Origin of the sequence: Streptomyces sp. NPDC048734 (assembly GCF_043198675.1) — a bacterium.
GTDB lineage: Bacteria > Actinomycetota > Actinomycetes > Streptomycetales > Streptomycetaceae > Streptomyces.
Genome location: NZ_JBICUZ010000002.1, coordinates 37696 through 94796 on the forward strand (window position 1 = coordinate 37696; position 57101 = coordinate 94796).

Annotated in this window: 50 protein-coding genes, 1 tRNA gene and 1 pseudogene (1 of these 52 running past the window's edge); 13 read left to right on the top strand and 39 right to left on the bottom strand. The window is 71.4% G+C overall.

Annotation, left to right across the window (positions count from 1 at the left end; translation table 11 throughout):
* Positions 1 to 154 precede the first annotated feature (154 nt).
* The 26 genes and pseudogenes from ACGFQC_RS05395 to ACGFQC_RS05520 form a co-directional block, all read right to left on the bottom strand.
* On the bottom strand, positions 155 to 601 hold the full coding sequence (locus ACGFQC_RS05395) for a DUF2550 domain-containing protein (protein ID WP_363090944.1): 447 nt from the start codon (positions 599 to 601) through the stop codon (positions 155 to 157).
* A 142-nt stretch (positions 602 to 743) separates the two neighbouring features.
* Positions 744 to 1118: a F0F1 ATP synthase subunit epsilon gene (locus ACGFQC_RS05400; RefSeq protein WP_363090945.1), complete on the bottom strand. Its 375-nt coding sequence runs from the start codon at positions 1116 to 1118 to the stop codon at positions 744 to 746.
* 132 nt (positions 1119 to 1250) lie between these two features.
* The gene (atpD, locus tag ACGFQC_RS05405) at positions 1251 to 2687 is read right to left on the bottom strand and encodes a F0F1 ATP synthase subunit beta (protein ID WP_363090946.1); all 1437 of its coding nucleotides are present in this window, start codon (positions 2685 to 2687) and stop codon (positions 1251 to 1253) included.
* Positions 2687 to 3604 carry a F0F1 ATP synthase subunit gamma gene (locus tag ACGFQC_RS05410; protein ID WP_363090947.1) on the bottom strand — a complete coding sequence of 306 codons (918 nt, stop codon included), beginning with the start codon at positions 3602 to 3604 and terminating at the stop codon, positions 2687 to 2689. The genes atpD and ACGFQC_RS05410 overlap by 1 nt, the downstream gene beginning before the upstream one ends.
* A 21-nt stretch (positions 3605 to 3625) precedes the next feature.
* Positions 3626 to 5215 carry a F0F1 ATP synthase subunit alpha gene (atpA, locus tag ACGFQC_RS05415; RefSeq protein ID WP_363090948.1) on the bottom strand — a complete coding sequence of 530 codons (1590 nt, stop codon included), beginning with the start codon at positions 5213 to 5215 and terminating at the stop codon, positions 3626 to 3628.
* Between the two features lie 126 nt (positions 5216 to 5341).
* Positions 5342 to 6157 (bottom strand): F0F1 ATP synthase subunit delta, encoded by an 816-nt coding sequence (locus tag ACGFQC_RS05420; RefSeq protein WP_363090949.1) that lies wholly within the window; start codon positions 6155 to 6157, stop codon positions 5342 to 5344.
* On the bottom strand, positions 6154 to 6702 hold the full coding sequence (locus tag ACGFQC_RS05425) for a F0F1 ATP synthase subunit B (RefSeq protein WP_363090950.1): 549 nt from the start codon (positions 6700 to 6702) through the stop codon (positions 6154 to 6156). Before ACGFQC_RS05425 ends, ACGFQC_RS05420 begins: the two co-directional genes overlap by 4 nt.
* 38 nt (positions 6703 to 6740) lie before the next feature.
* Complete coding sequence (locus ACGFQC_RS05430) at positions 6741 to 6977, bottom strand: hypothetical protein (RefSeq protein WP_015657805.1); 237 nt, start codon at positions 6975 to 6977, stop codon at positions 6741 to 6743.
* A 71-nt stretch (positions 6978 to 7048) separates the two neighbouring features.
* On the bottom strand, positions 7049 to 7816 hold the full coding sequence (gene atpB / locus ACGFQC_RS05435; RefSeq protein ID WP_363091047.1) for a F0F1 ATP synthase subunit A: 768 nt from the start codon (positions 7814 to 7816) through the stop codon (positions 7049 to 7051).
* Positions 7817 to 8089: 273 nt separating this feature from the next.
* On the bottom strand, positions 8090 to 8527 hold the full coding sequence (locus tag ACGFQC_RS05440) for a hypothetical protein (RefSeq protein ID WP_363090951.1): 438 nt from the start codon (positions 8525 to 8527) through the stop codon (positions 8090 to 8092).
* A gap of 312 nt (positions 8528 to 8839) precedes the next feature.
* On the bottom strand, positions 8840 to 10168 hold the full coding sequence (locus tag ACGFQC_RS05445; protein ID WP_363090952.1) for an MraY family glycosyltransferase: 1329 nt from the start codon (positions 10166 to 10168) through the stop codon (positions 8840 to 8842).
* A gap of 129 nt (positions 10169 to 10297) precedes the next feature.
* Positions 10298 to 11560, bottom strand: a complete 1263-nt coding sequence (gene glyA / locus ACGFQC_RS05450; protein WP_363090953.1) for a serine hydroxymethyltransferase — start codon at positions 11558 to 11560, stop codon at positions 10298 to 10300.
* 91 nt (positions 11561 to 11651) lie between these two features.
* Positions 11652 to 12329 (bottom strand): protein-tyrosine-phosphatase, encoded by a 678-nt coding sequence (locus ACGFQC_RS05455; RefSeq protein WP_363090954.1) that lies wholly within the window; start codon positions 12327 to 12329, stop codon positions 11652 to 11654.
* Entirely contained in the window at positions 12326 to 12973 is a 648-nt protein-coding gene (locus ACGFQC_RS05460; protein WP_363090955.1) for an L-threonylcarbamoyladenylate synthase, read from the bottom strand. Before ACGFQC_RS05460 ends, ACGFQC_RS05455 begins: the two co-directional genes overlap by 4 nt.
* 79 nt (positions 12974 to 13052) lie before the next feature.
* Positions 13053 to 13892, bottom strand: a complete 840-nt coding sequence (gene prmC, locus ACGFQC_RS05465; protein ID WP_363091048.1) for a peptide chain release factor N(5)-glutamine methyltransferase — start codon at positions 13890 to 13892, stop codon at positions 13053 to 13055.
* A gap of 81 nt (positions 13893 to 13973) precedes the next feature.
* Complete coding sequence (prfA, locus tag ACGFQC_RS05470) at positions 13974 to 15050, bottom strand: peptide chain release factor 1 (RefSeq protein ID WP_363090956.1); 1077 nt, start codon at positions 15048 to 15050, stop codon at positions 13974 to 13976.
* 108 nt (positions 15051 to 15158) lie between these two features.
* The gene (gene rpmE / locus ACGFQC_RS05475) at positions 15159 to 15380 is read right to left on the bottom strand and encodes a 50S ribosomal protein L31 (RefSeq protein ID WP_356567605.1); all 222 of its coding nucleotides are present in this window, start codon (positions 15378 to 15380) and stop codon (positions 15159 to 15161) included.
* Between the two features lie 278 nt (positions 15381 to 15658).
* Positions 15659 to 16813 carry an LCP family protein gene (locus ACGFQC_RS05480; protein WP_363090957.1) on the bottom strand — a complete coding sequence of 385 codons (1155 nt, stop codon included), beginning with the start codon at positions 16811 to 16813 and terminating at the stop codon, positions 15659 to 15661.
* Between the two features lie 159 nt (positions 16814 to 16972).
* On the bottom strand, positions 16973 to 18718 hold the full coding sequence (locus tag ACGFQC_RS05485) for a trypsin-like serine protease (RefSeq protein ID WP_363090958.1): 1746 nt from the start codon (positions 18716 to 18718) through the stop codon (positions 16973 to 16975).
* Positions 18719 to 18901: 183 nt separating this feature from the next.
* A complete protein-coding gene (gene rho / locus ACGFQC_RS05490) occupies positions 18902 to 20929 on the bottom strand; it encodes a transcription termination factor Rho (protein ID WP_363090959.1) in 2028 nt (675 codons plus the stop codon).
* Positions 20930 to 21334: 405 nt separating this feature from the next.
* Positions 21335 to 22264 (bottom strand): homoserine kinase, encoded by a 930-nt coding sequence (gene thrB, locus ACGFQC_RS05495; protein ID WP_363090960.1) that lies wholly within the window; start codon positions 22262 to 22264, stop codon positions 21335 to 21337.
* A gap of 354 nt (positions 22265 to 22618) precedes the next feature.
* Positions 22619 to 23677 carry a threonine synthase gene (gene thrC / locus ACGFQC_RS05500; protein ID WP_363090961.1) on the bottom strand — a complete coding sequence of 353 codons (1059 nt, stop codon included), beginning with the start codon at positions 23675 to 23677 and terminating at the stop codon, positions 22619 to 22621.
* Between the two features lie 6 nt (positions 23678 to 23683).
* On the bottom strand, positions 23684 to 24976 hold the full coding sequence (locus ACGFQC_RS05505) for a homoserine dehydrogenase (RefSeq protein ID WP_363090962.1): 1293 nt from the start codon (positions 24974 to 24976) through the stop codon (positions 23684 to 23686).
* 143 nt (positions 24977 to 25119) lie between these two features.
* Positions 25120 to 26511 (bottom strand): diaminopimelate decarboxylase, encoded by a 1392-nt coding sequence (gene lysA / locus ACGFQC_RS05510; RefSeq protein ID WP_363090963.1) that lies wholly within the window; start codon positions 26509 to 26511, stop codon positions 25120 to 25122.
* A 15-nt stretch (positions 26512 to 26526) separates the two neighbouring features.
* Entirely contained in the window at positions 26527 to 27600 is a 1074-nt protein-coding gene (gene nrtL, locus ACGFQC_RS05515; protein WP_363090964.1) for an ArgS-related anticodon-binding protein NrtL, read from the bottom strand.
* Between the two features lie 527 nt (positions 27601 to 28127).
* Positions 28128 to 28619: pseudogene (locus tag ACGFQC_RS05520) on the bottom strand (response regulator); the annotation flags it as partial.
* 106 nt (positions 28620 to 28725) lie between these two features.
* Between ACGFQC_RS05520 and ACGFQC_RS05525 the strand changes: the two are divergent.
* Positions 28726 to 28797: transfer RNA gene (locus ACGFQC_RS05525), tRNA-Arg, on the top strand.
* A 192-nt stretch (positions 28798 to 28989) separates the two neighbouring features.
* On the opposite strand, the gene ACGFQC_RS05530 is transcribed toward ACGFQC_RS05525, so the two are convergent.
* The 7 genes from ACGFQC_RS05530 to ACGFQC_RS05560 all read right to left on the bottom strand — a co-directional run bounded on the left by ACGFQC_RS05530 (position 28990) and on the right by ACGFQC_RS05560 (position 39686).
* Positions 28990 to 31587 carry a SpoIIE family protein phosphatase gene (locus ACGFQC_RS05530; protein ID WP_363090965.1) on the bottom strand — a complete coding sequence of 866 codons (2598 nt, stop codon included), beginning with the start codon at positions 31585 to 31587 and terminating at the stop codon, positions 28990 to 28992.
* A gap of 367 nt (positions 31588 to 31954) precedes the next feature.
* Positions 31955 to 33796, bottom strand: coding sequence for a peptidase domain-containing ABC transporter (locus ACGFQC_RS05535; RefSeq protein WP_363090966.1), 1842 nt, complete (start codon positions 33794 to 33796; stop codon positions 31955 to 31957).
* Between the two features lie 126 nt (positions 33797 to 33922).
* A complete protein-coding gene (locus ACGFQC_RS05540) occupies positions 33923 to 34996 on the bottom strand; it encodes a LacI family DNA-binding transcriptional regulator (RefSeq protein WP_363090967.1) in 1074 nt (357 codons plus the stop codon).
* 258 nt (positions 34997 to 35254) lie between these two features.
* Positions 35255 to 37012, bottom strand: a complete 1758-nt coding sequence (locus ACGFQC_RS05545; RefSeq protein ID WP_363090968.1) for a glycoside hydrolase family 35 protein — start codon at positions 37010 to 37012, stop codon at positions 35255 to 35257.
* A gap of 126 nt (positions 37013 to 37138) precedes the next feature.
* Positions 37139 to 38251 (bottom strand): MFS transporter, encoded by a 1113-nt coding sequence (locus ACGFQC_RS05550; RefSeq protein WP_363091049.1) that lies wholly within the window; start codon positions 38249 to 38251, stop codon positions 37139 to 37141.
* A 371-nt stretch (positions 38252 to 38622) separates the two neighbouring features.
* Complete coding sequence (locus tag ACGFQC_RS05555; protein WP_363090969.1) at positions 38623 to 38814, bottom strand: DUF397 domain-containing protein; 192 nt, start codon at positions 38812 to 38814, stop codon at positions 38623 to 38625.
* Positions 38811 to 39686, bottom strand: a complete 876-nt coding sequence (locus ACGFQC_RS05560) for a helix-turn-helix transcriptional regulator (protein ID WP_363090970.1) — start codon at positions 39684 to 39686, stop codon at positions 38811 to 38813. Before ACGFQC_RS05560 ends, ACGFQC_RS05555 begins: the two co-directional genes overlap by 4 nt.
* Before the next feature lie 188 nt (positions 39687 to 39874).
* Between ACGFQC_RS05560 and ACGFQC_RS05565 the strand changes: the two genes are divergently transcribed.
* Complete coding sequence (locus ACGFQC_RS05565; RefSeq protein ID WP_363090971.1) at positions 39875 to 41212, top strand: acyltransferase; 1338 nt, start codon at positions 39875 to 39877, stop codon at positions 41210 to 41212.
* A 118-nt stretch (positions 41213 to 41330) separates the two neighbouring features.
* On the opposite strand, the gene ACGFQC_RS05570 is transcribed toward ACGFQC_RS05565, so the two are convergent.
* Positions 41331 to 42350, bottom strand: coding sequence for a Ku protein (locus ACGFQC_RS05570; RefSeq protein ID WP_363091050.1), 1020 nt, complete (start codon positions 42348 to 42350; stop codon positions 41331 to 41333).
* A gap of 211 nt (positions 42351 to 42561) precedes the next feature.
* On the bottom strand, positions 42562 to 43368 hold the full coding sequence (locus tag ACGFQC_RS05575; RefSeq protein ID WP_363090972.1) for a nuclease-related domain-containing protein: 807 nt from the start codon (positions 43366 to 43368) through the stop codon (positions 42562 to 42564).
* A gap of 110 nt (positions 43369 to 43478) precedes the next feature.
* Here ACGFQC_RS05575 and ACGFQC_RS05580 point away from each other — a divergent pair, with 110 nt between their 5' ends.
* The 7 genes from ACGFQC_RS05580 to ACGFQC_RS05610 all read left to right on the top strand — a co-directional run bounded on the left by ACGFQC_RS05580 (position 43479) and on the right by ACGFQC_RS05610 (position 50541).
* Positions 43479 to 43985 carry a protein phosphatase gene (locus tag ACGFQC_RS05580; protein WP_363090973.1) on the top strand — a complete coding sequence of 169 codons (507 nt, stop codon included), beginning with the start codon at positions 43479 to 43481 and terminating at the stop codon, positions 43983 to 43985.
* A gap of 278 nt (positions 43986 to 44263) precedes the next feature.
* Entirely contained in the window at positions 44264 to 45037 is a 774-nt protein-coding gene (locus tag ACGFQC_RS05585; protein ID WP_363090974.1) for a hypothetical protein, read from the top strand.
* On the top strand, positions 45034 to 46482 hold the full coding sequence (locus ACGFQC_RS05590; RefSeq protein WP_363090975.1) for a HAMP domain-containing sensor histidine kinase: 1449 nt from the start codon (positions 45034 to 45036) through the stop codon (positions 46480 to 46482). Before ACGFQC_RS05585 ends, ACGFQC_RS05590 begins: the two co-directional genes overlap by 4 nt.
* Before the next feature lie 69 nt (positions 46483 to 46551).
* Positions 46552 to 46914, top strand: coding sequence for an SH3 domain-containing protein (locus ACGFQC_RS05595; RefSeq protein ID WP_363090976.1), 363 nt, complete (start codon positions 46552 to 46554; stop codon positions 46912 to 46914).
* Positions 46915 to 46967: 53 nt separating this feature from the next.
* Positions 46968 to 48335: an FtsW/RodA/SpoVE family cell cycle protein gene (locus ACGFQC_RS05600; protein ID WP_363090977.1), complete on the top strand. Its 1368-nt coding sequence runs from the start codon at positions 46968 to 46970 to the stop codon at positions 48333 to 48335.
* Between the two features lie 184 nt (positions 48336 to 48519).
* Positions 48520 to 49977 (top strand): penicillin-binding protein 2, encoded by a 1458-nt coding sequence (locus tag ACGFQC_RS05605; RefSeq protein ID WP_363090978.1) that lies wholly within the window; start codon positions 48520 to 48522, stop codon positions 49975 to 49977.
* 45 nt (positions 49978 to 50022) lie between these two features.
* A complete protein-coding gene (locus ACGFQC_RS05610) occupies positions 50023 to 50541 on the top strand; it encodes a DUF3291 domain-containing protein (protein WP_363090979.1) in 519 nt (172 codons plus the stop codon).
* Positions 50542 to 50640: 99 nt separating this feature from the next.
* On the opposite strand, the gene ACGFQC_RS05615 is transcribed toward ACGFQC_RS05610, so the two are convergent.
* Positions 50641 to 51543, bottom strand: a complete 903-nt coding sequence (locus ACGFQC_RS05615) for an ADP-ribosylglycohydrolase family protein (protein ID WP_363090980.1) — start codon at positions 51541 to 51543, stop codon at positions 50641 to 50643.
* A gap of 237 nt (positions 51544 to 51780) precedes the next feature.
* Between ACGFQC_RS05615 and ACGFQC_RS05620 the strand changes: the two genes are divergently transcribed.
* The 4 genes from ACGFQC_RS05620 to ACGFQC_RS05635 all read left to right on the top strand — a co-directional run bounded on the left by ACGFQC_RS05620 (position 51781) and on the right by ACGFQC_RS05635 (position 55095).
* Positions 51781 to 52719 carry a diiron oxygenase gene (locus ACGFQC_RS05620; protein ID WP_363090981.1) on the top strand — a complete coding sequence of 313 codons (939 nt, stop codon included), beginning with the start codon at positions 51781 to 51783 and terminating at the stop codon, positions 52717 to 52719.
* A 35-nt stretch (positions 52720 to 52754) separates the two neighbouring features.
* The gene (locus ACGFQC_RS05625) at positions 52755 to 53405 is read left to right on the top strand and encodes a helix-turn-helix domain-containing protein (protein ID WP_363090982.1); all 651 of its coding nucleotides are present in this window, start codon (positions 52755 to 52757) and stop codon (positions 53403 to 53405) included.
* Positions 53406 to 53419: 14 nt separating this feature from the next.
* The gene (locus ACGFQC_RS05630) at positions 53420 to 53710 is read left to right on the top strand and encodes a hypothetical protein (RefSeq protein ID WP_363090983.1); all 291 of its coding nucleotides are present in this window, start codon (positions 53420 to 53422) and stop codon (positions 53708 to 53710) included.
* 185 nt (positions 53711 to 53895) lie between these two features.
* Positions 53896 to 55095: an NlpC/P60 family protein gene (locus tag ACGFQC_RS05635; RefSeq protein ID WP_363090984.1), complete on the top strand. Its 1200-nt coding sequence runs from the start codon at positions 53896 to 53898 to the stop codon at positions 55093 to 55095.
* On the opposite strand, the gene ACGFQC_RS05640 is transcribed toward ACGFQC_RS05635, so the two are convergent.
* The 3 genes in view from ACGFQC_RS05640 to ACGFQC_RS05650 are tightly spaced (at most 13 nt apart) and all read right to left on the bottom strand, a layout consistent with a single transcriptional unit that may run on beyond the window.
* Positions 55068 to 56321 carry a styrene monooxygenase/indole monooxygenase family protein gene (locus ACGFQC_RS05640; RefSeq protein WP_363090985.1) on the bottom strand — a complete coding sequence of 418 codons (1254 nt, stop codon included), beginning with the start codon at positions 56319 to 56321 and terminating at the stop codon, positions 55068 to 55070. The genes ACGFQC_RS05635 and ACGFQC_RS05640 overlap by 28 nt on opposite strands.
* A gap of 13 nt (positions 56322 to 56334) precedes the next feature.
* Positions 56335 to 56982, bottom strand: coding sequence for an ATP/GTP-binding protein (locus tag ACGFQC_RS05645; protein ID WP_363090986.1), 648 nt, complete (start codon positions 56980 to 56982; stop codon positions 56335 to 56337).
* Positions 56963 to 57101, bottom strand: partial view of a DUF742 domain-containing protein gene (locus ACGFQC_RS05650; RefSeq protein WP_363090987.1) — the 3' portion only. The gene runs 323 nt beyond the window's last position; 139 of the gene's 462 nt are visible here — the last part of the coding sequence; its start codon lies beyond the right edge, outside the window; it ends in the stop codon at positions 56963 to 56965. The genes ACGFQC_RS05645 and ACGFQC_RS05650 overlap by 20 nt, the downstream gene beginning before the upstream one ends.

The window sequence follows — 57101 nt, forward strand, 5'->3', positions numbered from 1 at the left end:
CGCTCTACGCGACGTTCACCCTCCCCCAACAGCTCCGCTGCCGGGGGCACCCCCACCCAGCAGGCCCCTGAACGCCGCTCTACGCGACGTTCACCCTCCCCCAACAGCTCCGCTGCCGGGGGCACCCCCACCCAGCAGGCCCCTGAACGCCGCTCTACGCGACGTTCACCCGCTGGCCGGGCGGGGCCGCCTCGAGCCACGCGAGGAATCCGGTCAGCGCGTCCTCGCTCATCGCCAGTTCCAGACGCGTGCCCCGGTGCACGCAGGTGAGGACGACCGCGTCGGACAGCAGCGCCAGCTCCTCCTCGCCCTCGGGCAGCCGGCGGCCGGCCACCTCGATCGAGGCACGCTCCAGCACGCGGCGCGGGCGGTACGCGTAGGAGAAGACGCGGTACCACTCGATGCGGTCGCCGTTGTAGCGGGCGACGCCGTAGCTCCAGCCCTTCCCGCTCGTGTCCGCGTTCTCGGGGACGTCCCAGCGCAGGGAACAGTCGAAGGTCCCGCCGGAACGCTGGATGAGTCTGCGGCGCAGGCCGAAGACGAACAGCCCCAGCACCACCAGGGCCACGACAATTCCGCACACAGTCAGAGCGAGGACCATCGACACCGACCTCCTCGTCTCCTAGGTACCGAAAATAGGTAACGGAACGGAAAAAACATCCAGATCTGCCTCAGCCGCGGTCGGCTCCGGATCGCTCCGGTGCCGGCCGCGGCTGAGTGACGTCGTCACACGGCGAGCCGGGTCAGTGGACCGCCGCCGCACGCAGTCGTACGTCGGCCCGGCGCTGGGCGGCGGCGTCGGCCTCCGCCTGCGCGCGCTCGAGCGCCCGCTCCGCGCGCTGGACGTCGATCTCCTCCGACAGCTCGGCGATCTCGGCCAGCAGGGACAGCTTGTTGTCCGCGAACGAGATGAAACCGCCGTGCACCGCGGCGACGACCGTTCCACCCTCACTCGTACGGATGGTCACCGGGCCCGACTCCAGCACACCGAGCAGCGGCTGGTGACCGGGCATGACGCCGATGTCGCCGGACGTGGTGCGCGCGACGACCAGGGTGGCCTCGCCGGACCAGACCTCTCGGTCGGCCGCGACCAGCGCGACGTGCAGCTCAGCAGCCAAGGTGGCTCCTCGGGTCACCACCCGGCGGGTCTGCCGGGTGTTGGTTACAAGTCTAATAGGCGTGGAAGAGGGGGCGGGACGCGCCCGCCCCCTCACACGAACTCACAGCTCAGGACTGAGCGACTCCCCAGGTCAGGAGACGCCGAGCTCCTTCGCGTTCTTCTTGAGGTCCTCGAGACCACCGCACATGAAGAACGCCTGCTCCGGGAAGTGGTCGTACTCGCCGTCGCAGATCGCGTTGAAGGCCCGGATGGACTCCTCCAGCGGCACGTCCGACCCGTCGACGCCGGTGAACTGCTTGGCGACGTGGGTGTTCTGGGAGAGGAAGCGCTCCACGCGACGGGCGCGGTGGACGACGAGCTTGTCCTCTTCGCCCAGCTCGTCGATACCGAGGATCGCGATGATGTCCTGGAGGTCCTTGTACTTCTGCAGGATCGTCTTGACGCGCATGGCGGCGTCGTAGTGGTCCTGCGCGATGTACCGCGGGTCCAGGATGCGGGACGTGGAGTCCAGCGGGTCCACGGCCGGGTAGATGCCCTTCTCGGAGATCGGACGGGACAGAACCGTCGTCGCGTCGAGGTGGGCGAAGGTGGTGGCCGGGGCCGGGTCGGTCAGGTCGTCCGCGGGGACGTAGATCGCCTGCATCGAGGTGATCGAGTGACCACGGGTCGAGGTGATGCGCTCCTGGAGGAGACCCATCTCGTCGGCCAGGTTCGGCTGGTAGCCCACCGCGGAGGGCATACGGCCGAGCAGGGTCGACACCTCGGAGCCGGCCTGGGTGAAGCGGAAGATGTTGTCGATGAAGAACAGCACGTCCTGCTTCTGCACATCGCGGAAGTACTCCGCCATGGTCAGACCCGCGAGGGCCACGCGCAGACGGGTGCCCGGGGGCTCGTCCATCTGACCGAAGACCAGGGCGGTCTTGTCGATGACGCCCGAGTCCGACATCTCCTCGATGAGGTCGTTGCCCTCACGGGTGCGCTCGCCGACACCGGCGAACACGGAGACGCCGTCGTGGTTGTTGGCGACGCGGTAGATCATCTCCTGGATGAGCACCGTCTTGCCGACGCCGGCACCACCGAACAGACCGATCTTTCCACCCTTGACGTACGGGGTGAGGAGGTCGATGACCTTGACGCCGGTCTCGAACATCTCGGTCTTCGACTCGAGCTCGTCGAAGTTGGGGGCCTTGCGGTGGATGGTCCAGCGCTCGCCCTCGTACTTCTCGTCGACGTTCAGCACCTCACCGAGGGTGTTGAACACCTTGCCCTTGGTGAAGTCGCCGACCGGGACGGTGATGCCCGTGCCGGTGTCGGTGACGGCGGCCTGACGGACCAGGCCGTCGGTCGGCTGCATGGAGATGGTGCGGACCAGGCCGTCACCCAGGTGCTGGGCGACCTCCAGGGTCAGGGTCTTCTTCTCGCCCGCGTTCGCCGGGTCGGCGATCTCGACGTGGAGGGCGTTGTAGATCTCCGGCATCGCGTCGACGGGGAACTCCACGTCGACGACCGGGCCGATGACCCGGGCGACGCGGCCCGTGGCCGTCGCGGTCTCAACAGTGGTGGTCATTAGCGGTCACTCCCCGCGGTCGCGTCGGCCAGGGCGCTGGAGCCACCGACGATCTCGCTGATTTCCTGGGTGATTTCGGCCTGGCGGGCCGCGTTGGCAAGCCGGGAGAGCGTCTCGATCAGCTCTCCGGCGTTGTCGGTGGCCGACTTCATCGCGCGCCGCGTGGCGGCGTGCTTGGAAGCGGCCGACTGGAGCAGCGCGTTGTACACGCGGCTCTCCACATAGCGCGGCAGCAGGGCGTCGAGGACGTCCTCCGCCGACGGCTCGAAGTCGTACAGCGGAAGGATCTCGTCCTTCGCCTTGGACTCCTGGGCCACCTCGTCGAGGCTGAGCGGCAGCAGACGGTCGCCGAGCGCCGTCTGCGTCATCATCGACACGAACTCGGTGAACACGATGTGGATCTCGTCCACACCGCCGTCCGCCGTCTCCTTCTCGATGGCCTCGATCAGGGGGCCCGCGACCTTCTTGGCGTCCGCGTACGTCGGCTCGTCGGTGAAGCCCGTCCACGACTCCGCGACCTTGCGCTCACGGAAGTTGTAGTGGGCGAGACCACGCCGGCCGACGATGTACGTCTCGACCTGCTTGCCCTCGGACTCGAGGCGCGCCGTCAGCTGCTCCGCGGCCTTGATGGCGTTGGAGTTGAAGGCGCCCGCGAGGCCGCGGTCGCTCGTCAGGAGCAGCACCGCGGACCGCACGACCTTCTCGGCCTGCGTGGTCAGCGGGTGCTTCGTGTTCGAGCCGGTCCCGACCGCCGTGACCGCGCGTGTCAGCTCGGTCGCGTACGGCGTGGAGGCCGCCACCTTGCGCTGCGCCTTGACGACACGCGAGGCGGCGATCATCTCCATCGCCTTGGTGATCTTCTTGGTCGCGGTGACGGATCGGATGCGACGCTTGTAGACCCGGAGCTGGGCTCCCATGAGTCAGGTCCCTTCCTTACGTCACTTGGCGGCGGACGGGGCGTCCTCGCCGAGCAGCTTGCCGTCCGAGGTCTCGAACTGCTTCTTGAACTCGGCGATGGCGTCCGCGATGGCGGTCAGGGTGTCGTCCGACATCTTGGCGCCCTCACGGATGGAGGTCATGAGGCCCTGCTCCTTGCGGTGCAGGTACTCCAGCAGCTCCTTCTCGAAGCGGCGGATGTCGGCGACCGGAACGTCGTCCATCCTGCCGGTGGTGCCGGCCCAGATGGAGACGACCTGGTCCTCGGTGGCCATCGGCTGGTACTGCGCCTGCTTCAGCAGCTCGACCATGCGCGCACCGCGCTCCAGCTGCGCCTTCGAGGCGGAGTCCAGGTCGGAACCGAAGGCGGCGAACGCCTCCAGCTCACGGAACTGGGCCAGGTCGACGCGGAGACGGCCGGAGACCTGTCGCATCGCCTTGTGCTGCGCGGAACCACCGACTCGGGAGACGGAGATACCGACGTTCAGCGCGGGGCGCTGACCGGCGTTGAACAGGTCCGACTCCAGGAAGCACTGGCCGTCGGTGATGGAGATGACGTTGGTCGGGATGAACGCCGAGACGTCGTTGGCCTTGGTCTCGACGATCGGCAGACCGGTCATCGAACCCGCGCCCATGTCGTCGGAGAGCTTGGCGCAGCGCTCCAGCAGACGCGAGTGCAGGTAGAAGACGTCGCCCGGGTAGGCCTCGCGGCCCGGCGGGCGGCGCAGCAGCAGGGACACGGCGCGGTAGGCGTCGGCCTGCTTCGACAGGTCGTCGAAGATGATGAGGACGTGCTTGCCCTCGTACATCCACTGCTGACCGATGGCCGAACCGGTGTACGGCGCGAGGTACTTGAAGCCGGCCGGGTCGGACGCCGGGGCGGCGACGATGGTCGTGTACTCCAGCGCGCCGTTCTCCTCCAGCGCGCGGCGGACCGACGCGATGGTCGAGCCCTTCTGGCCGATGGCGACGTAGATGCAGCGGACCTGCTTGTTCACGTCGCCGGAGCGCCAGTTGTCACGCTGGTTGATGATCGTGTCGACGGCCAGGGCGGTCTTGCCGGTCTGGCGGTCACCGATGATCAGCTGACGCTGACCACGGCCGATCGGGGTCATCGCGTCGACGGCCTTGTAGCCGGTCTCCATCGGCTCGTGCACCGACTTACGGGCCATGACGCCCGGAGCCTGCAGCTCCAGGGCGCGGCGCCCGGACGTCTCGATCTCGCCGAGGCCGTCGATCGGGTTGCCGAGGGGGTCGACGACGCGGCCGAGGTAGCCCTCGCCCACCGCGACCGAGAGGACCTCACCGGTACGCGTGACCGGCTGACCCTCCTCGATGCCGCTGAACTCGCCGAGGACGACGCAGCCGATCTCGCGCTCCTCGAGGTTGAGGGCGAGACCGAGGGTGCCGTCCTCGAACTTCAGCAGTTCGTTGGCCATGGCCGAGGGGAGGCCCTCGACCTTCGCGATGCCGTCGCCGGCAAGGCTGACCGTACCGACCTCCTCGCGCGAGGCCGCGTCCGGCTTGTACGACTGGACGAAGTTCTCCAGTGCGTCCCGGATCTCCTCCGGCCGGATCGTGAGCTCCGCCATCTGGGTTCCCTGCTCTCCTTGTTGGGCCCGAAGTTTCTTTGGGGGATCTGGGGACTCCCCCAGAAACTTTGCATCCTCTGCACGGCCCAACCAGGGCCGTAAGTACTGCTACGTGTTGAGTTGCTGCTAGCTCGCCATGCGGCGGGCGGCGTCCTCGATGCGGTCCGCGAGCGAGCCGTTGATCACCTCGTCACCGACCTGCACCCGGATCCCGCCGAGGACCTCGGGGTCCACGTCGAGGTTGAGGTGCATCGTGCGGCCGTAGAGCTTCGCGAGGGCGGCGCCCAGGCGCTGCCTCTGCAGGACGCTCAGCGGCACCGCCGAGGTGACGACGGCCACCATGCGGTCCCGGCGCGCGGCGGCGAGCTTGGACAGGGACTCGAGTCCCGCTTCCAGGCTACGGCCTCGCGGCGCGGTCACGAGGCGCGTGACCAGACGCTCGGTGGCCGCGTCCGCCCGACCGCCGAGCAGGCTGCGCAGCAGCTCGCCCTTGGCCGACGCGGTGGCCTTCCGGTTGGTCAGTGCGGCGCGCAGCTCCACGTTCGAGGTGACGATCCGCCCGAAGCGGAACAGCTCGTCCTCGACGTTGTCGAGCGTGCCCACCCGCTGCGCGGCGGTGAGGTCCGCGGCGTCCGCCAGCTGCTCCAGCGCGTCCACCAGGTCGCGCGACTGCGACCAGCGGGAACGCACCAGACCGGCGACCAGGTCGGCGGCGGTGCCGCTGATCTGGGTGCCGAGCAGGCGCTGGGCCAGCTCGGCCTTGGCCTCGCCGGACTGCGCCGGGTCGGTCAGGACCCGACGCAGCGACACCTCGCGGTCGAGCAGCGCGGTGACGGCCGCCAGCTCGGCGGCGAGCCGCGCCGCGTCCACGGACGTGTTGTCCGTCAGCGCGTCGAGACGCTCGCGTGCGGCTGCCAGGGCCTCGCGGCTCGCTCCGTTCATCGCGACGCCTCGGCCTTCTCCTCGAGCTCGTCGAGGAAGCGGTCGATGACGCGGCTCTGGCGGGCGTGGTCCTCGAGGGACTCGCCGACGAGCTTGCCGGCCAGTTCGGTGGCGAGCTTGCCGACGTCCTGGCGCAGCGCGGACGCGGCGGCCTTGCGGTCGGCCTCGATCTGCGTGTGACCGGCGGCGACGATCTCCTCGCGCTGACGCTGGCCCTCGGCGCGCATCTCCGCGATGAGGGTCGCGCCCTGCTCCTGCGCCTCCTGGCGCAGACGCGCGGCCTCGTGCCGGGCCTCGGCGAGCTGAGCCTTGTACTGCTCAAGAACGCTCTGTGCCTCGACCTTCATGGCGTCGGCCTCTTCGATACCGCCTTCGATCGCCGCTCGGCGCTCCTCCAGAACCTTGTTGATGTTCGGAAGCAGCTTCTTCCAGAAGAAGAAGAACACGATGGCGAAGGCGATGGTGCCGACGAGCAGCTCGGGGCCCGGAGGCAGGAGCGGGTTCTGCTCCTCCTCGGCCGCCAGCTGAACCAGGTTGGCGATCACATCAATGCCTTTCGTCGATGCGTGTCAGTAAGGGGTGATTACTTACCGAACACGAACGGCATAACGATGCCGATGAGGGCGAGCGCCTCACAGAAGGCGAAGCCCAGGATCTGGTTGGCGCGGATCAGGCCGGCGGCCTCGGGCTGACGGGCCAGGGCCTGGGTGCCGTTACCGAAGATGATGCCGACGCCGACGCCGGGGCCGATCGCGGCGAGGCCGTAGCCGATGGAGCCGAGCGAACCGGAGACGGCGGCGAGGGTCTCAGTGGCAGCCATGCTGATTCTTCCTTCTCTTTACGGACCGGTGGGGGGGTTGGACCACCGGACGATCAGGGGGTTGGTGTGGCTCAGTGGTGCTCGGCGAGAGCGCCCTGAATGTACGAGCAGGCCAGGAGTACGAAGACGTATGCCTGGACGGCCTGCACGAAAAGCTCGAAGAGGATCATGACCATGGTCATGATGAAGGAGACGCCGGCTGCGGGGACCATCCAGCTGTTCAGCAGGTACCAGGAGGCAACGGTGAACATGACCAGCATCAGGTGACCGGCGAACATGTTGGCGAAGAGCCGGACCGCGTGCGTGAAGGGGCGGACGATCAGGTTCGAGAAGAACTCGATGACCATCACGAGCGGCAGCACGGCGCCCAGCGACTTGTCGTAGCCGGTGACGTTCTTGAAGAAGCCGATGAAGCCGTGTCGCTTGAAGGTCACCGAGACCCACACCACGTACACGATGGCGGCCAGCACCGCGGGGAAGGCGATGATCGACGACACCGGGAACTGCGCCAGCGGGATCACGGACCAGATGTTCATGATCCAGATGAAGAAGAACAGGGAGACCATGAGCGGGACGTACTTCTCGCCCTCCCGCTTCCCGAGGGTCTCGTAGACGATGCCCCGGCGCACGAAGTCGTAGCCGGCCTCGCCGATCATCTGGAGCTTGCCCGGCACCACCTTGGCCTTGCCGAAGGCCGCCCAGAAGAAGCCGATGACGAGAACGGTGGTGATCAGCGCGAGCAGCATCACCTTGTTGAACTCGAACCCGCCCACCGTGGCGATCGGCTGGAAGAGGAACGAGTGCAGGCCCGGGGCCGGAAAACCACACCCGTCGGACATGATCCGACAGCTCCAGTCAAAGGCGAGCTGGGTCTGGTCAGCACTCACCGCGGGCTCCTTCGGCATGACGCATGGGTACGGCAACCTCGTTGTGTCGGCGCGGCGCGAGGCCGCGGGTCGGCACCGGACTGGTGATACGGATGTGGGGGCGGCTGGGGGGCGATGAGCCTCGCGATTGAGCAGGCGTCAGCTCGAATGCCCGCGCCCGCGATGCCGCAGTTGGCACCGGACGATAGCAGGAGATCCCACTCGCCTTTATCCCGCCCCTACCCCTCACGACGAAGGCCCTGTCGTCTCGGGCTTCTCGGTCTTCACGGAGTCCGGATCGATGTAGAAGATCTTGGCCTTCAGGTACGCACGCGCCTGCGCGGCCATCCACACCACTGTCGCGGCGACGAGCGTGGCCGCGAACGCCTTCGCGTTGAAGAGCGAGGTGTCCTGGAAGAGGGCGACGAAGATCAGGAGCAGCAGGAGCTGGGCGACGTAGAGCATGAGGCCCATCGCCTGGAACAGCTGCGGGAGCGTCTTCGCCGTCCACTGCAGGACGTAGAGGCCGATACCCATGAAGAGGATGGCCACCCCCGCTCCGACGGCCGCTCCGAGCGCCCCCTTGCCTCCGGCCACCGCAGCGCTGACGGCGACGGCAACCACACCGGCAGCCGCTGTGGGCACAGCGCACTGCAGAAGGTTCCGGACGTCGTTGGACGGCATGGCGGCAACTCCGCTTTCAAAGGGGGGCAGGGTGTCGTCATGGACGAGCGTAGTCCCCGTCCGAGGGGCGAAGGACCGCACGCCGACCTCGCGACCGAGGGGCCGTGGCACACGGTCCTTCGGTTCCATCCGGGGTTCTCGTGAACCGTATCACAAACTATTTGATGAGGTCTTTACCTGGATGGTGTGCCCGGTGTCACACATGAGAGTGAGACTGCGCGTCTGTGCAGGAACCGCGACCACTTGTCTGGTATTGGGCATCTTTGCCCACCCGTGCTTTCCCCACGAGTTGGCAATGCTCTAGTCAGATTCTTACCTTGCCGCACGCGAGCGGGACCCGACCGCGGTCGCCCCGTTGGCCCCCGAGACCCCCACCGCCACGGGCGTGCGGCGCTCCCGCTCCTCGTCGTCGTCGCCCGTCGGCTCCCCCTCGGCACCCGCCGCCAGGACCTGCGCCGACTCCGGGAGGACCTTGCGGCGCCGGTAGCGGGGCGGCACGAAGGACTCGGCCCAGCGCGGGGCGCGCGGCGTGAAGCGCGGCAGCAGGAGCAGACCGAGGCCGATCGCGCTGAGGATCACGACACCGAGGACGATCCACATGGACGCGGAGTTGACCGAGTAGGTCAGGGCGCCGAAGGCGATCAGCGCCGACCAGAAGTACATGATCAGCACCGCGCGGCTGTGCGAGTGGCCGATCTCCAGCAGCCGGTGGTGCAGGTGCCCGCGGTCCGCGGCGAACGGCGACTGGCCGCGCCAGGTGCGGCGCACGATCGCCAGGATCAGGTCGGCGGCCGGGATCGCGATGATGGTCAGGGGCAGCAGCAGCGGGATGTAGACGGGGACCGTCTGGTGGACCGTGGCGCGCTCCGAACCGGAGAACAGGTTCATCACGTCCGGGTCGACCTGGCCCGTGATGGAGATCGCGCCCGCCGCCAGCACCAGCCCGATCAGCATCGAACCGGAGTCGCCCATGAAGATGCGCGCGGGGTGCATGTTGTGCGGCAGGAAGCCCAGGCACATGCCCATCAGGATCGCCGCGAACAGGGTGGCGGGGGCCGCGGCCTCGATGCCGTACGAGTACCAGATGCGGTAGGCGTACATGAAGAAGGCGGCGGAGGCGATGCACACCATGCCCGCGGCCAGGCCGTCCAGGCCGTCGACGAAGTTCACCGCGTTGATGGTGATGACGACCAGCGCGACCGTCAGCAGGGTCCCCTGCCACGGGGTCAGCGCGACCGTGCCCACGCCGGGGACCGGCAGCCACAGGATCGTCAGACCCTGCATGACCATCACGCCGGCGGCGATCATCTGGCCGCCCAGCTTGATCAGGGCGTCGATCTCGAACTTGTCGTCCAGCACGCCGATCAGCCAGATCAGCGCCGCGCCGGAGAGCAGGGCGCGCGGTTCGTTCGACTTCTCGAAGACCTGGTTGAGGTTGGTCAGGTGGTCGGCGACCAGCAGTCCCGCGCACAGGCCGAAGAACATGGCGATCCCGCCGAGGCGCGGAGTGGGTTCCCGGTGCACGTCACGGGCCCGGATCTCCGGCATCGCCCCCGCGACGATCGCGAACTTCCGTACCGGCCCTGTCAGCAGATACGTCACCGCGGCCGTCACGCAGAGCGTCAGCAGGTATTCACGCACAGGCTTCCCCACAGGTCTCGCTGGCCATCTCAGCCCCACACCCTAGCGATGCGCGCATATGGTTGGGGACTTCCGGGTAGCGACGATGGTTGCACGTGCGGCTGTGCACGGGTCGGCGCCCACCCCGCTTCAGCCGGGATACGGCGGGAACCCCGCGGTCAGTTCCCGCACTTCCTCCCGCGCCTGCCGGCCCTCGACCTCGCCGCGCAGCACGCCCGCCATCAGCTTGGCGATCCGCGCCATCTCCGTCTCCCCCATGCCCTGCGTGGTCACCGCGGCCGTGCCCAGACGCAGGCCGCGCACGTCGGCGACCGCGACACCGACGGCTCCGCCGTGCGGCAGGGCGCAGCAGTCCAGGACCATCCCGGCCGCCGCGAGCAGGCCGCGGGCGGTACGTCCGTCGACGCCGAGGGGCGCCGGGTCGACGGTGATGAGGTGGGTGTCCGTGCCGCCGGTGGTGACGGCCGTCCCCTCCGCCTCCAGGCGGGCCGCCAGCACCTTCGCGTTGGCGACCACCTGACGGGCGTACCGGGCGAACGCCGGCGTCGCCGCCTCGCCGAACGCGACCGCCTTCGCGGCGACGGTGTGCATCTGCGCACCGCCCTGCGTGAACGGGAACACGGCCCGGTCCACCCGCTCCGCCAGCTCGGCGCCGCACAGGATTATGCCGCCGCGCGGCCCGCGCAGCACCTTGTGCGTGGTGGCGCACACGACATCGGCGTACGGCACCGGGTTCGGGGCCGCTCCCCCGGCGACCAGGCCGATGGGGTGGGCGGCGTCGGCGATGAGGTAGGCGCCGACCTCGTCGGCCACCTCGCGGAAGAAGGCGTGGTCGATGTGCCGGGGGTAGGCGATGGAACCGCAGACGATCGCCTTGGGGCGGTGGCTGCGGGCCAGCGTGCGGACCTGCTCGTGGTCGATGAGCCCGGTCTCCGCGTCCACGCCGTACGGCACGAAGTCGAACCAGCGGCCGGAGAAGTTCGCGGGCGAGCCGTGCGTGAGGTGGCCGCCGTGGGCGAGGCCCAGGGCCAGGACGGTGTCACCGGGGCGCAGGAGGGCGGCGTAGGCCGCGAGGACGGCCGAGGAGCCGGAGTGCGGCTGGACGTTGACGTGCTCGGCCCCGAACAGCGCCTTGGCCCGTTCCACGGCGAGGCGTTCGGCCATGTCCACGATCTCGCAGCCGCCGTGGTGACGGGCGCCGGGGTAGCCCTCGGCGTACTTGTTGGCCAGCGGCGAGCCGAGCGCGGCCAGTACGGCGGGCGAGGTGAAGTTCTCGGCGGCGATCAGCTGCAGCGACGACGCCTGCCGCTCGCGCTCCCCGAGCAGGATCTCGGCGAGCGCGGGGTCCTGCCGGTGCAGGACGTCGGCCTCGATGGCATGGGTGACCGGCATGGTGGGCTCCGGGGCGTCGACGGTGACGTACGTCCAATGTAGGGCGCCACCGCGGGAACCGCCCGGCACCCGACACGCCTCAGGGCACGTCTCAGGCCCGCGCCGGTACTCCGGTCAGCGCCGTCACCACGGGATCCAGCGCCTGGTGTATCTCGTCGCCGATCGAGCGGAAGAAGGGCAGGGGCGCGCCGTACGGGTCGTACACCTCGTCCGCCTCCACCGTGGGGGCCAGCAGCCAGCCGCGGAGCGCGGCGGCGGCGCGGACCAGGGCGCGGGCGCGCATCACCACGCCCTCCTCCAGCGGGGGGAGGGTGGCCGGGTCGATCGCGTCGACCAGGCGGGTGAACTCCTTCAGCGTGAAGGTGCGCAGGCCCGCCGAGTGGCCCATGGAGATGACCTGGGCACGGTGGTCCCGGGTGGCGGTCAGCACCAGGTCGGCCATGATGACGTGCTCGTCGAGCAGCTCGCGGCCGGTGAAGCCGGAGGCGTCCGCGCCGAAGTCGGCCAGCACGGTCTCCGCGTTGGCCTCCATCGGCGCGCCCTCGTGGCCCCAGGTGCCCGCGCTCTCCACGATCAGCCCGCCGCCGAGCACCCCGAGCCGCTGCGACACGAAATGCCGGGTCAGCCGCTCGGTGATCGGCGAGCGGCAGACGTTGCCGGTGCTGACGTGGAGGATGCGGAAGGTGTCGCGCGGGAACCCGAACGTCGTCGTCTGTTCCGCGGCACGCTCCCCGTTGCCTATGCCACGCCCCGCGTCAGGGGCTGTCAATTCGCCACCTCGAGGTCGGGTACCACCTTGCGCAGCTCGTCCTCAGAGATGGCGCCGGCCCGCAGCAGCAGCGGCACCTCGCGGCTGACGTCGACGATCGACGACGGGACGTTGCCGGGGGTGGGGCCGCCGTCCAGGTAGACGGAGACGGAGTCGCCGAGCATCTCCTGGGCGTAGTCGCAGTTCTCCGGCGCCGGGTGGCCGGTGAGGTTGGCGGAGGAGACCGCCATCGGGCCGACCTCGGTCAGCAGCTCGATGGCGACCGGGTGCAGCGGCATGCGGACGGCGACGGTGCCACGGGTGTCCCCCAGGTCCCACTGCAGGGACGGCTGGTGCTTGGCGACGAGGGTGAGCGCACCCGGCCAGAAGGCGTCGACCAGCTCCCAGGCCAGCTCGGAGAAGTCCGTGACGAGACCGTGCAGCGTGTTCGGGGAGCCGATGAGGACGGGCGTGGGCATGTTGCGGCCCCGGCCCTTGGCCTCCAGCAGGTCGCCGACGGCCTCCTTGGAGAACGCGTCGGCGCCGATGCCGTACACCGTGTCGGTCGGGAGGACGACCAGCTCGCCACGGCGGACGGCGGACGCCGCCTCGCGCAGACCCGTCACGCGGTCGGTCGCGTCGTTGGTGTCGTATCGCCGTGCCATGTCTGGCGGGCCTCCTCGTGCACGTGACTCACGGATGAATCGAATGAACCGGGTGAAGCGGGTGAAGCAGGGGGGAAGGTCACGGCAGCGCCTTGCGGGCGGTGGCGAAGCGCGGCCGGTTGTTGAGGTCGGGGTGGTCGGCCGCGTCGGCCCAGCCCCGCTCCTCGGTGAAGATCCACGGCACCTGGCCGCCCTGGGTGTCGGCGTGCTCGATGACGACGACGCCGCCGGGCCGCAGCAGGCGGTGCGCGGTGCGTTCGATGCCCCGGATGAGGTCGAGGCCGTCCTCGCCGGAGAACAGGGCCAGTTCGGGGTCGTAGTCGCGGGCCTCGGGGGCGACGTACTCCCACTCGGTGAGGGGGATGTACGGCGGGTTGGAGACCACCAGGTCGACCTGGCCGTCGAGGTCGGGGAAGGCGTCCAGGGCGTTGCCCTGCCGCAGGTCGACCCTGGACCCCTGCATGTTCTTGCGGGTCCACACCAGGGCGTCCTCGGACAGCTCCACGGCGTGCACGCGCGAGCGCGGGACCTCCTGGGCGAGGGCGAGCGCGATGGCGCCGGAGCCGGTGCACAGGTCGACGATCAGCGGCTCGACCACGTCCATGGCGCGCACGGCGTCTATGGCCCAGCCGACCACCGACTCGGTCTCGGGACGCGGCACGAAGACGCCGGGCCCGACCTGGAGCTCCAGGTACCGGAAGTAAGCGCGCCCGGTGATGTGCTGGAGCGGCTCGCGCTGCTCGCGCCGGGCGATGACCTCCCAGTACCGGGCGTCGAAGTCGGAGTCCTTGACGGAGTGGAGCGCGCCCCGCTTCACCCCGTGCACGAACGCGGCGAGCTCCTCCGCGTCGTTGCGCGGCGAGGGCACGCCGGCGTCGGCCAGCCGCTGGGTGGCCTGAGCTACCTCAGCGAGCAGCAGACTGCGGGGGCTCGGGGTACGTCCCCCAGATGATCGCTGCACGCAAGTCCTCCGTGTCGTCCTCGGTCGTGCGTACGTGCCTTACGCGGCTGCCAGCTTCGCCGCCGAGTCCGCGTCGACGCAGGCCTGGATCACCGCGTCGAGGTCGCCGTCCAGGACCTGGTCCAGGTTGTACGACTTGAAGCCGACCCGGTGGTCGGAGATGCGGTTCTCCGGGTAGTTGTAGGTGCGGATCTTCTCGGAGCGGTCGACGGTGCGGACCTGGCTGCGGCGGGCGTCGGCGGCTTCCCGCTCCGCCTCCTCCTGCGCGGCGGCGAGCAGCCTGGAGCGCAGGATACGCATCGCCTGCTCCTTGTTCTGCAGCTGGCTCTTCTCGTTCTGGCAGGAGGCGACGACTCCGGTGGGGATGTGCGTGATGCGCACCGCGGAGTCGGTGGTGTTGACGGACTGCCCGCCGGGCCCGGAGGAGCGGTAGACGTCGATGCGGAGGTCGTTGGGATTGATCTCGACGTCGACCTCCTCCGCCTCGGGCGTGACGAGGACACCGGCCGCGGAGGTGTGGATACGGCCCTGCGACTCGGTCGCCGGGACGCGCTGGACGCGGTGCACGCCGCCCTCGTACTTGAGGCGGGCCCACACGCCCTGACCGGGCTCCGTGGCGCCCTGGCCGCCCTTGGTCTTCACGGCGACCTGGACGTCCTTGTAGCCGCCCAGCTCGGACTCGGTGGCGTCGATGATCTCGGTCTTCCAGCCGACGCGCTCGGCGTAGCGCAGGTACATGCGCAGCAGGTCGCCGGCGAACAGCGCGGACTCGTCGCCGCCCGCGCCCGCCTTGATCTCCAGCAGGACGTCCTTGTCGTCGCTCGGGTCACGCGGGACGAGCAGCAGCCGCAGCTTCTCCGTCAGTTCCTCGCGCTGCTTCTCCAGCACCTTGACCTCGGCGGCGAAGTCCGGGTCGTCGGCGATGAACTCGCGCGCGGTCTCGACGTCGTCGCCGGTCTGCTTCCAGGAGCGGTACGTGGCGACGATCGGGGTCAGCTCGGCGTAGCGCTTGTTCAGCTTGCGCGCGTTGGCCTGGTCGGAGTGGACCGACGGATCGGCGAGCCTCTTCTCCAGGTCGGCGTGTTCCACGACGAGTTCCTCGACGGCCTCGAACATCTCTGGCTCCTGTACTGCGAACGAAAGGGAAGGCAGGCGACCAAAAACGCCGGTCCCGGCGTGCGCCCCGGGCGGGAGCACGGCCGTGGACCGGCGAAATGGGGCTCGCTACTTCTGGGAGCCGGCGGCCTTGCCGAAGCGGGCCTCGAAGCGGGCCACACGGCCACCGGTGTCGAGGATCTTCTGCTTGCCCGTGTAGAACGGGTGGCACTCGGAGCACACGTCGGCGCGGATGGCACCGGACTCGATGGTGCTGCGGGTGGTGAACGACGCGCCACAGGTGCAGCTGACCTGCGTCTCGACGTACTCGGGGTGGATGTCGCGCTTCAAGGTGTCTCCTAGGTTTCGGGAGGGCGCCGGGTCGCCGTCCGCGGGATGCGGAAGCGTGAACCGGGGCCGACGTACCAGTCTGCCAGGACTGGCCGCATCCCCCAAAACCGGGGGGTGGGGCGATCTATTCCCGGCGGGTCCCAGGCCGGTGCCGGACCCCGGGCGGTCGGGGCGGCGAACGGTCAGGACATTGGGCAGTCGGGGCCGCGAACGGTCAGGCCCCCGGACGGTCAGGACATCGGGAGGTCAGGACATCGAGCGGTATGGACATCGGGTGGTCAGGACGAGGACACGACGCCCGCGGCCTCGCCCGTGGCGTTGCCCTCGGTGGCGGACTCCGGGATCGGGAGGTCCTTCTTGAGGGCCGTCCAGACCTGCTGGGCCTTCGCCTTCTCGACGATGACGCGGTTGGGGTCCGCGGGGTCGTACCGCACCGGCATCGTGACCATGGTCATGTCGTCCGCGCCGATGCCCTTGAGGCCGCCGGCGAAGGACATCAGGGAGTTCAGGGAGCCGAGGTCGGAGTCGGTGGTGACGGCCTTGGTGGCGGTGTCGGCGAGGGCGTACAGCTTCGTGCCGCTGGTCAGGAGGCCGATGTCCTCGACCTGGTCGACCAGGGCCTTGACGAAGGCCTGCTGGAGCTGGATGCGGCCGAGGTCGGAGCCGTCGCCGACGCCGTGCCGGGTGCGGACCAGGCCGAGGGCCTGTTCGCCGTCGAGGGTGTGCGTGCCGGCCTTCAGGTCCAGGTGGCTGTCGGGGTCCTCGATGTCCTTGGTGGTGGTGATGTCGACCCCGCCCAGCTCGTCGATCAGCTTCTCGAAGCCGGAGAAGTCGACCTCCAGGTAGTGGTCCATCCGGATGCCGGTGATCGCCTCGACGGTCTTGACCGCGCAGGCCGCGCCGCCCGTGGTGTACGCCGAGTTGAACATCACGCCGGTCGCGGCGTCGTGGGTGCCGCCCTCGGTGTCGGTGCACGCGGGGCGGTCGACGATGGTGTCGCGCGGGAAGGAGACCACGCTCGCCTTCTCGTGGCCCTCGTACACGTGGACGATCATCGCCGTGTCGGAGCGGGCGCTGCCGTCGTCGGCGCCGCCGCCGAGCTTCTTGTTGGCGCCGGAGCGGGTGTCCGAGCCGAGGACGAGGATGTTCTGCGAACCGTTGTCGGCCTTCGTGGGCCGGTCGGCGCCGAGGGCGTGGTCGATGTCGAGGCTCTCGATGTTGCCGTTGAGCTTGACGTACACGTACCCGAGGCCGGTGCCGCCGAGGACGACGACTCCCGCCGCGGTCCACGCCGCGATCAGCAGGCCTCTGCGCCGGGCGCGGGTCCTGCGGCGCGGGCCGCCGGCCGGCTGCCGCGGGCCACTGGCGCCGGACCCGTCCGGTGCGCCGGACTCCCCCGGTATGCCGGGCTCCGGTGTGCTGTCGGCGGACATGTGCTCCTCACGTCTCGTGTCGTCCTCACCATCGTCCTCCGCCACGTCGGACGGAGAAACTCGGCGCGGGGTGGCGCGACGCCCTGTGCCCGGCCTGCGGGGAGGCCGGGCACAGGGCGTCACCGGGTGAGCGGGGAAGCACCCCGTTCACCCGCGGTGTCAGCCGAGGATGTCGTACTGCTTGAAGGTCGTCCCGAGCGAGAGCCGTGCGGAGAAGATCACGCTCCCGGTGCTTCCGTTGCCCCGGTACAGGTAGAGCGTGCCGGCGGGGGTGCGGGCCAGGAGGTCGGCCCTGCCGTCCCCGTTGACGTCACCGACGGTGGCGAAGGCGTTGTAGGTGGTGTTGCTCCAGGTGGCGACCTTGAGCCCGGCCATGAAGGCGGTCGAGCTCAGCACGCCGCGGCCCCGGTAGAGGTACACGGCACCGCTCGTCTTGTTGCGGGCCAGGAGGTCGGCCCTGCCGTCGCCGTTGAAGTCGCCGTGGCCGCGCACGACGTTGAAGTTGTTCCAGCCCGAGCCGGCCTTCACCCGCGTGCCGAAGCTGCCGGTGCCCTTGCCCGGGTAGATCCACAGTGCGCCGGCCGAGTCGACGGAGACCAGGTCGGGCAGGTCGTCCCCGGTGACGTCGCCGGGGGCGACGATGCTCAGGCGGGTCTTCCAGTTGTCGCCGATCAGCTTGTCCGCCCAGGTCCCGCTGGAGGGCACGAAGTGCTTCCAGAACACGTCGCCGTCGGACGTGCGGCGCACGATCAGGTCCTGGTAACCGTCCCGGTCGAGATCGGTCTGGAGGACGACGTTGACCCCGCTCCAGTTGCCCCAGGACTCGCGCGCGGCGAGCGTGGTGCCCTTGGAGTCGAGCTCGTATCCGGTCTGGGTGGAGGCGTTGCGCACCCACAGGTCCGCGTAGTGGTCACCGCTGATGTTGGTGTCGTCGATCCGCGGGTGGACGGTGCCGACGTACGAGGTGACCTTGCTGAAGACGCTGTACGCGCCGCTCGCCACGCAGTCCTTCACGCCCCAGGAGACGACGCCCACGATCCGGCCGCCGTAGACCAGCGGACCGCCGGAGTCGCCGTTGCAGGCGGAGGTGGTGCCCGCGTCGCTGCCGGTGGCGGGGGTGCCCGCGCAGACCATGTGGCCCTTGACGAAGTCGGCGCCGTAGGCGTCCGCGCAGGTGGCGTCGGACTGGATCGGCAGCGTGGCCGTCTTCAGGGTGTCGGAGATGTCCTGGCTGGTGGAGGTGGTGCGGCCCCAGCCGTAGACCTTGGCCTTGGTCCCGGGCACGTACGACCCGGTGTTCCCGGCCGTGATCATCTTGATCGGCGTGGCCCTGACCGGGTTCGGCAGGGTCAGTACGGCGATGTCGTTGTCGATCGTCGTCGCGTTGTACGACCCGTGGTTCCACTGGCGCCAGACGCCGCTGACGGTGCCGCCGTGCAGGTCGTCGCCGGTCGCCAGCTGCGAGGTGCCGGTGACGATCGCGCCGTGCGCCTTCCAGTCGTAGCCCTTGACGCAGTGCGCGGCGGTGAGGATCTTCGTCGGCGCCACGACCGCTCCGCCGCAGAAGAAGCCGATGTCGTCGCTCGTGGTGTCGGTGCCGCGGTCGTCGCCGTACCAGAGCTGAGCCATCCACGGTGCCGTGGTGATGGTCGTCGTGGTGCCGCCGATGATCTTCGGGTCGATCGTGGTGGTGCCCGTGCTCGCGCTCTGCGACGTGTTCGTGGTCCGGCCCGCGGTGTCGTCACCGGCGAGCGCGATGTCGAGCCGCTTCTGCAGCTCCTTCGCCGACGGCACGGTGATGCCGGGCGTCGGCGGCGCCTCCGTGGCCGAGGCCGAGGAGGTCAGCAGCGTACCGGCGACCGCCGCGGCCAGGCCGGCCGCGGCCACCGGCAGAACGATCCGCATCCGACGTCTGTGACGCCCGCCCCCGGACGTGGGTGTACCCACTCAAGTCCCCCCTAGGGATATGAAGTTCACGGTCGAAAGAATGACCGAAGGCGGCGATCGTACCTTGTCCCTGAACAGCGAAAAGGGCCGCCCCCGGGAAGGGGGCGGCCCTCTTGTGGAGGAACGCGGCGAAGAAACGCGTCAGTCGTTGTTGCCCGGCGCCGGCGTCGTCTTCTGGATCTGCATCAGGAACTCGGCGTTCGACTTCGTCTGCTTCATCTTGTCGAGAAGCAGCTCGACCGCCTGCTGCTGGTCGAGGGCGTGCAGCACCCGGCGCAGCTTCCAGACGATGCCGAGCTCGTCGGGGGCGAGCAGGATCTCTTCCTTACGGGTGCCGGACGCGTCCACGTCCACCGCCGGGAAGATCCGCTTGTCGGCGAGCTTCCGGTCGAGCTTGAGCTCCATGTTGCCGGTGCCCTTGAACTCCTCGAAGATCACCTCGTCCATGCGGGACCCGGTGTCGACGAGCGCGGTCGCCAGGATGGTGAGCGAGCCGCCGTCCTCGATGTTGCGCGCGGCACCGAAGAAGCGCTTCGGCGGGTACAGCGCGGTCGAGTCGACACCACCGGACAGGATGCGGCCGGAGGCCGGGGCGGCGAGGTTGTACGCACGGCCCAGACGGGTGATCGAGTCGAGCAGGACGACGACGTCGTGGCCCAGTTCCACCAGGCGCTTGGCGCGCTCGATGGCCAGCTCGGCGACCGTGGTGTGGTCCTCGGCCGGACGGTCGAAGGTCGAGGAGATGACCTCGCCCTTGACCGACCGCTGCATGTCGGTGACCTCTTCGGGACGCTCGTCGACCAGGACGACCATCAGGTGGCACTCGGGGTTGTTGTGCGTGATCGCGTTGGCGATCGCCTGCATGATCATGGTCTTGCCGGTCTTCGGCGGGGCCACGATCAGACCGCGCTGGCCCTTGCCGATCGGCGACACGAGGTCGATGATGCGGGTCGTGAGGACGCCCGGGTCGGTCTCCAGACGGAGGCGGTCCTGCGGGTACAGCGGGGTGAGCTTGTTGAACTCCGGGCGGCCGCGGCCGTGTTCGGGCGCCATGCCGTTGACGGAGTCGAGACGCACGAGCGCGTTGAACTTCTCGCGCCGCTCGCCTTCCTTCGGCTGACGGACCGCGCCGGTGACGTGGTCGCCCTTGCGCAGGCCGTTCTTGCGGACCTGGGCGAGGGAGACGTACACGTCGTTCGGACCCGGCAGGTAGCCCGACGTGCGGATGAAGGCGTAGTTGTCGAGGATGTCCAGGATGCCCGCGACGGGGATCAGGACGTCGTCGTCGGCGACCTGCGGCTCGGCCGCGCCGATCTCGTCACGGCCACGGCGGCCACGGCGGTCCCGGTAACGCCCGCGACGGCCGCGACGGCCGCCCTCGAAGTCGTCGTCGTCCTGCGGCCCGTTGTCCCGCTGGCGGTCCTGGCGGTCCTGACGGTCCTGGCGGCCGCCGCCCTGCTGGCCCTGCTGCTGGCGCTGACCGCCCTGGCCCTGCTGGTCGTCGCCCTTGCCGCGGCGGTCGCGGTCACGGTCGCGGCCGCGCTCCCGGCGGTCGCGGCGCCGGCCCTCGGCACCGTCGGCGTCGCCCTGCGGCTGGGCCTGCTCGGTCTGCGTGGCGACCGCGGTGTCGGCCTTCGGGGCGCTCTTCGCCTCGGCCGTGACGGTCTCGGGGCTGCCCGCGTCGGCGGTGGCCCGGCGACGGCGGCGCTCGACGGGGGCGTCGTTGCCACCGGCCGGCTGGCCGGGGATCTCGATCTGCTGCTGGGCCACGGCCTTCTCGGCGGGGGCCTCGGCCGGGGCGGCGTCCGCCTTCTTCACGGCGGCGTCCTCGCCCGTGCGGGCCTTGGAGGTGGCACGGCGCTTGGGCTTGGTCTCGGTGGCGTCCCCGGCGGGGGCCTTCGCCGCGGAGGTGCCCCCTCCCCCAGAGGAGGTACCCCCGGCCTGCGCCTCCTTGATGACCTCGATCAGCTGGCTCTTGCGCATCCGCGCGGTGCCCCTGATGCCGAGGCCGGATGCGACCTGCTGCAACTCGGCCAGCACCATGCCCTCGAGGCCGGTACCGCGGCGCCGCCGGGAGCCGGCACCGGCAGCAGGCGCGGAGGCGTCCGTGGCGGGCGCGGCAGCGGTCTCCTCGACACGTGCGCCCATCAGATCGGTGGTGTCGCTCACGAAGGGTCCTTCCCTGGAGCGGACGTCGGCCTGTCTGGCTCGGCGACCGGTTGTGCTGTCCGGCTTCGGTCCTTGCTGTGGCGAAGCCGGGGCGGTGGTCCGCCAAAGCGGCGGAAGAGATTTCTGGTGATGGCGCTTCCTCGACGATCCGTGACACCCAGTGTCACGTGGCGTGGTCGCACCGATTCCGGAGCGTGCCCGTCGGACCGCTCAGCGTCGCTGCACGGCGTACTGCCCAGGTACGACGTACGGAACGCAGTGCGGCTTGGGGAGCTCCCGGAAGAATGTCTGTCCCGGAGGGGGACATGAAGCACCTCGCCATGGTGAGGTCGGGTGCAGACTTGAGGTTAACACTACCGGATCCAACAAACATTCCCCCTCTCGAAATCCGGCAACCGTGTGCTTTCACAAGTCGCCGGAGGGCGCGAGCGGCAGCACGCTCGCTCCCTTCAGGTCCAGGCTCAGCCGGTTGGCGGCCCATTCCGCGCCCGCCAGCCGCTCGACCTTGTCGGCCGACTCCGCGTCGGCCAGGGCCATCACGGTCGGCCCGGCGCCGGAGATCACCGCGGGGACCCCGTCGGCGCGCAGCCGCTCCACCAGTGCGGCGCTCTCCGGCATGGCGGGGGCGCGGTACTCCTGGTGGAGACGGTCCTCGGTGGCGGGCAGCAGCAGCTCGGGGCGCCTGGTCAGGGCCTCGACGAGCAGGGCGGCACGGCCCGCGTTGGCGGCGGCGTCGACGTGCGGCACGGTGCGCGGGAGCAGTCCGCGCGCGGTCTCGGTCAGGACCGGCTTCCCGGGCACGAAAACCACCGGAACGATGGAATCCGAGGGCTCCATCCTGATCGCCCGCGCGGCGCCGGCCTCCATCCAGGAGAGCGTGAACCCGCCGAGCAGGCAGGCCGCGACGTTGTCGGGGTGCCCCTCGATCTCGGTCGCCAGCTCCAGCAGGGCGGCGTCGTCGAGGCGGGCCTCGCCGCCTATGGTCACCGCGCGGGCGGCGACGATCCCGGCGCAGATGGCGGCGGAGGAGGAGCCGAGGCCGCGGCCGTGCGGAATGCGGTTGGCGCAGACGATCTCGAGGCCGCGGGGCTGGCCGCCCAGGACGTCGAAGGCGGTGCGCAGGGAGCGGACGAGAAGGTGCTTCTCGTCGCGCGGCAGCGTCTGGCTGCCCTCACCCGCGATGTCGATGTGCAGCCCTGAGTCGGCCACCCGGACGACGACGTCGTCGTAGAGCCCCAGCGCGAGGCCCAGGGCGTCGAAGCCCGGACCGAGATTGGCGCTGGTGGCGGGGACGCGCACCCGGACGGCGGCGGCGCGGAACGCTGGACCGGCCATCGCTCGTTGACTCTCCTTGAGCTGCGTGACGGTCGAATGACTTCGACTGGATCCGTTTGGCTTCGATTGACTTCGATGACGTACGAAGACCCTCGGGCCGCTGATGACGGCGCGGCACCGGTGCCCGCGCGAGATGCGGAGGCATATGCGGTAGGCGGGTTCGGTACAGCCTATCGAAGGAAGGTTCTGTGGCGACATAGGGCGCACAGGAGGCGCACGATGCGTGTCGCAAGCCCCCCGTGCACCCTCGCCAGGGAAAGTCCTCCGTGGAGGAACTTCCCCAGGTGAGGCCCTTCATGCCTGCGCGGGGGCGCCCGCGTCTCCGGGTGGCGCCCCCGCTCCCCGCGGGGTCGTTCAGGCGAGCCCGAGGCGCTCGGCCGCGGTCACCGCGTCGACGGGGACGGTCACCGGCTGCGGAGCGCCGGCCACGGCCCAGTCGGGGTCCTTCAGACCGTTGCCCGTGACGGTGCACACGATCGTCTGGCCCGGGTCGACCTTGCCCTGCTCGGCGGCCTTCAGCAGGCCGGCCACCGACGCGGCGGACGCGGGCTCCACGAAGACGCCCTCCTGCGCGGCCAACAGCCGGTAGGCACGAAGGATCTCACGGTCCGTCACCTCGTCGATGAGACCGCCGGACTCGTCCCGCGCCGCGAGCGCGTACTGCCAGGACGCGGGGTTGCCGATGCGGATCGCGGTGGCGATGGTCGACGGGTCCTTCACGACCTCGCCCCGCACGATCGGCGCACTGCCGGAGGCCTGGAAACCCCACATGCGCGGGGTGCGCCCGGCGATCCTGTCGGCGGCGTACTCCTTGTACCCCTTCCAGTACGCCGTGATGTTGCCCGCGTTGCCGACCGGCAGGACGTGGATGTCGGGGGCGTTCCCGAGCATGTCCACGATCTCGAAGGCAGCCGTCTTCTGCCCCTCGATACGCACCGGGTTCACCGAATTGACCAGCGCCACCGGGTAGTTGTCGCTCAGCGAGCGGGCCAGCGTGAGGCAGTCGTCGAAGTTGCCGTCGACCTGGAGGATCTTCGCGCCGTGGACGAGGGCCTGCCCCATCTTGCCGAGCGCGATCTTGCCCTGGGGGACGAGGACGGCCGAGACCATGCCGGCTCGCACGGCGTACGCGGCGGCGCTCGCCGACGTGTTGCCGGTGGAGGCGCAGATGACCGCCTTCGCGCCCTCCTCCTTGGCCCGGGTGATCGCCATGGTCATCCCGCGGTCCTTGAAGGAGCCGGTGGGGTTCGCGCCCTCGACCTTGAGGTGGACCTCGCAGCCGGTGCGCTCGGAGAGCACCTGCGCGGGCACGAGGGGCGTGCCGCCCTCACGGAGCGTCACGACCTGCGTGCTGTCGGAAACCGGCAGCCGGTCCCGGTACTCCTCGATGATTCCGCGCCACTGGTGGGTCATTGCTGGTTACTCTCCTTCAACCCGCATGATGCTGGCGACACCCCGCACGGTGTCGAGCTTGCGCAGCGCCTCGACGGTCCCGGTGAGGGAGGCGTCGGACGCGCGGTGGGTGACGACGACGAGGGAGGCCTCGCCGTCCTTACCCTGCTGCCGCACCGTATCGATGGACACCCCGTGCTCCGCGAACACGGTGGCGACCTGTGCCAGGACGCCCGGTTTGTCGGCGACGTCGAGGCTGATGTGGTACCGGGTGACGACGTCACCCATCGGCGACACCGGCAGGGCGGCGTACGCCGACTCGCCGGGCCCCGTCGCCCCGCTGAGCCGGTTGCGGCACACGGCGACGAGGTCGCCGAGCACGGCGGAGGCGGTGGGAGCACCGCCGGCGCCGGGGCCGTAGAACATGAGCTGACCGGCCGCGTCCGACTCGACGAACACGGCGTTGTAGGCGCCGCGCACGGAGGAGAGCGGGTGGGTCAGCGGAATCATGGCGGGGTGCACGCGCGCGGTGACGGATCCCCCGTCGGCGGCCCGCTCGCAGATGGCGAGCAGCTTGATGGTGCAGCCCATCTCCTTGGCGGAGGCGAAGTCGGCGGCGGTCACCTCGGCCATGCCCTCGCGGTAGACGTCGTCGAGGTGCACGCGCGTGTGGAAGGCGATCCCGGCGAGGATGGCGGCCTTGGCGGCGGCGTCGAAGCCCTCGACGTCGGCGGTGGGGTCGGCCTCGGCGTACCCGAGGGCGGTGGCCTCGTCGAGGGCCTCCTGGTAGCCGGCCCCGGTGGAGTCCATCTTGTCGAGGATGAAGTTGGTCGTCCCGTTGACGATGCCCATGACGCGGTTGATCTTGTCGCCGGCGAGCGACTCGCGCAGCGGGCGGATCAGCGGGATGGCGCCGGCGACGGCGGCCTCGTAGTAGAGGTCCCTGCCGTGTTCGCCGGCGGCGGCGTGCAGGGCGGCGCCGTCCTGGGCGAGCAGCGCCTTGTTGGCGGAGACGACGGACGCGCCGTGCTCGAAGGCGGTGGTGATGAGGGTGCGGGCGGGCTCGATCCCGCCGATGACCTCGACGACGACGTCGATGTCGCCCCGTTTGACCAGCGCGGTGGCGTCGGTGGTGACGAGCGCCGGATCGATTCCCTCGCGCACCCTGGAGGGCCGCCGCACGGCCACTCCGGCCAGCTCCACCGGGGCCCCGATCCTGGCGGCGAGGTCGTCGGCGTGCGTCGTCATGATGCGCGCCACCTCTGAGCCGACCACTCCACAGCCCAGCAGCGCCACCTTCAGCGGACGCGTACGCATCATCCGACCTCGTTTCCTCATACCGTCTACGGTTGCTCCAGTCTCACTCACCGGACCGGGGTTTCTGCCCCTGGTCCGGATCGTGAGACATGTATTTCATTTTCACGGGGTGACAGACAGGAGATCTTCCACCCGTCGGCCTGCGCCTATCCGACGTCGAGCCGCAGGAGGTCCTCCTCCGTCTCGCGCCGGACGATGACGCGGGCCTCGCCCTCGCGCACGGCGACGACCGGCGGCCGCAGCACGTGGTTGTAGTTGCTGGCCATGGACCGGCAGTACGCCCCCGTGGCGGGGACGGCGATCAGGTCACCCGGTGCCAGGTCGGCCGGCAGGAACGCGTCCTTGACCACGATGTCCCCGCTCTCGCAGTGCTTGCCCACGACGCGCGCGAGCATCGGGGCGGCGTCGGAGGAGCGGGAGACGAGCGCCACGCTGTACTCGGCGTCGTACAGGGCGGTGCGGATGTTGTCGGACATGCCGCCGTCGACGGAGACGTAGGTGCGCAGCCCGTCGAGCGGCTTGACGGTGCCGACCTCGTACAGCGTGAAGGCGGTGGGCCCCACGATGGCACGGCCGGGCTCGACGGAGATGCGGGGCGTGCGGAGCCCGGCGGACTCGCACTCGCGGGTGACGATCTCCGTCAGCGCCTTGGCGATCTCGTGCGGCTCGCGGGGGTCGTCGTCGCTGGTGTAGGCGATGCCGAGCCCGCCGCCGAGGTCGATCTCGGGCAGCTCGACGCCGTGCTCGTCACGGACGTCCTTGAGCAGTCCGACGACCCGGTGGGCGGCCACCTCGAAGCCGGACATGTCGAAGATCTGCGACCCGATGTGCGAGTGGATCCCGATCAGCTCCAGCCCGTCGAGCTTCAGCGCGCGCCGTACGGCCTCGGCGGCCTGCCCCCCGGCGAGCGGGATCCCGAACTTCTGGTCCTCGTGGGCGGTGGCGATGAACTCGTGCGTGTGCGCCTCGACGCCGACGGTGACGCGGATCTGCACGGGCTGCCGCCTGCCGAGCGACTGGGCGATGTGCGCGACGCGGACGATCTCCTGGAAGGAGTCGAGGACGATCCGCCCGACACCGGCCCGGACGGCCCGCTCGATCTCCTGCGTCGACTTGTTGTTGCCGTGGAAGGCGATGCGGTCGGCGGGCATGCCGGCGGAGAGCGCGGTGGCCAGCTCGCCGCCGGAGCAGACGTCGAGGTTGATCCCCTCCTCGTGCAGCCACCGCACGACGGCGCGCGACAGGAACGCCTTCCCGGCGTAGAAGACGTCGGCGTCGGTGCCGAAGGCGGTGCGCCAGGCACGGGCCCGGTCCCGGAAGTCGGCCTCGTCGAGGACGTAGGCCGGGGTGCCGTACTCCTCGGCGAGCGTCTTCACGTCGATCCCGCCGACGGTGACGACCCCGAGGGCGTCACGGGTGACGGTGTGCGACCACACCTTGGGGTCGAGGGAGTTGAGGTCGGCGGGCGGCGCCGAATAGTGCCCCTCCGGCAGGACGTCGGCGTGACGGGGCCCGGCGGGGTGTGCGGAACGGCTCATCTTGGGCGTGCTCTCTCAGAGGTGGTCGGGTGCGTCGATGCCGAGCAGGGACAGGCCACCGGCCAGCACCGTCCCGGCGGCTTCGGCGAGGGCGAGCCGGGCGCGGTGGGCGGCCGAGGGTTTCTCGTCCCCACGGGGCAGCACGGCGGGCAGGTGGGCGAGGGTCACGTCGGCGAGGGCCAGGAGGTGCCGGCTGAGCCGGGAGGGGGCGGCAAGGCCGTCGGGGTGCGGGAACCTGCCTGCGGTGGCGATGACGCGGGGGTGGTCGGCGAGCAGCGCCACGAGGTCGGGGGTGCCCGGGGCATCCGGAGTGCCCGGGGCGCCCGGTGCGTCCGGAGTGCCCGGGGTGCCCGAAGTCTTCGCGTCCGCTGCCGCCGGGGCCGTCCCGGGCCGGACGGCGGAGTCGAATCCGAGGTCGGCGGCGTTGCGGGCGACGGCGCGGGTGCGGGCGTGGGCGTAACGGATCCGGAAGAGGGGGTTGCTCTCGCGCTGGACCAGATGGTCGGCGGTGATGCGGGGCCGGTCGTGCGGGGCGGGATGGAGCAGGGCCCAGCGGGCGGCGTCCGGCCCGAGCGGAGCGGGGTCCTCCGGCGCCGGCACGGGCCGCAGGTTCACCCCGTCGCCGTGCGCGATCTCGACGCGCCCGCCCTGTGAGCCGACCATGCGCGCGAGCACGTCGGCCACCACCTCGGCACGGACCTCGTACGGCACGCGCAACACGAACACCTGACCGGCGAGGACGTCGGTACGGCCGTACCCCGGCCCCTCGTCGAGGATCCGCCGGACCAGCGCGGCGGACGTGACGGCCCGGTCGAGGCTGATGTTGAGGAACCCCGGCCCGGTGATCGCGACGTCGGTGACACCGGTTTCGCGCACGAGGTACGGCCGGAGCAGCGCGGCGACCCGCAACGGGGGTTGCCCGGCGGGGCGGGCCAGCTGGAGGGCGACGTTGGTGGCGTAGTCCCCGCACCCTCCCGCCCCGGGCGGCCCGACCACCACCCGCGAGGGAACGACCACGCTCAGCGCCCCGTCGTCGACGGCGCACCGCACTGCGTGCAGCACGGTGCGGGACAGCTCGACGGGGGTCACGGGACAAGCGTAGGGGAGGAGGGGGGTGGGTACGCGAGCCGGTTTGGGGGTGTCCGGGATGTGGACGGGACGGGGGCGGGAGAAGGTGCCCCGGGAGGAGGGAGGTGAGGAGGTGGGGAGGTGCCCCGGGAGGGGAGGCAGCCAGTGGTTCATTCGGCGACGGGCTCGACCAGGGGGGTGGGGGTAGGGGTGGAGCTGGGGGTGAAGGTGGGGTCGGGGCCGTGGAGGGGACTGTGGCTGGGCGGGGGTCCGCCGAGGTGCCCCTGCCCCTGCCCGTGGCCCTGTCCGTAGCCCTGTCCGTGCCGCTGCCCCTGCATGTGTCCGTTACGCATACCGACGCCACCGTCCCCGCCCCCGCCGTCACCCGCGCCCTCATCTTCGCCTTCACTGCCGGGGGCGAGGTCATGGCTCAGGGTGCGGGCGGGCCCGGAGCCGCGGCCGCGGGCAGGACCGGGATCCGTACCGCGACAGACTCCGGAAGCCGCGTCGAAGGTGAGACCGGGGGCCGTACCGCGAGAGGTGTCGAGCCCGGGTCCCCCGTCGGCGTCGGCCGGACCGCCAGGAGCGTCACCACCACTCCCCTCCCCCCGTTTCCCCTCGATGAGCCGGCGCACGAGGCTGACGAGATCGGCGGGATCGAAGGGCTTGGAGAGGAAGGCGTCGACGCCCGCCTCGAGGCCGGCTTCGACCTCGTACTGCGTACAGGCGCTGATGATGGCGAGGGGAAGGCCGTGGGTGCGCGGGTCGGCGCGGAGCCGCGCGGCGGTGCGAAGGCCGTCCAGCCGGGGCATGACGACATCGAGGGTCACGAGGTCGGGCCGCACCTGATGCACGACTTCCAGACACTCGGCACCATCGGACGCGGTCACGACCTCGAGGCCCTCCAGCTCGAGATTGACCCTGATCAGCTGCCGGATGACCTTGTTGTCGTCGACAACAAGCACCCTGCCCGAAGCGCCTGACACAACTCGAGAGTAGGTCGGGCCCGGCCATCGCGTCCGGGTTTTCCCCACTTCCACCCCCTCCGCGGGACCCGCCCCGCCTCCGCCCCGACAAACCCGTTCCTGATCACCCCGAGGGAGCTGGTAGTGTTCTGTCCGTCGCCGCGAGCAACGCGACCGACACGCCCCCGTAGCTCAGGGGATAGAGCAACGGCCTCCGGAGCCGTGTGCGCAGGTTCGAATCCTGCCGGGGGCACCTTGCATGAGGTGCCCAAAGACCCCGTCACCAGCGGAAACGCTGAGGCCGGGGTCTTGGCGTGTGCGTCCGTCGATGGGCCTGCTCCCGGCGGGCGTCGCAGCGGCGTCCGGAAGTTCCGGAAGTGCTGGAGACGCCATAGGCCCCGGGCGCGGAAGCGCATGGCGTCTCAGGGTTGAGGCGCATGGCGTCTCAGCGTTCCGGCAGCGCCTGTTCGGCCCAGATGACCTTGCCCTGGGGGTTGTACCGGGTCCCCCAGCGCTCGGTCAGCTGCGACACCAGGAACAGGCCCCGGCCGCCTTCGTCGGTCGTCGCGGCATACCGCAGGTGGGGCGAGGTGCTGCTGCCGTCGGCCACCTCGCAGATCAGCGTGCGGTCGTGGATCAGTCTCATGCGGATCGGCTCGCAGCCGTAGCGGACGGCGTTGGTGACGAGCTCGCTCAGCACCAGTTCCGTGCTGAAGCCCAGTTCGGACAGCCCCCACTCGTCGAGCTTGTCGGTCGCCGCGGCGCGTACCCCGGCGACGGCGGCCGGGTCGGGCGGTACGTCCCACTCGGCGATCCGTTCCGGCGGCAGCGCATGGGTGCGGGCGATGAGCAGGGCCACGTCGTCCTTGGGGCGTTCGGGCAGCAGCGATCCCAGCACGGCCCGGCAGCTCTCCTCCGGCGCCCGCTCGGGTTGGCCCGCCAGGGCTTTGCGCAGGAGTTCCATTCCCTCGTCGAGGTCGCGGGTCCGGTCCTCGATGAGGCCGTCGGTGTAGAGGACGAGCTGGGAGCCTTCGGCGATGTCCAGCTCGGCGGCCTGGAAGGGCATGCCGCCGAGACCCAGTGGCGGACCCGGCGGCAGGTCGACGAAGGTGACGTCTCCGTCAGGGCGGACCAGCGCGGGAGCCAGGTGTCCCGCGCGTGCCATGGTGCAGCGGCGCGTCGTGGGGTCGTAGATCGCGTACAGGCAGGTGGCGCCCACGACGGCGGCGGGGCTGTCCGTGCACGCCTCGTCCTGGTCGATGCGCCCGACCAGGTCGTCCAGATGACTCAGCAGTTCGTCGGGCGGCAGGTCGAGCGTGGAGAAGTTGTGCACCGCGGTCCGCAGCCGCCCCATGGTCGCGGCGGCGTGCAGGCCGTGGCCGACCACGTCACCGACGACCAGCGCCACGCGGCTGCCCGGCAGGGGGATCACATCGAACCAGTCCCCGCTCACCCCCGACTGGGCCGGGAGGTACCGGTGGGCGACGTCGAGGGCGCTCTGCTCGGGCAGGCCTCGCGGCAGCAGGCTGCGCTGGAGGGTGACCGCCAGGGCGTGCTCGCGCGTGTACCGGCGGGCGTTGTCGATGCTGACCGCTGCACGAGCCACCAGTTCCTCCGCCAGTGAGAGTTCCTCCCGGTCGAAGGGGTCGTGCTCCTCGGAGCGCCAGAAGTTGACCGTGCCCAGTACGACACCGCGGGCCTGGATCGGAGCCGCTATGAGCGAATGGATGCCGTAGTCCACTATCCGTTCGGTGCGTTCCGGGTCCTGCAGATGCCAGTCCGTCGCGGTGGACAGGTCGGCCACCAGTTCCGAGCGGCCGGTGCCGTAGCCGCGTGCCTGGGGCGTGGAGGGCAGGAAGTCGATCAGTCGGCCCTTCTCGTAGAGCGGATGGTCGTCGCGGATGCCGCATACGGCGACGCGTCTCATTCCCTTTGCCGTGGTCGCCGGTTCCTCGCCGTGCAGTACGGCGTCGGCCAGGTCCACGGTGACGAAGTCGGCGAAGCGGGGGACGGCGATCCGGGCGAGTTCGTCGGCCGTTCGGACGACGTCCAGGGTGGTGCCGATGCCCAGTCCGGCGTCGTAGAGCAGCTTCAGCCGCTCACCCGCTATTTCGGCCCTGCCTGACACGGCCCGCAGTTCCGTGGAGTCGCGCAGCGTCACAACGGTGCCCTTGGGGCCTCCGCCGCAGTCCGTGAGCCTCTGGTTGACCACCAGCAGTCGCGGTCCGGCCAGGTGCACCTCGTCATTGGCCTCGCGGCCGGAACTGAGCAACGACATCATTTCCGGTTCGAGGGCCGGCATCGCGGACACGTGCTGCCCCTCCGCCTCCGGGGGCAGTTCCAGGAGCCGCCTGGCCTCGTCGTTCGCCAGCAGCAGGCGCCCCTCGTCATTGACGATGAGCACCCCTTCGCGCACGGAGTGCAGCACCGCGTCGTGGTGCTCGTACATGCGGGACATCTCGTTCGGGGCCAGGCTGTGGGTCTGCCGTCGCAGCCGCCTGCTCACCAGCACCGTGGCGGCGGTGGCCGCTCCGAGCGCGCCCGCCCCGGCGGTCAGGATGATCGGTATCTGCCGCTCGACCAGACCGGTCACGTTCTTGACCTTCAGCCCGGCGGAGACGAGGGCCACCACTTGGCCCGGGGCGTTCCGGACGGGCACGGTCGCCTGGACTTCCTCGCCGAGGGGGCCGTCCACGCTTTCGGTATAGACCTTTCCCGCCAGCGACGGCTCGATCTCCCCCACGAACCGCTGCCCGATCCGGTCCGGCAGGGGATGGGTGTAGCGGATCCCTTCCGTGTCCATGACCACGATGAAGTCGACGCCCGCGGACTTGCGTCCGGCCTCGGTCAGCGGCTGCAGGACTTCCGAGGGATCGGGGGCCCGCAGTGCGGACAGCACCCCCGGGGAATGCGCGAAGGCCTGCGCGACGGCTATGGATCTCCGTCTGGCCTCGGCGTCGGTGTGCCGCTGTGACTGCAGGACGAGGGCGAGGACGGCGAATGCCACGAGCAGCACCACCAGTGTCACCTGCATGAGGAACATCTGGCCCGCGACGCTTCGCGTGTTCTTCCGCGCCAGTGACCATAGCCGCGACATGTGACCAAATCGGGCGAAACGGTCTTCCATCCGGTCTTTCTAGCACCGCTCACCCCTCTTAGTCACGGGCCTGCCTTCGCGCTCTCCGTGCCCACGGGTGATCGATCGCCTCTGTCGCCACAACAGTCACTGAAGCCGCACGCCGCCCCAGCAGCATCAACAGCCCCGCAGGCGCGCGTGCCGGAGGTGCGTCGGGATCATGGTCCGGCGGCGGTTCGGTCCTCTGGTCCGCTCGGCTTCGGGGGTGCGACGACACCTCGGGCCGTGGACGACACCTCGGGCCGTGGAGGAGGGGGACCGTCGGCCCTCGCCGTCAGGGGACACCGGGGCGGGGTCCTGCCTCCTCGCCCGTCTGGAGTTGCTGGTGTACGAGTCTCGCGTAGGGGCCGGCGCGGCGCAGCAGGTCGTGATGGCCGCCCCGCTCCACGATGGTTCCCCGGTCGAGCACCAGGATGGTGTCGGCATCGCGGATCGTGCTCAGGCGGTGCGCGACGATGACCTGGGTGCAGCCCAGGGTGCGCAGGTTCTCCGCGACTCTCCGCTCGGTCTCGACGTCCAGATGACTGGTGGCCTCGTCGAGCATGATGATCGCCGGTCTGTGCGCGATCGCCCGCGCGATGGCCAGCCGCTGCCGCTGCCCTCCGGACAGGGCGCTCCCGCCCCCGGAGACGAAGGTGTCGTACTGCATCGGCATGGCCATGATGTCGTCGTGTATCGCGGCCAGCTCGGCCGCCGCGACGACCCGCTCGCGCTTGATCGACGGGTTGCTGAGCGTGATGTTGGACAGGATCGTGCCGCTGAACAGGGCGCTGTCCTGCAGCACGACACCGAACTGGCGTCTCAGCTCCTGCCACTTGACGTCCCGCAGCGAGACGCCGTCGTAGAGGATGTCTCCCTGGGTGGGGACGTGGAGTCCGAGCAGCAGTTCGCCGAGTGTGCTCTTGCCCGAACCGGAGTGCCCGACGATCGCGATTCTCTCTCCGGGCCGTGCGGTCAGGTTGATGTCGTGCAGCACCTGGGGACCCGCCTGCGAATAGCGGAAACCGACCCCGTCCATCCGCAGGTGCCCCGACAGTCGTGGGGCCGGCCGGTGCGCCGACGGCGACTGCTCCGGCTCCGCCTCGGTCACGTCCCGTATGCGGTCGAGGTTGGCACTGACGAGTTGGAACTGCTGGGCGCTGTCCACGAGCGACGTGAGCGGCGCGAAGAAGGCGGCGGCCAGGGACAGGAGCGCCACCATCGTGCCCACGCTGATGGATCCGTCGAGTACCTGGGTGGCGCCCACCCACAACAACGCGAGCTGCCCGAAGAAGGGCAGGGACCCGAGTGTCGAGGCCACGGTGCCGGAGACGTAGTTGTGGCGCAGCGAGATGTTGAGGTGGTCGAAGAACAGGTTCGACCAGCGGTCGAACCCCTGTGCTTCGGCGCCGGCCGCTTTCAGCGTCCCGATGCCGACGATCGCTTCGCCCAGGTACCCCTGGGACTTTCCGAAGGCGGCCAGCTCACGCCCCGACAACCGGCCGATGGTGCCGTTGCTGAACATGAGGACCGTCGCTCCCAGCAGGCCGACGCCCGGCGTGAGCGCGCCGAACGGCGGGGACTGCCAGAAGAGGAGGAGCAGGTGGAACATCACCAGCCCGCTGTCCATGACGGCGGACAGCAGCTGGTTGCTCAGCAGTTCCCGCAGCATGGCGTTGCTGGCCGCCCGGGCGAGCAGATCGCCGGTGGACCGTTGCTGGAAGTACTTGTAGGGCAGTGCGAGGAGGTGCTCGACGAAGCCGAGCATCATGCCGACGTCGATACGCGCCCTCAGGTACACCAGCAGCCATTCGCGCAGCAGTGTCGCGACGGTCTGGGCGAGGAAGACCGCGACGATGCCGATCCCCAGGACCGGCATGACGTCGCGCATCCCGAAGGGCAGGACCTGGTCGATCACGACCGCGGTCAGGACCGGCAGGACGAGGCCGAGCAGGATCAGCAGGATCAGGGGGGTATCGCTGTTTCGCAGGGGAGGGACCCGTCTTCCGCGCGGAGCCCGCGCACCTTTTCCCGGAGGCGGTCGAGAGAGTGCCGGAGAATATTCGACAGGCCTTACTCCCGATCCAAAGCCTGTCAAGAGGTCCCCCTTCACCCCTGGCGGCGGTGGCTGGGGCATACCGCCCTCGGGTATTTCCCGAAGAGGGAGAACCCGGCATCGGGTGCCGGACGAGTGCGAGGGCCTCGACGAGGGCCGGCACGGGGAGCGCGCCCGCGTCCGGCATGGCCCGGCGGTGGGACCGGGTCAGCGTTGCCGTGCGGGTGCCGACGTGCTGTCGCGGATGATCAGGTCCACGGGGGTGACCGTCAGGGCCGGCGGGGGCGCCGCCGGGGCGTCGATGCGGTCGAGGAGGACGTGGAGGGCGCGGGTGCCGATGTCCGTGAAGTCCGTGCGGACGGTGGTCAGCGGGGGCAGGAAGTGGGCCGCTTCCGGGATGTCGTCGTAGCCGACCACGCTGACGTCGTCGGGGACGCGGCGGCCCGCCTCGTGCAGGGCGCGCAGGACGCCGAGGGCCATCTGGTCGTTGGACACGAAGACCGCGGTGATGTCCGGGTTCCGCGCCAGCTCGCGGCCGAGGTCGTGGCCGGAGTCGGCGCTCCAGTCGCCGCGGAGGGGGGCGGGGACCGGGGCTCCGGCGGTCTCCAGGGTGGCCCGCCAGCTTTCCGCCCTGCGGTCCGCCGCCGCCCAGCCGCTCGGGCCGGCCACGTGCCAGACCGTGGGGTGGCCGAGGGACAGGAGGTGTTCGGTGGCCTTGCGGGCTCCGGTGCGGGCGTCCGAGGTGACCACCGGGGTGCCGTCGCCGAGGTCGTTGTCCAGGACCACCAGCGGGGTGTCCAGGCGGGCCTCCGCCAGCGCCTTCGCCACGCGCAGCTGCGGGGCGATCGCGATCACGCCGTCCGCGCCCTCCGCCGACAGGCGGTCCGCCGCCCGTACGACCGTGTCGCGGTCGGCGGTGTCCAGGGCGATCGCGCTGACCAGGTAACCGGCTTCCTGCGCGGCCGTGTTGATCGCGGTCAGGGTGGAGGCGGGGCCGTAGCGGGCCGCGTCGAACGAGATCACGCCGAGCATCCGGGTCCGGCCGCTGGCCAGCGAGCGGGCACTGCGGCTCGGGCGGTAGCCGAGCGTACGCATCGCCGCGAGGACCGCCTCGCGGGTTTCCGCGCGTACGGCCGGGTGGGAGTTCAGCACCCGCGAGACCGTCTGCTTGGAGACGCCGGCCAGCTGTGCCACGTCGGCCATCACGGGGCGCGCGCCCGCGAAGTTGCGGCGGCTGCGGCCTCCCTTGGTCGCCGGGTCGCCGGCGGCGTTCGGGGTCATCGGGTGCCCTTTTCTTGTCCTTCGCCGAATGCGGCCGGTGCGGGTCCGTGTCCGGGGCCCCGTCCGGGTTCCGGTGCGGGTCCGGGTCCGGTGCGGTCCGGACCCAGGTCCGGTTCTGGTGGTGCGGGTAAGGGGGTGGCCGCGGTGGGGGTGGCGGCGCGGCCGTCGGGGCCCGCTCCCGCCGGTCCACAGGATAGGCCGGTCGTTGCCGGGGACCGTGGTCAGGTGGCGGGAGCGGGGCGGCGGCGCCGGGGAGGGTCAGTGCGCCGCCGGGCCGAGGTCCGGTGTGTCCGTGAGGTGGGCACGGGTGGCGGTGGTGGCCTGGAGTTCCAGGAGGACCAGGTCGTTGGTGCCGGGGCGCAGGACGGGGGCCGGGACGTACAGCGTGCGCTGGGGTCCCCTGTTCCAGTAACGGCCCAGGTGGAAGCCGTTGATCCACGCCTGGCCCTTGGTCCAGCCGGGCAGGGAGAGGAACGTGTCCGCGGGGGACCCCACCTCGAAGGTGCCGTGGTGGAAGGCCGGTTCCGCCGACAGGAGGGAGGTGGCCGGCGCGAAGGGCAGCGGCGGCGGGACGTCCAGGGGCAGGGGGTGGCAGTCCCAGCCGTGCAGGGGTGTGCCGTCGAAGGTGACCGGTCCCAGCAGACCCTTGGGGGTGCCGATGCGGGGGCCGTAGTTGACCCGCCCCATGTTCTCGACCAGGACGTGGAGTTCGGCGCCGGCACGTGGGACCCGGACCGGCAGGGTCTCCTCCTGGCGCTCGCGTTCGAGTACGCCGACGGGGGCGCCGTCCACGAAGAGCTGGGCGCGGTCGCCCACTCCGCCGGTGAAGTGGAGGAGGCCGGGTCCCTCCGTGGGGAGCGTCGTGCGGTACAGCACGTAGCCGGCGCGCCGGCCGAGGGCGTCGGCGGAGAGGGGGTCCACGGGTGCGGGAACGACCTTCGCGGGGACCGACGCGAGGAGGGGCCTGCGGTGGGTCAACTCCACCGTGGTCGGCGGCAGTTTGCGGGCCGGCGCGGGGACCGGCTCGTCCGGGACCGGCGCGTGGCGGGCGATGACCTCGCGGAAGGCGTGGTACTTCGGGCCGGGGTCGCCGTGCTCGGTGAGGGGGGCGTCGTAGTCGTAGGAGGTGACGGTGGGGGCGTAGGTGTGGTGGTGGTTGGCGCCGTTGGTGAAGCCGAAGTTGGTGCCGCCGTGGAACATGTAGATGTTGACCGAGGCGCCCGCGGAGAGCAGGCGGTCAAGGTCGGCGGCGGCGTCGGCCGCGTCCCGGCCGTGGTGCGGGCCGCCCCAGTGGTCGAACCAGCCGATCCAGAACTCCGAGCACATCAGGGGGCCTTCGGGCTGGTGCTCGCGCAGGCGCTCCAGGGAGCGGTCGATCCGGCTGCCGAAGGTACCGGTCGCGAGGACGCCGGGGAGGCTGCCCTTGGCGAGGTGCTCGGGGTCGGCCTGGTCGCAGGTGAAGAGGAGTTCCTCCACACCACGGGTGCGCAGGGCGGCCTCCAGGTGCTTGAGGTAGTCCGTGTCGTCGCCGTAGGCGCCGTACTCGTTCTCCACCTGTACGGCGATGACCGGGCCGCCGGACGCGGCCATGTGCGGGAGGAGCGGGGGGAGGAGGAGGTCGAGGTAGCGGTCGACGGCGTCCGTGAAGCGGGGGTCGCTGCTGCGCAGGCGGATGTCGGGGTCGGCGGTGAGCCAGTGGGGCAGGCCGCCGCCGTCCCACTCGGCGCAGATGTACGGGCCGGGGCGGAGCAGGACGTGCAGGCCCTCGGTGGCGGCGAGGCGCAGGAAGCGGGGCAGGTCGAGGAGGCCGTCGAGGACGAGGGTGCCGGGCTCGGGCTGGTGGAGGTTCCAGGGGATGTACGTCTCCACCGTGTTCAGCCCCATCAGGCGGGCCTTGCGGAGGCGGTCGGTCCAGTGGTCCGGGTGGATCCGGAAGTAGTGGAGGGCGCCGGAGATGATCCTCAGGGGGGCGCCGTCGAGGAGGAAGCCGTCGGGGGTGGTGGTCAGGGCGGACATGTGCGGTCCCTTCGAGGGCTGGGGGAGGCGGAGGGCTGGGGACTGAGGGCCGGGGTGGTGTGTGCAGGGGGGAGGAGGTGGATCGGCCGCGGATGGCCGTGGGTGCCACGTGGGCGCCCGGGGTCGTCAGTGACCGGGGCCGGGGCCGGCCGTGCGGGTCGCCCGGACCAGCCAGAGGGTGGCTGCCAGGCAGACCGCGGAGACCGCGGCCAGGAGGAGGGGTACGGCCCTGATGCCGGACCACTCGATGACCTTGCCGAGGGACGGTCCGGCGGCCACTCCGCCGATCATCGAGGCGGCGATGACCAGCGCGCCCGCCCGACCGGCGCCGGGGGCGGCCCGGTGCAGCCAGGGCAGTCCGGTGGGGAAGATCGGCGCGATGAAGAGGCCCACGCCCGCGTAGGCGTACGGCGCCAGGGCCGGTACGGCGGCCAGCAGCAGGCAGGCCGTCATGCCGGCGCAGGAGACGGCGATGATGGCGGGGGCCGGGAAGCGCAGGGCGAGGGGCGCGACCAGGAAGCGGCCGATCGTCATCATCAGCCAGTAGACGGAGGTGGCGGTCGCGGCGACGCCCGCGCCGTAGCCGACGGTCTCCAGGTGGGTGGGCTCCCAGCCGCCGACGCCCGCCTCGATGCCGACGTGCAGGACGTAGAGGGCGACGAAGACGGTCAGGACGGAGACCAGGCTGCGGGTGCGGGGCGTCGGACCGGCCGAGGTGGCGGTGGCGCCGGTGGACTGTGGCGCCTTGTCGCGTACGCCCTTCAGGCACAGGAGGAGGGGCAGGTTGGCGAGGGCGAAGGCCAGGAAGACCGCGGGATAGTGCTCGGCGCCGGCCGCGCCGATCAGGGCCGGGCCGAGGATCGCGCCGATGCCGAAGTGGGCGTTGAGGACGTTCAGCATCGCGGCGGAGCGGTGGCCGAAGCCCACGGCGAAGAGCTGGTTCAGCCCGTAGTCGACACCGCCGAAACCGAGTCCTGCCAGGAGGGCGGCGGCGAGGACCGTCGGCCAGTTCGGCGCGAACGCGAAACCCGCGGCGCCGGCGGCCATGAGGAGGTAGGAGGCGGCGAGGATCCGCCTGTTGCCGATCCGGCCGTAGCACCGGTCGAAGAGGAGGACACCCGCCACGCCGCCGACGAAGTGCGCGCTGAGCGCCAGTCCGGCGGTTGAGGGCGACAGCCCGAATTCCTCGCGGAGGGCCGGGATCGCGGGGCCGTAGAGCGCCTGGAGAACGCCGATCAGGACGAAGCCGACGCAGGAGGCGGCGGTGGCGGACCTGCTGAAGACGGCACCACCCTCGCCGTGCGGTCCGCTCGGCGGCGCCTTCGCGCGCTGTGCCGTGGGCTGCTCTGTCACGCGGACTCCCGAGGACGGACGGGCCCACGACGAGGACGTGGGAGTGCGGTGCGGTGATCTCTGACGACGACTGATGTTACCGGTAACAATTTATGCGTCAAGAGATCCGACCACGCTCGCGGAGTATCAGAGTCGTCGTTCGGAGCGGGCCGTCCCGGCAGTCGTGTCCACACGGTTCGCCGGGTCGCCTCGCACGACCTCACCGGCCCGGCGGCGGCCTCGATTCGGCGAAGCGCACCGCCGGGTTCGAGCCGTCGTCAGCCGCGGGCCACGAATGCCAGGAAGGCCGTCCACTCCGTAGCGGAGAAGGTGAGTTGGGCGCGCGCGGGGGCCTTGGAATCACGGACGTGGATGGCGTCGGGCGCCGTGGCGGCTTCCAGACATTCGCCGCCTTCATTGCCGCTGTAGCTGCTCTTGAACCAGGCGCGGGGGGCGTGCTCGACCGTCATCGTTCTCCCAGCAAGCTCTCGATCAGGGCAAGGGACTCCTGCATCGTAAGTGCCTGTGCCCTGATGCTCCCGTACCGTGCAGCAAGCACCCTGACCTCCTCGTGTTCCACGACGAGGCTGCTGCTGCTCTGCGCCTCGGTGTAACCGACCTGCGACTTCCCCTTGGGAGTCAGCAACACGAACGGACCGCCCATCCCTGCGTGTTCACTTCGCTCCGAAGGCATCACCTGAAGCTCGACGTTGGGCAGCCGACCGAGCCTGAGCAGATGCTCCAGTTGCTCACGATGGACCTCTCGGCCCCCGAGAGGCCGCCGCAGCACCACTTCTTCGATCACAGCCGTCACCATGGGAAGGGGCCAGCGGGTCAGGATGTCCTGCCGAGCCACCCGGGATGCCACGCGCTGATCGACGGTGTCCGGATCCAAGACCGGTTTGCGCATCACGTACAGCGCACGGATTCGCCGTTCTGTCTGCAACAGGCCCGGCACATCATGGTTGTTGTAGAAGTTGAGTTCGACCGCGCTCTTCTCCAACCGCGCATAGTCCTTGAACCACGCCGGATGCCGAACGCGCGCCTTCGCCTTGGCCCGCTCCACGTCCTCGGTCAGCGTCTTCAGCAGCCCACCGGCGTCGAGGAGTTCGTCCGCCGCCTCCAGGAACTCGCGCTGCGGCGTTCGTACGCCCCTCTCCAGCGAGGAGATCAGGTCCGGACCGTAGCCCAGCCGGTCGCCGATCTCCTTCTGCGTGAGGCCGGACCGTTCCCTGAGCAGTCTGACCTGCTTGCCGACCGCCCTGTTCAGGTCGTTGAGCTGCTCGACCTCGTCGTAAGCCTCCTCGGCCTCCGCACTCACCACCTGCTCGGAAACAGTCATCTGCGGCTTGCCCTTCCCTTCAAAACCCCCTGGCCGGTTGCAGATTAGGACGTAACGGCCACGTTCCGTGACGAGAAGCCGCAAAACTCCACCCTGAGGTGGACCGGTAGGTGACGCGGCAGCCACGGGTTGGTCGCGACACGGTGTTTTCGGCGTCCGGGGAGCGAGGGGCGGGAAGCATGCGGGGCATGGGGCGAGATCGGTACGTCGATTTTCTGCGGGCGTGGTCGATCGTGCTGGTGGTGCTCGGGCACTGGCTGGTCACCGGACTGGAGCGGCATGCCGATGGGAGGATCACCGCGCCGGAGTTGTTGGCGACCGTGCCGTGGACACAGTGGCTGACCCTCGGATTCCAGATCATGCCGCTGTTCTTCCTGGCGGGCGGGTACGCGGCCGGCGGGTCCTGGGCGCGGGCACGGGAGGCCGGTGGGACCATCGGCGGGTGGGTGGGGCAGCGGGCGTTGCGGCTGTTGCTGCCCACGGCGGCGTACTGCGGGCTGGTGCTGTCGGCCCTCGGGGTGTGCGGCGCACTCACTGTCGATCGGGCCACCCTCGCGATGGTGGGGTGGGCGATGGCCATGCAGTTGTGGTTCCTGCCCGTCTATCTGCTGCTCAGCGCGCTGACTCCCGTGCTGTACGGCCTTCATCAGCGGTGGGGCCTCCGCGTCCCCCTGGGGATGGGTCTGGTCGGAGGTGGTGTCGGCATGCTGGGCGTGTTGAGCGACTCGTCGTTCGTCGGGGCTGTCGGCCCGGTCACCTCCCTGCTGGTGTGGGGGGTCACCTACCAGCTCGGGTTCTGCTGGCGGGACGGGCTGTCGGGCCGGGGCCGGGTCGTGCCGGTCGGCATGGCCGTGGGGGGTGGGGTCGCGTTCGCGGGGCTTGTGGGACCGGGACCGTTTCCCGTCAGTCTGATCATGGTGACGGGGCAGGACCTCAGCAATACCGATCCGCCCTCCCCGGCCATGCTCGCGTGGGCCGTCGCCCAAGTGGGGGTGGCTCTGCTGGCCGCCCCCGGCGTGCGGCGGCTGTTGCGGGGAGCCGGAGTGTGGGCCGCCGTGCGGGCGGTGGGGAGCGGCAGCATGACTCTCTACCTGTGGCACATGCTGCCGGTGCTCGTCGCCGCCGCCTTCTATCTGACCGGGCTCGCTCCGCAGCCCGGCTACGGCTCCGTCGGCTGGTGGATCCTGCGGGTGCCATGGCTGGTCGTACTGGGGGCCGTCCTCGCCGGTGTCGTGTGGGGACTACGACCGCTGGAGCGGGGACTCGCCTCCCTGAACGTGCGACTGCGGCCGGACCCGGGGGCGCGGTGGGCCTGGCGGCTGTGGGCCGGACTCGGCCTGAGTGTCTGGGCGTTGACGTACTTCGCGGGGCACGGCTTCGCGTACGGGGGGAGGTTCCCGGTGTGGCCCGCTGCGGGGCTGGGGGCGGGCACCGTGCTCGTCGCCCTCAACCGCGGGGCGGACCGGAAGGGCGGGAACGGTGACGGCGGCGCGCAGACCCGGCGGAAGCTGGAGGAGGCCGCCTGAGACCGGGCGGTACGAGCGCTGAAGAGGGCGGCCGAGGGTCGCTCTCCTCACGCCGGGCCTCGGGACGACCCCTTTGCGGCCGCGTGGAGCCCTTGAGCCTCGGCCCACACACGGGTCCTCACGCCGACCGTTTCCGGGCCGTCGTCTTCTTCGTTGTCGTCTTCTTCGTCGCGCTGTTCGCCGTCGTCGCCGTCCTCTTGCCCGTCGACGCCGTCTTCCTCGCCGGCTGGCTGGACTTCGTGGACGCCGCCGTCTTCTTCGCCGTCGACGTGGACTTCTTGCCGCCGGTCTGTTTCGGGGCCGTGCGGGCCGGCTTGCGTCCTGCCCCGGCCTCCTCGCGCCCCGCCGGTCCGCCGCGCGCCTCCCTCGCGGCGCGGACGCTGTTCTCCAGGGCCGTGATCAGGTCCAGGACCCTGCCGCCGGGGGCGGTGCCGGGAGCCTCGGGAGGTGCCTCGCCCGCCACCTTCGCGGCGACGACCTCCTCGACGGCCGCGCGGTACTCGTCATGGAGGTCCTCCAGGTCGACCTCGCCGAGGGCGTCCATCAGGGCGTCCGCGAGGTCGAGCTCCCGGAGGCGGACCGTGACGTCGGCGGCGGGGGCCATGCCCTCGGGGGCGAGGACCTCGTCGGGCCACAGCAGGGCGTGCATGGCGATCGCGTCGCCGACCACACGGAGCATGCCGAGGCGTTCGCGGCCGCGCAGCGCGTACTTGGTGACGGCGACCTTGTTGCTGCGCTTCAGCGCCTCCCGCAGCAGCGTGTACGGCTGGGCCGCGAGGACGCCGCCCGCCTGGAGGTAGTACGCGGCGTCCATCTGGAGCGGGTCGATCCGGTCGGCCGGCACGAAGGCCACGATCCTGATCGTCTTCGCCGTGGGGAGCGGCAGGCGGGACAGGTCGTCCTCGGTGATCGGGATGATCGTGCCGTCGGCCGCCTCGTAGCCCTTGCCGATCTCCGCCTGGCTCACCTCACGGTCCTCCAGCTCGCAGACCTTGCGGTGGCGGATGCGCCCGCCGTCCTCGACGTGGACCTGGCGGAAGGGGATCGAGTGGCTCTCGGTGGCGTTCACCAGTTTGACCGGGATGCTGACGAGGCCGAACGAGATGGCGCCGTTCCATAGGGATCGCACGTGCAGCACCCTCCCGGCTTCGCCGGCCGAAGCCATGCATGAGATGTACGGGACTTATGAGGACCATCCTCGCAATTTTTGCCGTACGGCGCCCGTCGCGGAGGGGGAAGCGCGACGGCGGCCGTCTCCCGGGAGGTGGTGGAGGCGTGCGGGGCGCCGGACGGCTTCCCGGCCGGCGTCGGCCCGCGCCTCTTCACGAGGCTCGCGCGCACGACACGGCTCAGCCGCCGGAGGCCCACGTCCCCCGGTCCCGCGCCATCGCGTGCAGCGCCTCCACGTCCGCCGGTTTCAGTACGCCGCCCAGCCGCGCCAGGCCCGCCAGTTCCGTGTCCCGCAGCACCCGCACCTCGCGCGGGGCGGTGTCCACGCGCACGTCGGCCGGGCCGACCAGGGCCAGCACCGGGCGGACCTCGGCGGTCAGCGCGTGGGAGGCGCGGTCGGCGTCGGCGCGGACCCGGCGCAGCAGGGGCCGGGGGTCGCGGCGGCCGACGGCGACCAGCGGGTCGGCGACGCGGACCCGCTGCCTGCGGGCGTGCACGGTGTGCACGGCGAACAGTCCGGCGGGGCCGATCGCCAGGTGGTGGACGCGGTCGCCGCCGGGCAGCGGGACGGAGTGCAGGGTGTGCCAGCCGGCGCCGTCCAGCCGGTCCAGCAGCTCGCCGACCGTCTGCTCGGCCTCCAGGGCGCGGCGGCGCGGGTCGGGCCGCAGCAGGCGGGCGGGGCCGGGGCCGCGTTCCAGGTCGATCAGCAGGGCCTCTCCGGGGCGGTTGGGGGCGAGGTCGTCGTCGGGGTGGAGGGTGAGGCGGGCCAGTTCGGCGGGGGTGGGGACGGGGGGCGGGCCCACCGTGACGGAGCCGGTCAGGAAGGGTTCGAGCACCTCCAGGACGTCCGCCCGGCGGTCGTCGCCCAGGATGTTGACCCGGCCGGCCTCCCTGTCGTACCAGGCGATGTTCCTGCCGTCCCTCAGGCAGACGTACAGCCGCTCCCGGCCGTGGCACCAGGTCGGTACGACGCGCAGTCCGTTCATGCACCATCACCCCATGACCATGGGAACAGGCTGGATGCCGCGGGGGCAAGCAGGCGATTACCTTGGGGAGGAGTTGGGCATGCCCCAGGGACGCGGTTGGGGAGGCGCCGTTGCGGAACCGCAGGAAGCAACCCGACGTACCGGCTCCGGACAGTCCGTGGAGCGAGATCGTGCCCGGCCTGTGGATGGGCGGGCACGAGTTCCGCGGCCGGAGCGGACAGCGGGAGTTCGTGGTGGTGAGGGGCGAGTTCGATCTCGTCCAGACCTTGTTGCGGCTGCCCGGACACGGGCCCGACCGGGGTGTTGCGCATCATGTCTGGCCCATACCCGACGGGCCGCTGGACGGCACCCAGCTCGCCGGGGTGATGCGGCTGGCGCAGGCGGCCGGTGAGGCGCTGGACGAGGGCCGTTCGGTGCTGGTCCGCTGCTGGCACGGATACAACCGCTCGGGCCTGGTCGTCGCCCACGCGCTGGTGGGCCGGGGCCACTCGCCCGACGAGGCGATCGGGCTGATACGGTCGCGGCGCTCTCCCTGGGCCCTGCACAACGAGCTGTTCGTCGAGTACCTGCTGGCGGGCCTGCCGACGGCCCGGCTGCTGGAGGAGCTGGCCGAGTAATCGTTTCTCCCGGCGTCCCGCGACCGCCCTCCCTGCTGTCCCGCGACCGTCCTCCCGGCGTCCCGCGACCCCCCTCCCTGCTGTCCCGCCGACGTTCTCCCACGGCTCCCCGGCCGGCCGGCCTCGGGGCGGACGGGCGACCGCCGGGCCCGCCGAGCGGTCCGAGCGGCGCGAGCGGTCCGAGCGGCCTGTCGACCGGCGCCCGACCGGTACGCAAAAAGGACTTCCCCACGAATAGGGTGTACGGGGCCGCCCGTCACCCTGATCACAGGAGCCCCGTGCCGCACCTGCGTCCCACCCGTACCGCCCTCGCGCTGGCGGCCGTCGCCCTGCTCGCGTCGGCGACCGCGGCCTGCGGCGACGCCGGCGGGCTGCGGGGCGCGGGGGCGACGCCGACAGCGGTCAGCCCGGAGAAGCTGTGGCCGGACCTGCCGGCGGCGTCGAGTCCGGCGTTCGACACCGACGAGGTGAACACCGAGGTCGTGAAGGGGGTCGCCGTTCCCGCCGACGACATCCGCCGGGTGGACCCGCTGGAGGTCGTACGCCGCGAGATCGCCGCACATCCGGGCGACTACACCGGCTCCAAGGCTCCGTACCGCGAGACGGCCGACCGGATCGCCGACTGCGACGAGAGCGGCGTCGGGCGGCCCCCCTGCCCTGTGCTGCGGCCGTACCACCGGGATCTGACCGGTGACGGACGGGACGAACTGACTCTGGGCTTCCGCCAGTTGCCCGGTGACCTGACGGCCGTCCGCGTGTACACGGTCGATGAGCACCGGCTGGTGCAGGTCATGGGGTGGGAGGACGCCGTGAGCGCGGTGGAGCTGGCCGGGCGGTCGGTGATCATCCGCTCGCCCTCCGAGGTCGCCGGGTACGAGTACCGCCTCCAGTGGACGTGGGACCAGGACCAGCGGGCGATGCTGCTCACGCACGACGAGATGGTGCGGACGCAGGGGCGGGGCGACGGGCGGACCCGCCCGCCCCGGCCGACGTCCACCTCCGGGGCGTCCACCTCGGGGGCCTCCCCCTCGGCCCCCGTGAGCGGCCGATGAGGCTCGCGCTCCCCCGGTGGTCCGGCACGCTCGCCGTGAAGGCCGCCGTGTTCATCACGGTGATGTGCTGTGCGCTCGCCGCGCTGCTCGGCGTCCTCGTGCACGTCTCGGTGACCCACCGGACCGTCGGCGAGGCCCGCGATCTCGCGCTGTCCCGGCTGGCGGACGCCACGGCGGCGTTCGAGGCGGGGGACACGCTCGGCCCCGGCGCGGGCGTCGACCCGCCGGGGCTGCCCGCGGCGCTGCGGGCCCTGGCGGTGTCGGGAGAGCGCGGCACGATGGTCGCCGAGCACCGCGGGCGGCCGACGATGTGGGCCGCCGGGCCCGCCGACGGCGAGCGGAGCGAGAGGGGGGTCCCCCCGCCCGGAGGGCGGGGGAGGGCCCTCGCGGTCACCGTCGACTACGCGCAGAGCGCCCGCACCATCGAGGCGCTGGACAACGCGATCCTGTGCTCGTCGGCGCTGGCGATCGGGGCGACGCTGCTGGTCGGCGCGTTCGCGGTGACCCGGGTGACGCGGCGGCTGCACGCCACCGCGCGGGTCGCCCGGCGGATCAGCGCCGGTGACCTGGACGCGCGCGTGGACGACCCCCGGACCAAGGATCCGACCCGCCCGCAGGACGAGGTGGCCGCCGTCGCCGTCGCGCTGGACTCGATGGCGTCCTCGCTCCAGGGCAAGCTGCTGAGCGAGCAGCGCTTCACCGCCGACGTGGCGCACGAGCTGCGCACCCCGCTGACCGGGTTGCACGCGGCGGCCGAGCTGCTGCCGCCGGGCCGGCCCACGGAGCTGGTGCGCGACCGGGTGGCGGCCCTGCGCACGCTCACCGAGGACCTGCTGGAGATCTCCCGCCTGGACACCGGACGCGAGCGGCTGGAGCCGGACACCGAGGACCTGGGGGCGGTGGCCCGCCGGGTGGTACGGGCGGCGGCGGCCTCCTCCGGCACCCCGTCGAGCGCCTCCCCGGGCACGGGAACCCACCCGGGCACCCATCCGGGCACCGGCACCGGCACCGGCACCGGCACCGGCACCGGCACCGAGGTCAGGGTCGTGCGCGACGCCCGGGTCGAGACCGACCGGCGCCGACTGGAGCGGGTCCTCGGGAATCTCGTCGCCAACGCGCACCGGCACGGGCGGGCGCCGGTGGTGCTGACGGTGGACGGGCCGGTGGTGACCGTGCGGGACCACGGGGACGGCTATCCGGAGTACCTGACGGCGCACGGGCCGCAACGGTTCCGCACCGAGGGGGGCGCGAAGGGGCACGGCCTCGGGCTGACGATCGCGGCCGGTCAGGCGGAGGTGCTGGGCGCCCGGCTGGCCTTCTCCAACGCGCCGGACGGCGGCGCGGTGGCCACGCTGACGCTGCCTCACACACCGCCCCCGAAGACGGTTCCCCGCGACGGGACCACGCCCCCCGGCGGCCGGGGTCTCCCCGATGGCGCAGCGTGACGGGCGGCCCGCGGCGGCTCCTCCTAATGTGGCGGTAAGTCGATTCCGCCCCCTTCCCGGAGGTGCCCCATGCCCCTGCGCTCCGCCCTCACCCGGTTCGCCGTAGCCGGTGCCGCCGGCACCCTCGCCGCCGCGGCCGCCGTCACCCCCGCCACCGCGAGCGAGGGCGGCCAGGGCAGCACCCACCGTCAGGCCCCGCGCCTGTACAAGGGCGTCGTCACCGCGAACAAGCTGCTGCTGCGCAACGCGCCGAACCGCGGCGGCAAGGTGGTCCGCGTCGCCTTCCGCGGCGACGTCGTCACCGTCTACTGCCGGACCACCGGCCAGAAGGTGGACGGCAACTCCCAGTGGTACCTCCTCAGGGACGGCGCCTGGGCCTACGGTGCGGCGCGCTACATCCGCGACCTCGGGCCGACGCCGCGCCGATGCTGACACCGACCGTCCACCAAGGCTCACGAGGAGCCCCATTTGGGTAAGTTCCGGACATGATGCACGCCGGAGCCGAAGTCATCGTCCCGACGGCGGACGCACCGGACCCGGTGGCGCGCCTGCCCAGGCGCCGCGGCGTCGAACTCTCCCTCATCGTCCTGGCCGTCCTGCTGTCGGTGTACGGCTACTGCGCCGTCGGCCTCGCCAGGAACGGCACCGTCCCGCCCGGCGCCGCCGGCTACGGTGCCGGGCTCGGTGTGCTCGCGCTGCTGGCGCATCTGACGGTCCGGCTGCGCGCGCCGTACGCCGACCCGCTGCTGCTGCCCATCGGGGTGCTGCTCAACGGGATCGGGCTGGTGCTGATCTACCGGCTGGACCTGGAGACGCCCGGCGACCGGGCGGCGCCCACCCAGCTCGTCTGGTCGACGCTGGGTGTGGCCCTGTTCGTCTTCGTCGTCGCCGCCCTGCGCGACCACCGGGTGCTCCAGCGGTACGCGTACGTGTGCGTGGTCACCGCGCTGGCCCTGCTGACGCTGCCGATCTTCTTCCCGGCGGTCAACGGCGCCCGGATCTGGATCAGGGTCGCCGGATTCTCCATCCAGCCCGGCGAGTTCGCGAAAGTCCTGCTCGCGGTGTTCTTCGCGGCGTACCTCGCGGCAAACCGCACGGCGCTCGCGCACGCGGGCCGCCGGATCGGGTTCGTGCAGCTGCCGACCGGCCGGGTCCTCGGGCCGGTCGTCGCGATCTGGCTGCTGAGCGTCGGCGTCCTCGTCCTGGAGCGCGACCTCGGCACCTCGCTGCTCTTCTTCGGCCTCTTCGTGGTGATGCTGTACGTGGCCACCGGCCGGGTCGGGTGGACCGCGGTCGGGCTGGTGCTGGCCTCGCTGGGCGCGGCCGCCGTCGGCCTGCTGGAGCCGCACGTCCACGGCCGGGTCGAGGACTGGCTGCACCCGTTCGCGTCGATCGAGGCGGGCGAGGGGCCCAACCAGCTGGCGCAGTCGCTGTTCTCCTTCGCCGCCGGCGGTACCTTCGGCACCGGTCTCGGGCGCGGCCACTCCGTCCTGATCGGCTTCGCCGTCAAGTCGGACTTCATCCTGGCGACGGCCGGTGAGGAACTGGGCCTGGCGGGGCTCTCCGCGCTGTTCCTGCTGTACGGGCTGCTGGTGGAGCGCGGCTACCGGGCCGGGCTGGCCCTGCGCGACCCCTTCGGCCGGCTGCTGGCGGTCGGGCTCGCCTCGATCTGGGCGCTCCAGGTGTTCGTGATCGCGGGCGGGGTGAGCGGCCTGATCCCCCTGACCGGGATGGCGATGCCGTTCCTCGCGCAGGGCGGCTCCTCGGTCGTCACCAACTGGGCGATCGTGGCGCTGCTGATCCGCGTCAGCAATTCGGCACGACGCCAGTACGACGGGAGGGCCGCGCCGTGAACGGACTCCAGCGGGCGGACGAGGGGACGGACGAGACGGGCGGGAGGACGGGCGCGAGGACGGACGAGGGGACGGGCGGGGAGGCCGCCGTGCGGCACGGGCGGTCCCCGCGCGACAGGAGGCCCCGCACGGGGGGCACGGCCGCGTGCCGAGGCCGCCGCCCGCGATCCGAGGTGATCCCGTGATGTCCCGTCACATCCGCCACGCCGCGTTCTTCTGCGCCCTCCTCCTGGTGGCCCTGCTCGTCAACGCCGCCCGCGTCCAGGTCGTCCGGTCCGACGCCTACGACGGCAACCCGGCCAACCGGCGTGCCTCCATCGCCCGTTACGGCCAGCCCCGCGGGGACATCCTGGTGGAGGGCGTGCCGGTCACCGGCTCCCGGGACACCAGGGAGCAGCTGCGCTACGAACGGACGTATCTCAACGGCCCGTTGTACGCGCCGGTGACCGGGTTCGCCTCACAGGTGTACGGGACGACGTTCCTGGAGCACGCGCACGACGGCGTCCTCTCCGGTACGGACCCCCGGCTCGCGCCGTTGCCGCTGTGGAACGACGTCACCCGGTCCCTGCCGGCCGGCGGGAACGTGGTGACGACCCTGGATCCGCGGGCACAGCGGGCGGCGTACGAGGCGCTGGCCGGCCGCAAGGGCGCGGTGGCGGCGGTGGAGCCGACGACGGGACGGATCCTGGCGCTGGTGTCGGCACCGTCGTACGACCCCGCCGCGCTGTCCGGGAACGGGCCGCGGGTCGAGCGGGCGTGGGCGAGGCTGAACTCCGACCCGGACCGGCCGATGCTGAACCGGGCGGTGCGGCAGACGTACCCGCCGGGGTCGACGTTCAAGGTGGTCACCGCGGCGGCGGCGCTGGACGCGGGGGTGATCAGGGACCTGGACGCGCCGACCGACTCGCCGGCGCCGTACCGGCTGCCCGGCACGAGGACGCTGCTGGCGAACGAAGGCGAGGGCTGCGAGGACGCGCCGCTGCGGGAGGCGTTCATGTGGTCGTGCAACACGGTGTTCGCGAAACTCGGCGTGGATGTGGGGCTCGCCGACATGGTGGGCACGGCGGAGGCGTTCGGGTTCAATGCGGCCGACGTACGGATCCCGTTCGCCGTCGCGCGGAGCACCTTCGACACCTCGCTGGACCGGGCCCAGCTGGCCCTGTCCTCGATCGGGCAGTACAACACGCGGGCCACGCCGCTCCAGATGGCGATGGTCTCGGCGGCCGTCGCCGACGGGGGGCAGCTGCGGACGCCGTACCTGGTGGAGCGGACGACACGCGGCGGCGGGGCGACCGTGGCCTCGGCCGGTCCGCGTCCGGCGCGGCAGGTGCTGCGGCCGTCGACCGCGCGGCGGCTGCGGGAGCTGATGGCGGACGTGGTGCGCGAGGGGACCGGGAAGAACGCCGCGATCGCGGGCGCGACCGTGGGCGGCAAGACCGGCACCGCGCAGCACGGCATCGGCAACGCCGGGACGCCGTACGCCTGGTTCGTCTCCTGGGCGCAGGGCGACCGGGACATGGAGCCGAAGGTGGCGGTCGCGGTGGTGGTGGAGGACTCGGCGGCGCGACGGCGGGACATCACCGGGGGCGGGCTCGCGGCGCCGATCGCGCGGTCGGTCATGGAGGCGGTGCTCACCCCGTGAGACGGGGTCTTCCCGCACCGGAAAGGTGCGTCCTACCGTGCGCTCATGACTGACGCAGCCACCGCATCACCGGCCCCCCAACTCGCCCAGGTCAACCTCGCCCGCCTCAAGTTCCCTCTGGACTCACCCGAGTTGAAGGACTTCGTGGACGCCCTCGACCCCGTCAACGCCGACGCGGAAGCCGCGGACGGCTTCGTGTGGCGGCTCCAGTCGGAGCAGGGCGACGCCACCGACGTCGCGGTCTTCGGCGACGACTGGCTGATCGTCAACCTGACGGTGTGGCGGGACCGGGACGCCCTGACCGCGTACATGTACCAGGGCCGCCACCGCGAGATGCTCGCCCGGCGGCGGGAGTGGTTCGAGCGGGTCCAGGAGGCGATGACGGCCCTGTGGTGGGTGCCGGCGGGCCACCGCCCGACCGTCGCGGAGGCTGAGACCCGGCTGCTCCACCTGCGCGCGCACGGCCCGACTCCGTACGCCTTCACCCTGCGGACGTCGTTCCCGGCGCGGGGCGCGGAGCCGGTCGCCTTCGAGGCGCCCGAGGACCTGGGGTGCTCGGTCTGAGCCCCGGCCCACGGCCCCGGCCGGGGCGGGCCGGGCGGCGTCGGATGCCGACGACCGCGCTCGAGCCCGGTCCTGGTCCCGGTCCCGGTCCCGTCGCCGTCACCGCCCGTCCGCTCCCGCGGGCAGGGCCTCCCGCCGCCGGAGCCATTGCTCCGGTACGGCGTCGACGCCGGTGCGGGCGGCCACGATGCCGCCGGTGATCGCGCAGGTCGTGTCCACGTCACCGAAGCCCTCGGCGGTGGCCCACAGGGCGCCGACGAGGTCGTCGGGGTGCCGGGCGGCGGTCCAGACGGCGAAGGGGACGGTGTCGTCGGCGCGGATGCGCTGACCGTTGCCGAGGAGGTCGGAGGCCTTCCACGGCTCGGTGGCGAAGGGGAGGCCGGCCGCGCGCGTGAGCCCGTCGCGGGTGGCGCTGTCCGGAGTGAGCGCCGCCACCTCGGCGATGCTCAGCCGGCCGCGGGCCGACAGGGCCGCCGCCACCGCCACGGCGACCGCGCCCGCGAGACCCTCGGGGTGGGCGTGGGTGACCTCGGCCGAGCGGCCGGCCTGCTCGACGACCTGCCCGAGGTCGGCGTGGAACCAGGCGCCCAGGGGCGCCACCCGCATCGCCGCGCCGTTGCCGAGGCTGCCCTCGCCGCCGAACAGGTCGCGGGCGAACTCGGGCCAGCGGTCCGGTTCCCGGAGCACGCGGGGCAACAGGTCGTGCATGCCGTGGCCGTAGCCGCGGGCCGGATCTGCGGCGTAGCCGAGGGCGAGGGCGAGGGCCAGCTCACGCTGCCGCACCTCGCCGTACCGGTCGAGCACCCGGAGCAGGCCGAGCGCCATCGCGGTGTCGTCGGTCCAGTGCCAGTGGGACTCCTCGGGCATCCGGCGGGCGCGGACCTCGGCGTAGGCCTGCCGCCGGTCCCTGAACAGCGGGAACCAGCGCTCGCCGAAGGCGTCGCCGAGGGCGAGGCCCTCCAGACTGCGACGCGCGGCGGCTCTGTGCGGTGCGGTGCCCACTCGGTCTCCCCCCTGCGGCTCACGGCCCGGCAAGTGTCCCACGCGCGTACGGGGTGGCCGCGGAGCCGGCGAGTTCCGCCCGGGGGATTGACGAGCTTGCTGACAGGCAGTCTCATAAGAGCACTGGGCAAGTGAACCGCCGGTAACCCCCGCACGACCGCGTACCCGACCCCGCTGGACCCGGCCCACTTGCCGTGCGACCCCGTACCCGCCCCCGTACGACGAGGTGGATCAGCCATGACGACCCTGACGGAAGCCGACGCGCTGGACGGCCTGCGCGACGCGCTCGGACTGCTCAAGGACCGGGAGCAGGTGGCCGAGCGGCTGCTCGCCTCTTCCGCCAAGCACTCCTTCGACCCGGACCGGGAACTGGACTGGGACGCGCCCTTCGAGGAGGGCAAGTGGTTCTGGCCGCCGGAGCTGGTGTCGCTGTACGGCACCCCGCTGTGGAAGAAGATGGGTGAGGAGCAGCGGATCCTGCTGTCCCAGCACGAGTCCGCCGCACTGGCCTCGCTCGGCATCTGGTTCGAGATCATCCTGATGCAGCTGCTGTGCCGGCACATCTACGACAAGGCGGCGACGAGCGCGCACGTGCGGTACGCGCTCACCGAGATCGAGGACGAGTGCCGGCACTCGAAGATGTTCGCCCGGCTGATCGCGCAGGGCGGCACCCCCTGGTACCCGGTGAGCCGCGCCCACCAGCACCTCGGCCGCCTGTTCAAGACCGTCTCCACCACGCCCGGCTCCTTCACGGCCACCCTGCTCGGCGAGGAGATCCTCGACTGGATGCAGCGGCTGACCTTCCCCGACGAGCGGGTCCAGACCCTGATCCGCGGGGTCACCCGCATCCACGTGGTGGAGGAGGCCCGGCACGTGCGGTACGCCCGTGAGGAGCTGCGGCGGCAGATGGTGACCGCGCCGAGGTGGTCGCAGGAGTTCACGCGGGTGACCTCCGGCGAGTTCGCCCGGGTGTTCTCGGTGGCCTTCGTGAACCCCGACGTCTACACCAACGTCGGCCTGGACAAGCGGGAGGCGCTCGCCCAGGTCAAGGCCAGCGGCCACCGCCGCGAGGTCATGCAGACCGGCGCGAAGCGCCTGACGGACTTCCTCGACGACATCGGCGTGCTGCGCGGGGTGGGACGGCGGCTGTGGAAGTCCTCGGGACTGCTGGCGTAGGCGCGCCGCGGGGGCGGGCGATTACGCTGCACGTCATGAGCCCCGCCGCCCCCGCCTACCGTCGCCTCAGCGTCGAGGAGCGCCGCAGCCAGCTGCTGGAGGCCGCCCTGTCGCTGTTCGCGCACCGCGTCCCCGAGGACGTCTCGCTGGACGACGTGGCCGAGGCCGCCGGGGTTTCCCGGCCCCTGGTGTACCGGTACTTCCCCGGCGGCAAGCAGCAGTTGTACGAGGCCGCGCTGCGGACCGCCGCCGACGAGCTGCGGCACTGCTTCGACGAGCCCCACGAGGGCCCGCCGCTCCCCCGGCTCGCCCGCGCCCTGGACCGCTACCTCACCTTCGTCGGCCGGCACGACGCCGGCTTCAGCGCCCTCCTCCAGGGCGGCAGCGTCGTCGAGACCTCCCGTACGACCGCCATCGTGGACGGCGTGCGGCGGGCCGCGGCCGAGCGCGTCTACAGCCACCTGGGCGTGGCCGACCCCGGGCCCCGGCTGCGGATGACCGTCCGGATGTGGATCACGGCGGTCGAGGCGGCCTCGCTGATCTGGCTCGACGAGGACAAGCAGCCGCCCGCCGACGAGCTGCGGGACTGGCTGGTCGACCAGTTCGTCGCCGTCCTCGCGGTGACCGCGGAGCGGGACGCCCAGACCGCCGAGCTGCTCCGTGGTGCGCTCGCGGCGGACACCTGATCGACACTGGTCCCGTGAAGAGCGAAGACACCCCCTTCGAGGGCGGCCCCATGGACGGCCGTGTCCTCCCCGTACTGCTGGGTCCGACCGGCCACCCGCCGAAGACGTACCGCATCCCGGTGCCGGACGGCGCCGGCGGCCCGCCCACCGTCCTCGTCTACCGGCGCGTGCCGCGCGGCTCCGGCGGGAAGCTCGGCCTGCGACGGGGCTGGAAGTACGCCTACGACCCGGAGGGCGGGAAGAAGGACACCCGGCTGAAGTGGCCGTGGTCGAAGCCGGACGCCGGGCCCGGCGCCACGTCGTGAGGGGCCGAAGCCCGACGCCACACCGTGAGGGCCGAAGCCCGGCGCCACGCCGTGCGGCGACCGGGACGACGCCGACGGGTGACCCCGTTGCGCCGAACCGCTCACACCCGGCGCGCGGGATCCGCACGCGCACCTGATGCTCGCCGTGCGGGGCGGAGGGGCCGCCCCGCGGCGGAGGTGATGACGTGTCAGGAAGGCTTCTGAGTCTGCTGGGTGTCGTGTGTACGACGGCGCTGGCCGCGCAGGCGCTGCTGATCCCCGGGGTCGCCGCGGCCGTACCGGAACCGCCGACGGGCGGCGAACGTTCGGTGGCCGAGCTGCTGACGGACCTTCAGAAGCTGTACCGGGAGGCCGAACGGGCCACCGAGACCTACAACGCCACCGAGGAGAAGCTCAAGGAACGCCGGGCCGAGGCCGATCGGCTCACCGCGGCGCTGGCCAGGACCCGTCTGTCCCTCCAGGAGAGCCGGGGCGCGGCCGGCCGGCTGGCCAGTCGGCAGTACCAGACCAGCACCGACCTCTCCCCCTACGTACGGCTGCTGCTCGCCCGCGACCCGCAGCGCGCCCTCGACCAGGGCCATGTGATCGGCCGGTTGGCGCGCGAGCGCGCGGAGACGGTGGGGCGGCTGGAGGGCAGCGAACGCAAGGCCGACGGCCTCGCCCGCCGGGCCCGCGCCGCCCTCGACGAACAACTCACCCTCACCGAGCGCCGGAAGAAGGAACGCGACGCGGTACGCCGCCGGCTGGACGACGTGGAGGAGCTCCTCTCCTCCCTCACCGCCGACCAGCTCGCGGCCCTCGCCCGCCTCGAACGCGACGGCGTCGCCGAGGCCCAGGAGGAGATCATGGCCTCCGGCGCGCTGAGCGACGACCGCAACCCGTCGGAGGAGGGCGACCGCGCGGTGCGCTACGCCGTGCGCCAGCTCGGCAAACCGTACGAGTGGGGCGCGGAGGGCCCGGCGTCCTACGACTGCTCGGGCCTGACCTCCGAGGCCTGGCGGGCCGCAGGCTCCCCCATCCCCCGCACCAGCCAGGAGCAGTGGGCCGAACTCGAACACATCCCCCTGGCCGAACTGCGCCCCGGCGACCTGGTCGTCTACTTCCCCGAGGCCACGCACGTCGCGATCTACCTGGGCGGGGGGAGGGTGATCCAGGCTCCGCGACCGGGGGCCGCGGTGAAGGTGTCCCCGATCGCGGCCAACCCGGTCCTCGGAGCCGTACGTCCGGACCCTCTGGAGCCGTCCGGCCCCCGGTACGAGCCGCCCGTCCTCCCGGAGACCGCGACGGACGGCCCGGACGAGGGCAACGACGCCACGACCGGCCTGCCCGCACCGGGCGGTGAGGACTCTTCCGGGGCTCAGGCCCCGGCGAGCGACTCCAGGTAGGCGGCCGTCTTCTCCGGCTCGTAGAAGAAGTTCTCGAAGTCCGCGGGGTTGTTGAAGCCGTTGGCGAAGCGGTCGGCGACCGGCTGGAGCGCGCCGGCCGCGCCGATGAGGCCCAGGACGTGCTCCGGCGGCGGGGCGAGCATCGCGTTCGTCCACTTGGTGACGTGCCGGGCGGTGTCCCAGTAGCGGTCGAACGTCGCCTGCATCCACGCCTCGTCGAACTCCTTCTCGCCCTGCTCGAGGATCGAGGCGAGGTAGGAGGCCGCGCACTTGGACGCGGAGTTGGAACCCTGGCCGGTGATCGGGTCGTTGGCGACGACGACGTCGGCGACGCCCAGCACCAGGCCCCCGCCGGGGAGGCGGCCGATCGGGTTGCGGACGGTGGGGGCGTAGCGGCCGGCGAGGGTGCCGCCGGCGTCGGTCAGCTCGACCTCGGTGGCCCGCGCGTACTCCCAGGGGAGGAACTTCTCCATGAGTTCCAGGGTCAGGGCGAGGTGCTCCGAGGGGTCCTTGACCCCCTTGAAGACGTCCAGCGGGCCGCCGGGTACGCCCTCCCAGAACAGGATGTCGGCGCGGCCCGAGGTGGTGAAGGTCGGCATGATGAACATCTCGCCGACGCCGGGCACCAGGTTGCAGCGGACCGCCTCCATGTCCGGGTGCTCCGGACGCGGGGCCATACCGTGCACGTAGGCCACCGCCAGCGCGCGCTGCGGCTCGCCGTACGGGGAGCGGGACGCGTCGCGGCCGAACATGTGCACCAGCTCGCCCTTGCCCGCGGAGACGAGGACGAGGTCGTAGGCGCGGGAGAAGTAGTCGAGGTCGGAGACCGCCGCGCCGTGGATCACCAGCTGGCCGCCGCGCTGCGCGAACGTCTCCATCCAGCCGGCCATCTTCACGCGCTGGTCGACGGACTGCGCGTACCCGTCGAGCCTGCCCACCCAGTCGATGGCGCGCTGGGTCGGGCCGGGGTCGTGCGAGCCGGGCGCCGCCACCGAGACGCCGAGTCCCTCGATCCTCGGGGCCTGCTGCTCCCAGAAGTTCAGCTGGAGGTCGCGCTCGTGCTGGAGGGCCGTGTGGAACATGCACTGCGTCGACATCACCCGGCCGGCGCGGATCTCGTCCGCGGTCCGGTTGGACATCAGGGTGACCTCGTACCCGTGCGACTGGAGGCCGAGGGCGAGCTGGAGACCGGACTGGCCGGCTCCGACGACGAGTATCTTCCGCATGCGGGGCTGTCTCCTACTCGGGGGTTTCGTCGAGCGCGTGGCCCACCAGGGCCAGGAGGGTCTCGATCACGGAGATCCGGCGGCGCGCGTCCATGATCATGACAGGTATGTGCTTCGGGACGGTCAGCGCCTCCCGTACGTCCTCCGGCTCGAACAGCTCGCTGTCGTCGAAGTGGTTCACGGCCACGACGTACGGCAGTCCGCAGCTCTCGAAGTAGTCGAGCGCGGGGAAGCAGTCCTTCAGCCGGCGGGTGTCGGCGAGGACGACGGCGCCGATCGCGCCGCGCACCAGGTCGTCCCACATGAACCAGAACCGCTGCTGGCCCGGCGTGCCGAACAGGTAGAGCACCAGGTCGTCGTCGAGCGTGATGCGGCCGTAGTCCATGGCCACCGTGGTGGTGACCTTGTCCGGGGTGCCGGTGAGGTCGTCGGTCTCCTCGCTGGCCTCGGTCATCAGCGCCTCGGTCGTGAGGGGCGTGATCTCGGAGACGGTGCCGACGAGGGTGGTCTTGCCGGCGCCGAAGCCGCCGGCCACCACGATCTTCGTGGCGACGGGGGCCCGCGTGCGGTCCGTCTGCCAGGACTTCAGTTCCTCGTCCGGTTCGTCGAGGAGCGGGGACACCCCGAAGGGGGTGTCGGCGTCAGAGACGACGGAGTCCACTCAGCACCCTTTCCAGCAGAGCGCGGTCGGGACGGCCCGTACCGTGACCGGTCCCGGTGCCGTACACACGGATCTTTCCCTGGTCCGCGAGGTCGCTGAGGAGCACCCGGACCACGCCG

Bases quoted from the DNA above. Each gene is read 5' to 3' on its own strand.
- ACGFQC_RS05395 (WP_363090944.1), bottom strand. From the start codon at position 601: ATGGTCCTCGCTCTGACTGTGTGCGGAATTGTCGTGGCCCTGGTGGTG.
- atpD (WP_363090946.1), bottom strand. From the start codon at position 2,687: ATGACCACCACTGTTGAGACCGCGACGGCCACGGGCCGCGTCGCCCGG.
- ACGFQC_RS05410 (WP_363090947.1), bottom strand. From the start codon at position 3,604: ATGGGAGCCCAGCTCCGGGTCTACAAGCGTCGCATCCGATCCGTCACC.
- atpA (WP_363090948.1), bottom strand. From the start codon at position 5,215: ATGGCGGAGCTCACGATCCGGCCGGAGGAGATCCGGGACGCACTGGAG.
- ACGFQC_RS05420 (WP_363090949.1), bottom strand. From the start codon at position 6,157: ATGAACGGAGCGAGCCGCGAGGCCCTGGCAGCCGCACGCGAGCGTCTC.
- ACGFQC_RS05430 (WP_015657805.1), bottom strand. From the start codon at position 6,977: ATGGCTGCCACTGAGACCCTCGCCGCCGTCTCCGGTTCGCTCGGCTCC.
- atpB (WP_363091047.1), bottom strand. From the start codon at position 7,816: ATGTCCGACGGGTGTGGTTTTCCGGCCCCGGGCCTGCACTCGTTCCTC.
- ACGFQC_RS05440 (WP_363090951.1), bottom strand. From the start codon at position 8,527: ATGCCGTCCAACGACGTCCGGAACCTTCTGCAGTGCGCTGTGCCCACA.
- glyA (WP_363090953.1), bottom strand. From the start codon at position 11,560: ATGCCGGTCACCCATGCCATCGAGGCCGACGTCCTGCACCGGCAGGAC.
- ACGFQC_RS05460 (WP_363090955.1), bottom strand. From the start codon at position 12,973: ATGGCACGGCGATACGACACCAACGACGCGACCGACCGCGTGACGGGT.
- prfA (WP_363090956.1), bottom strand. From the start codon at position 15,050: ATGTTCGAGGCCGTCGAGGAACTCGTCGTGGAACACGCCGACCTGGAG.
- ACGFQC_RS05480 (WP_363090957.1), bottom strand. From the start codon at position 16,813: ATGTCCGCCGACAGCACACCGGAGCCCGGCATACCGGGGGAGTCCGGC.
- ACGFQC_RS05485 (WP_363090958.1), bottom strand. From the start codon at position 18,718: ATGCGGATCGTTCTGCCGGTGGCCGCGGCCGGCCTGGCCGCGGCGGTC.
- thrB (WP_363090960.1), bottom strand. From the start codon at position 22,264: ATGGCCGGTCCAGCGTTCCGCGCCGCCGCCGTCCGGGTGCGCGTCCCC.
- thrC (WP_363090961.1), bottom strand. From the start codon at position 23,677: ATGACCCACCAGTGGCGCGGAATCATCGAGGAGTACCGGGACCGGCTG.
- ACGFQC_RS05505 (WP_363090962.1), bottom strand. From the start codon at position 24,976: ATGATGCGTACGCGTCCGCTGAAGGTGGCGCTGCTGGGCTGTGGAGTG.
- lysA (WP_363090963.1), bottom strand. From the start codon at position 26,511: ATGAGCCGTTCCGCACACCCCGCCGGGCCCCGTCACGCCGACGTCCTG.
- ACGFQC_RS05530 (WP_363090965.1), bottom strand. From the start codon at position 31,587: ATGTTCCTCATGCAGGTGACACTGGTGGTGCTGCTCGTGGCATTCGCC.
- ACGFQC_RS05535 (WP_363090966.1), bottom strand. From the start codon at position 33,796: ATGCCCCAGCCACCGCCGCCAGGGGTGAAGGGGGACCTCTTGACAGGC.
- ACGFQC_RS05540 (WP_363090967.1), bottom strand. From the start codon at position 34,996: ATGACCCCGAACGCCGCCGGCGACCCGGCGACCAAGGGAGGCCGCAGC.
- ACGFQC_RS05545 (WP_363090968.1), bottom strand. From the start codon at position 37,012: ATGTCCGCCCTGACCACCACCCCCGACGGCTTCCTCCTCGACGGCGCC.
- ACGFQC_RS05555 (WP_363090969.1), bottom strand. From the start codon at position 38,814: ATGACGGTCGAGCACGCCCCCCGCGCCTGGTTCAAGAGCAGCTACAGC.
- ACGFQC_RS05560 (WP_363090970.1), bottom strand. From the start codon at position 39,686: ATGACTGTTTCCGAGCAGGTGGTGAGTGCGGAGGCCGAGGAGGCTTAC.
- ACGFQC_RS05565 (WP_363090971.1), top strand. From the start codon at position 39,875: ATGGGGCGAGATCGGTACGTCGATTTTCTGCGGGCGTGGTCGATCGTG.
- ACGFQC_RS05575 (WP_363090972.1), bottom strand. From the start codon at position 43,368: ATGAACGGACTGCGCGTCGTACCGACCTGGTGCCACGGCCGGGAGCGG.
- ACGFQC_RS05590 (WP_363090975.1), top strand. From the start codon at position 45,034: ATGAGGCTCGCGCTCCCCCGGTGGTCCGGCACGCTCGCCGTGAAGGCC.
- ACGFQC_RS05595 (WP_363090976.1), top strand. From the start codon at position 46,552: ATGCCCCTGCGCTCCGCCCTCACCCGGTTCGCCGTAGCCGGTGCCGCC.
- ACGFQC_RS05600 (WP_363090977.1), top strand. From the start codon at position 46,968: ATGATGCACGCCGGAGCCGAAGTCATCGTCCCGACGGCGGACGCACCG.
- ACGFQC_RS05605 (WP_363090978.1), top strand. From the start codon at position 48,520: ATGTCCCGTCACATCCGCCACGCCGCGTTCTTCTGCGCCCTCCTCCTG.
- ACGFQC_RS05610 (WP_363090979.1), top strand. From the start codon at position 50,023: ATGACTGACGCAGCCACCGCATCACCGGCCCCCCAACTCGCCCAGGTC.
- ACGFQC_RS05620 (WP_363090981.1), top strand. From the start codon at position 51,781: ATGACGACCCTGACGGAAGCCGACGCGCTGGACGGCCTGCGCGACGCG.
- ACGFQC_RS05625 (WP_363090982.1), top strand. From the start codon at position 52,755: ATGAGCCCCGCCGCCCCCGCCTACCGTCGCCTCAGCGTCGAGGAGCGC.
- ACGFQC_RS05640 (WP_363090985.1), bottom strand. From the start codon at position 56,321: ATGCGGAAGATACTCGTCGTCGGAGCCGGCCAGTCCGGTCTCCAGCTC.